Below are 57,671 nucleotides of genomic sequence, written 5' to 3' on the forward strand. Positions count from 1 at the left end.
GTATCTCATAATCCAAACTCTAATACAAAGAAAAATACTAACTATATATAAATTAATATTATATAAATTGAGTAAGTAGATACTAGGTGTACAAATCGCATAAAAAGGAATAAACAGCCTATCTTTTTTCAATAAAACCAAACATATACTAAAAGGAATCAAGCAATTCATTATCAACAAATTACAAATACGCCAAGTTCATGAAGAACGTACTATTTCATGCAGAATATTTATCAAAAACAAAAACCACAATTAATAGATAATGTAATAATACAATTTCTTAAAACAAATAGCCTATGAAAATATAAACAAAGAAATTATTAAACAAACAAGAGAATCAATACAAAAGACTATTATTTTGTAAAGTGAATCATTTTAATCGAACAAGACAACCTATGAAAAGCAAGAAAAGTCATCCCTCGAATACCACAAGGGCTGGATAGATACTGTTTTTCAGCTATTTATCAAATCTGAATTATGATACAAAAAGAGTTTATAACTTATAAAATATTTTTTTTCAAATCAATCCTATTGTTAACTTTAAAAACAACTCAAACAATGCGCAATTTATTTTTTTATACCACATTGCTTGGTTCCTTTTGCTTTTTTTTAACTGCATGTACAGATAAGACAAAGACAGGGGCGGAATATAGGGCATTTGATGCTAATCAACCTATTCAAGTAGAAGGTTTTTATCCTGATTCGGGAGGTATTGCCACACCAATGATCGTTGAAGGACAAAATTTTGGCTCCGATACAATCGGCATGCGAGTTTACTTCGAAGATGTAGAGGGGGTAAAACATCGAGCGGGGCTGGTAAGCTCCAACGGATCTAAAATTTATATGTTAGTGCCATCGGGGCTTACTTATAAAAAAGAGATGAACATCATTGTAGAACGAACAACATCCGATGGTAAGGTTTATTCGGGAAAAGCCGAAGAGCAGTTTCTGTACAAAACCCAAACAACAGTGACAACCGTGGTTGGACAAGCTGCTCCCGACAATAATAATTTACCGACCAAAGGGGGCGATTTAACCTCAGCCACTTTATCAGCTCCTTGTTATATTTGTCTCGACAATGAAGACAATGTATTTATCTCGGAACGCTCGTTCTACGGTGCAGACTCAAATGTAACCTCACGCAACGAAAAAGGAGAAGGAGTATCGGGAAACCTCGTAATGGCCTCATTGAAGTCGAACTCAGTCATTGTACTCAAGTACGGTACAAATACGATAAATGCACCTGCGTTCTCAGACGAAAAAGACAACGAACAAGTTTTTGTGCCTGAAGATCCGGGTACCGGTTACTACCAAATGGTCAAGGCACTAAACTACGCCCCTCGTTTGTTGCGTTTGTTAAAGACCGAAGACACCAAAACCATTGATGAAGGAAACTGGAAACACGGGTTCGTAGTGAATAAAATCGACAAAAACATATACACTGTGATGTGGAAAGGACAACTTGTAAGAATCAACCCTCGTACACGCGTAGCCGAAATTCTATTAAAAAAAGTAGGAACAGCAGGAGACGGAAGCGATTCGTATATCGCCTTTAGCCCGGTACCGGGACAAGAGAATATGCTTTATATTTCATTAGCAGATCAGAACCAAATCTGGCGTGTAAACATAGCTGATCTGGAAGGAAGCCCGGAGGATTATCGAGGTGAGCCTTATGCCGGAAAAGCAATTATAGAAGGAAAACAAGCAGGCAAGGGCTGGGAAGACGGTTTGCTCAGAAATACAAAATTTAATACCCCGAGACAGATTAGCTTTACGGCAAATGGAAAAATGTATATTGCCGACACCGGTAACTCGTGTATACGGATGATTGATACGACACTGCCAATAGACAGAGCAACAGTAACTACTCCAATCGGTCTACCCGGAGCAAGAGGCTACAGAGATGGAGGACCTGAAATAGCCAAATTTGACAGACCTTGTGGTGTTGCCGTTAGTGGTGACGGTCAAATCATATATGTAGCAGATACACAAAACAAGGTAATCCGCAAACTATCTATTGAATAATCTTATCTATCAAAAATATGAAAAAAATACTTTTATTGTTAGTCCTTATTATGGCCATACTCCCCATAACAAGTAACGGACAAAACAAAGCAAAAAAACAATATACAGTTTCAGGAGCAGTTGTGGATGAAACAGGAGAATCAATGCCCGGAACATCGGTTTTTATCAAAAACATGCCTGGCGTAGGAACAACCACCGACTTGGAAGGTAAATTCCGGATAAAGGTAGACGCCAATGCCACACTGGTCATTCAGGCAATCGGAATGAAACCGGTCGAAATGCTTATCAACAAAGACATGGATAAGCTCAAAATAGTATTGAAAGAAGATTCGGAGCTGCTCGACGAGGTAGTGATTACTGGATTAACATCGCAAAAGAAAATATCCATTGTAGGTGCTGTATCCAATATTGAGATGTCTCAACTCAGTTCGCCGGCAACTTCCATCAACAATATGCTGGGAGGTCGTCTGGCAGGTGTAATCACTATGCAAACCTCCGGAGAGCCGGGAAGTAACATCTCCAACTTCTGGATTCGAGGCATCAGTACTTTCGGTGCAGGATCGGGAGCATTGGTTCTCATCGATGGCTTAGAGGGTAAGCTCTCAGACATTGACCCTGACGATGTAGAGTCGTTCAGCATTCTGAAAGACGCTTCGGCAACCGCAGTCTATGGTGTAAGAGGAGCCAATGGAGTAGTGCTGGTAACTACCAAAAGAGGAGGTAGCGGAAAGCTGGAGATTACGGGTCGTGCTACTTTGCAAATATCTCGGATCAAACGCCTTCCCGAATACTTAGGAGCGTTTGACTATGCAAAACTAGCCAACGAAGCCAAAGCCATGTCGGGTGACGCCGATCTATATACCCGATTGGATCTAGATTTGATAGAGAATGGACTGGATCGGGATCTTTTTCCAGATGTAAACTGGATTGATGAAATCATCAATAAAACGTCTATGCAGCAACGATATTACATCAACGCCAAAGGAGGTGGAGATATAGCGACGTATTTCGTTTCTCTGGGCTATCAGGATGAGTCGGCAGCCTACAAACAACAAGAAAATGTATTTAAGAAACCTGTTTCTTATAAAAAGCTGAATTATCGTGCCAATATCGACATGAATTTAACGAAAAGCACCAAACTATACTTCGGTGTTGATGGAAATATTAATACCAAAGTAAGTCCGGGCGGTTTATCGACTGGATATGTGTGGAATGCTGTACGGATGCTTACACCCATTATGTTTCCGGTAACTTATTCGGATGGCACACTACCTACGTATGGTAGACAGGATTTAGCTTCGCCATACGCCATGCTCAACTATACGGGGTATTCGTCGGAAGAAGAACAACGTAATCTAACCACCGTTAAGCTTTCGCAAGAGTTCGGCGGGTTCTTAAAAGGACTTAATCTGTCGGCTCAAGCCATGCTCGAATACCAAACATTCTTCAGCGAAACACGCAGAGTATGGCCCAATATGTATCGGGCATCCGGTAGAAACGCACAAGGGCTCTTAATCAAATCATTACGTACCGCAGAGGAAAGTTTGATTTATCTCCGTAATGAAAGTCAATTCAAAAAGAGTTATTTGGAAGCCAAAGCAGACTGGAATCGTACATTCGATAAACACAATGTAGGTGCACTCCTTTTCTACTATATGGAAGAGGTACAGAGTACGTCGTGGACGAGAGACCTATTAGGAATCAACGCTATTCCTGCCCGCCGACAAAATGTATCGGGACGCGTGTCGTATGGCTATGACAATTGCTACTTCCTGGATATGAACTTTGGTTATACAGGCTCGGCACAGTTCAAAAAAGGCGAACGATACGGCCTCTTTCCTTCGATCGCTGCCGGTTGGGTTCCTACTGCCTACAAATGGGTAAATCAAACGATTCCGTGGTTGAGCTTCCTAAAGTTCCGTGCATCATACGGACTCAGCGGAAACGACCAAATTGGTGGTAATCGCTTCCCTTATCTAACTTTGATTGACAATAATACAGGAACATATTGGGGATACCGGGGAAATGGTATTCGAGAGAGAGTCACTGGAGCCGACAATCTAAAATGGGAGGTTTCTAAAAAGGCTAACTTCGGTATTGATGCCAAATTCTTCAAAGATAAGCTTTCTGTTACAGTAGACTTCTTCAATGATGTACGCGATCAAATATTCCAGCAACGCGTCACACTACCGGAGTATGTGGGTGTAGTAACCGTTCCACAATCGAACGTAGGACGCATGCACAGTTACGGTTCTGATGGCAATATCCAATATTTCCATCAAATAAACCGCGATATGAACTTTACACTTCGTGCCAACTATACATTCTCGCAGAATATTATCGATTATTTCGAAGAGAACAAGCTCCCTTACGACTATCTAAGTGTAACAAATAAACCTTTCAATATCCTAAGAGGCTATATTTCGGAAGGGCTATTTAAGAGTTCGGAGGAAATAAATACAAGTCCGGATCAAAGCGCTTTTGGCCGTATACGTCCGGGAGATATTAAATACCGGGATGTGAATGGCGACGGACGCATCAATGAAGACGACCAGGTTCCATTATCCTACTGGAATCAACTACCACGTGTGATGTACGGATTTGGTGGAGACTTCCAGTGGAAAAATCTGTCAGTGGGTATCTTGTTCAAAGGAGCAGCCAAAGTAGAATACTACCGTTCGGGGCTAGGAAACGATGCCGGATGGATTCCCTTTCATAGCGGAGAGTTGGGCAATGTGATTAAATTGGCCAATAACCCTGCCAACCGCTGGACGCCCGCGTGGTACTCAGGAACAACTGAGACAGAGAATCCGAATGCAGAATTTCCTCGATTATCCTACGGTGGAAACACGAACAATTCGAAACTCTCCACTTTTTGGAAACGGAACGGTTCATACTTGCGCTTCCAAGAATTCAGTCTGAAGTATAGACTTAAAGATAAAAACTGGATCAGAAAAACCGGATTGTCGGCCATTGATTTAGAGTTTGTAGCCAACAATCTATTTACAATTGATCAAGTCAAGTATTTTGACCCGGAACAGGCTTCTGCCAACGGAGCAGCCTACCCCATTCCAGCAACTTATACTTTCCAGATTTATTTGAAATTCTAGTCACTACATTATAATAATCCAATGAAAAAACTAATAAAAATAATAATAGGAATTTTGGCAGGAACCTCGCTAACTTTTAGCTCCTGCGATTTTTTAGACGTTGATCGTTACTTTGAAGCTACGTTCAAAGAAGACTCCATCTTTCACAGCCAGAAAAATGCAGAGGGATATCTATGGAATACCCCCGGTTATTTTCCGGATGCAGGCTCTATCTGGGGAGGATCGTGGAATCCGGGAGAAGTGGCTTCGGACGAACTAACCGTAAGATGGCAAACCGGAGAGTTCTGGGGGGCTCAATTCTCCGTCGGACAAATCAATGAGCGAAATCTACCCATCACTTCTTTATGGTCTGATATGTACAGAGTCATAGCGCGCTGTAACAAGATGCTGCAAAACGTAAGCAAAGTAGAAGATATGGGCGAAATAGAACGCAGACGCTACATAAGCTACGTGCACTTTATGAGAGGATATGCCTATTATCACTTGCTCATGAACTGGGGGCCACTACTTATTGTGGGCGACGAAGTTTTGCCAACCTCCGAATCGGCAGAATACTATAACAGAGAGCGTGCTACCTACGATGAGTCCGTAGACTATATATGTAAAGAATTCCAGTTGGCAACAGAAGCCATTTACGGCCCTGAGCAACAGAACATCAACTTCTATGTCCGTCCAACTAAAGGAGCGGCTTTGGCGTTTATTGCCCGTTTGCGTCTGTTTCAGGCTTCCCCTTTATTTAACGGTGGAGAGGCAGCCCGACGAAGTTTCGGAAACTGGAAGCGTCAAAGTGATGGTGCCTACTATATCAGCCAAACTTACAACCCTACCCGATGGGCGGTAGCAGCAGCTGCAGCCAAACAGGTTATCAACTTGAACTACTACGAATTGCACCGGGTAGAACAAGACCCTAAAAATCCTTATCCACTAGCTCCTAATGTATCTACAGCTCCTTTTCCAAATGGTGCAGGAGGAATTGATCCGATCCGCTCGTTTGCTGATATGTTTAACGGCGAAGCCATACCACAAACCAATAAAGAGCTTATCTGGACAATGCCTTCATCAGGAGTAACGGGTTACACACGCCACTCATTCCCAGTCAAATTCGGTGGTTGGGGAGGTATGTCTGTACCTCAAAGAGTAGTAGACTGCTTTCTAATGGCAGATGGACGTACCATCCACAACGCATCGGCAGAATATCCCTACGAGGCAGATTTGTCCAAAACCATAGGAAGTAATAAGAAACTTGGAGAGTATCTGCTCAAAGAGAACGTTCCGCAAATGTACAACAATCGCTCTGCCCGTTTCTATGCTTCCATTGGCTTTCCCGGTAGAGTATGGCCTATGAATTCAGCTTCAGCCGGAGGATCGGATTATGTAAACAGACAGTTCTGGTATTCGCGAGATGATACTGATGCCGGACTAGCCGGTGCGGGAAACAATATAAACGATTACTGTATCAGCGGCTATACTCCTGTTAAATATATTCATCCGGACGACTCTTTTGCCGAGGGTAAAGGAGGGGTGAAAGGTTCGTTTATCACAGGACCAAAACATTTCCCTATCATACGTTATGCAGAGGTATTATTGGAATACATAGAGGCTTTGAATAATGTAGAAGGAACGGTAACAGTACAAACTACGGATGCTTCGGGAGTGAATACAGAAGTAAGTGTATCACGCGATTTGGTCGAAATGAGTACCTACTTTAACATGATACGCTATCGCGTCGGCCTACCGGGAGTATCGCCGGGCGATATGTCCGACAAAGCTACATTTGAACAAATCATCCGCAACGAACGACAAGTGGAACTGTTCAATGAAGGCTATCGGTACTTCGACACCCGCAGGTGGGGAACCTATCTGGAAGAAGATGCCAATACTTCAAACTGGAGAGGACTCGACGTACAAAAAGATAGAACAAATGCTAACGGAAATGAAGGGTTCTTCAATCTTGTCAGTATCGATGTACAAAACATTCGTGACCGGGTGGCCAAACCCAGAATGGTATTTATGCCTTTGCCTCACAGCGAATTATTAAAGGTTCCTGCCATGGATCAAAACTATGGATGGGACAGATAATCATCACATGAAAATAATCGACTCGAAAATGAAAAAATTAGCAAATATCGTACTTTGTACAACACTTATCACTTTGGTTTCGTGCAATGAATATGATTTCGACCAAGAACAGTTTAAGAAAGAAGTAAATCTACTCAGCAACAATGAGTTGGTATACGATCGCCAAGTCGCTACACTCCGGCCGGAAGGCGATACCATCTTCCTAGTAGCAGGATTAAGCGGCTCGCAACCCTCTATCGAACCTTATACCGTAGGGATATTAGAATCGGACTCTTTGCTTAAAGCATACAATAAATCAAACTTTGATATTGAGAAAGATCGTTTTGCCAAACTCTTGCCCACCGAATGCTATACATTTCCCAATATGCAGATGGAGATAGCAGCCGGTACCTCAAAGGTTCACTTCCCAGTGCACTTAAAGAGTTTGGAGAAACTATCGCCAGATACAATCTATTTTCTGGATTATAAAATTGATTCGCTAAAAACATGGAATTATAATCCTAAAAAAAGACACGTATTACTGCGCATTCACCGTAAAAACAATTATGCAACCACTAAGGAAAATACATTTTACAATTACACAAGTTCGACGGTTGTAATACCCAAAGCAGACGGAAGTGCAGAAGTTAGACGTCCTACAAATGCCAATCGGGTATTTCCTCTTACACAAACATCCGTTCGGTTGTTGGCAGGAGATGAGGATATGGGCGACTATAAAAAGGCACTGAACAACATCAATAAGAAAAGTATTGCATTGGAAATAGGTAAACAGTTGCCCGAAAATCCATTATCGAACGAGCTAATAATAAAGCCATACAAAACAATCGACGTGGTACAACTGACTCCTATAGGAGAATATGACAATACTTATTTATTGAATATTATCAAAACACCCGACGGACGTGCAACATATTACAAAGAGTTTCGGCTTCATTATAAGTATCGCATAGAATCTACCGATCTTTATCGGGAGGTAAAAGCTAAACTGAGGTTTGAATTTAACCCGAGAGCAGACAAATTATAGTAGAATCTGAAAAAATAATCGAGATGAAAAAAAACATCATAATTATAGCAATGATAGGTACATTGGGGCTGAGTTCCGGAATAGTTTCGTGCTCTCCCGATTACCAAACAGAATTTGAAAAGAAAACATTGGTTGTTTCGGACAAAAATCAATCGCCTATTCTATTTCCTTTGGAAGGTGGAGAACGCCAGATATATGTCGAGACCAATGTAGAGTTTACTAATTGGCAAGCCGAATCGAATGCCGAATGGTGTCAGATTGAAAGGCAGCAGGATAAAGTTATCGTATCGGTCGGTAAAAACGAGATTTACAAAGTGCGTATGGCGCGTATTTCTATTTCATACGGATACCAGGCATACGACATTGTTGTTACTCAATTTGGTTTAGAGCCAGCAATTCTGGTAGGCGAAGAGGGCAAACAAGATGGCTATATCAAGGAAATAGGTGCGCAAGAAAAAAAGGTTTCCATTCCGGTACGTACCAATTTGAATTTAGATAATATAATCGTCCCGGACACGGTTAGCTGGCTAAGGTTCTCCAAAATATCAGCCGTCACACGTGCGCCGGAGAATATATCTGCGCAAGAGTTACAATTTGAGCTAGATCAAAACACAGATACGGTTGTTAGATATTGTACTGTAACATTACAATCGTCGGAGAATTACAACTTCACCTCGACTTTCCTTATCAAGCAACAAAAAAGAGGGTATATTGTCGAAGCAGACGAATCTGTATTGAATCAGCGTATAGAAGCATCGGGCAAAACGATCACTATTCCGTTCAACATTAACGGTCCTGCTATAGCATATACATACGAAATAGAGGAGGAGGCCAAAGAATGGATTGTTCCTACACCAGCTAGCAGAGCCCTGCGTGCTGCATCCGAAAGCTTTGTAATCAAACCCAATATTAAGGAGCAAGAGCGAATTGGTCGTATCACATTCCGAAGCCCCGATGCAAGCGAAAATAGTTCGTTCGTAGTGACGGTAACACAAGACAAATTCATTCCCGTTGCTCCGCAAAACGTACTCAACCCTATAGCTACACCAGGCGCAGGATTTATCAACTTGAAATGGCAAATGCCGGATAAGGTTGATTTTACAAAAATATCGATCGAATACTATGATGCCGTACAACGAAAAACAATAAAAAAAGAGATTAACGATAATACAACAACCAGCTTTATTATTGATCATACTTACAAAGCTGCTGGTGAATACTCTTTTAAGTTCATGACGTACGGACCTACGGGAATGGAAACGGAAACTCCGGTATCATGGGTAGGAACCTCAAACGAATCGCCTCGAAGCATAAAGATAGACCTCACAGCAGCTATGATTTCTGCTAATGCCACACAAAGTGGTGATGGACAAGGTATCCCCGGATTGATTGATGGGATAGTCACAACATACTATCACACTTTATGGAGCGCTGTCTCCCCTGGCGGAAAGCCCCATTACGTACAGTTTAACCTCAAAGAACCCATACAAACATTCAGCATCGAATATGATGGCAGACATAATGGTGATGGCGGAGGAGACGTAAAACGTGCGGGCGTATGGGTTAGTACAACCGGAGCAAACGTAGATAGTGATTGGGTTAAGGCCGAAACGATTAACTTCACTATGCCTACATCCAGAGGAGGACACGCTACTCCCGATAAACAAGTAGAGGCAGATAAAGCTTATAAATATATTCGCTTTATTCCGGAGGCTCGACGAAACGCAGACCCACTGGTATCTTCGGGACAAAACGGCTGGTGGAATATGGCTAACATCTATTTATACAAAATAAACTTTCAAGATGAAGCCTGGGCTAAAAAAGAATTAGGTTTGTAAAGCATCGTCACAATTCAACACAGAAAAGAGACTTTTCGTAGTTGTTAACTACGAAAAGTTCTCTCTTTATTTCATCTACCTTATTAAAAACACACAAAAAGAATGAACAGAACCATGAAAGGTATTACGTCTATAAGATTAACTATTCTCTTTTTTCTTATTGGATTTATGATTAGTTGTTCCCCACGCAAACAAGTAGATATAACTCCCCATCATATTCATCCACAAGCCGATCGTTACTATAAAAAAGCTATTTCGTTAATGATGTCGTCTTACGATATCGACTCTACACATAAATGCATCACTTTTTTAGATCAAGCACTCCAAATAGATAGTTTTAATCCGGACTATTATGGTGTAAAAGCCAAACTGCTAACCGAATTGGGAGAATTGGATGCGGCTCTTTTTGTGCAAACTTGCGCAGCACAAAAGGGAGCCATCACCGGAGAATACCTTTTTCAATTAGGTTTATTTCAGTCGGCCAAAGAAATGCTCGATCTGGCACACCAAAGTTTTGGCAAAAGCAAAGAGTATCTAGAAGTTGTTTTACAAGAATATCCTGATAGTCTAGGTGCTTTCTTTCTTCAACAGGCAGCTACCGCTTTGTATTTGGGAAATGATTCGCTCTTCATGAAAGATATTGATCAAATACGTAAAAGGTATCCAAACAGGTTGATGGAAATAGAAATGACAAGAAGGGTAAAGCCTCACACATTAGTCAAAGAAATAAAAAAGATTGAGGAAAAAAGGACATATACGACAGGCTTTGATGTAGATAGTTTAATTAAGGAAACTTTGAGTGAGAAATGACGAACCTATTACAGCATCGAAATTTTAATATAATCTGTCTTTAAGCGCATTATATTACAGCGCTGCAATTGATTCTATATCGACATTTTCTTCTTCTGCGTCGACATCGTATTGTAGCCTGCAATTGTATCTGGATATTTCTTCACAAAAAATCCAATACCAATAATAAATAAGCCGAATAACAAACCAAATATTATCATACCCTTAATGGTGAATCGTTTTTATATCAAAAAAAGAAAAAGACTTAAGTATATCAGATACAAAAAAAGCAGCTCTAAATTATATTTAGAGCTGCTTTATGCAATGTAGGCCATTTATGCCTTGCGGTCCGGACGGGACTCGAACCCGCGACCCCCTGCGTGACAGGCAGGTATTCTAACCAACTGAACTACCGAACCATTTAGTATTTTCAGTACAAACACTCTCGTTTGCGGTTACAAAGGTAGATATTTTATTCATACCTGCAATAGCTGATAAGAAATATTTTTCATCTTTTTTATTCTATGCTTGATTATAAGTAATTTAATTTATCTTTGTATCATAAAATTTATTCTTAGTAGAAATCAGAAATATGAAAGATACTCCAATTAAGCGTCACTTGATCGACCAAACGATCAGTGAATTTCAAATAGTCGACTTCTCTAAAGCGACTATTCGCGAAGTAAAAGCCATTGCTGCCAAAGCAGAAGCCGCATCGGGTGTTGAGTTTATTAAAATGGAAATGGGTGTACCCGGACTACCCGCATCGGCAGTCGGTGTAAAAGCAGAGATCGAAGCTCTACAAAATGGCATAGCCAGCCTCTATCCCGACATCAACGGCCTGCCCGAATTGAAGCAAGAAGCCTCTCGATTTATCAAAGCTTTTATTAATGTGGATCTCAAAGCCGAAGGCTGTGTGCCGGTAACAGGCTCGATGCAAGGAACATTTGCCTCCTTCCTTACTTGCAGCCAGTGCAACGAGGAGAAAGACACCATCTTATTCATCGATCCGGGATTTCCGGTACAGAAACAACAACTGTTGGTGATGGGACAAAAGTACGAAACATTTGATGTGTACGACTATCGCGGAGAGAAGCTGCAAGCCAAACTGGAAAGCTATCTCCAAAAAGGAAATATCTCGGCCATCATCTACTCCAACCCCAATAATCCAAGCTGGATTTGCCTCAACGATGAAGAATTACGCATCATCGGACAACTTGCTACCCGATACGATGTGATCGTGCTCGAAGACCTGGCTTACTTTGCCATGGACTTCCGCGAGAATCTTAGCACACCGTTCGAAGCTCCGTACCAACCGACTGTGGCACATTATACAGATAATTACATTCTACTCATTTCGGGTTCGAAAGCCTTTAGCTATGCCGGACAGCGCATTGGCGTAAGCTGTATATCCGACAAGCTCTATCATCGCTCCTATCCCGGATTAACCAAGCGTTACGGAGGTGGTACTTTCGGCACCGTCTTCATACATCGGGTGCTTTACGCACTTTCCTCAGGCACCAGCCACTCGGCTCAGTTTGCAATGGCAGCCATGCTGAAAGCAGCTAATGACGGAGAGTATAACTTCCTCGATGAGGTAAAGGTATACGGAGAAAGAGCACATCGCCTGAAGGAAATCTTCCTACGTCATGGATTTCACTTGGTGTATGACAATGATTTGGGAAAACCCATTGCCGACGGATTTTACTTCACTATCGGCTATCCGGGTATGACGAGTGGCGAATTGGCCAAAGAGCTGATGTATTATGGCGTAAGTGCAATATCGCTCGTTACCACCGGCAGCCATCAAGAGGGGTTACGCGCTTGCACCTCTTTTATAGGAGAGCATCAATATGCTGAATTGGACAGACGGATGAGTTTGTTTGCTGAAAATCATCCACTTAAATAGAAATATATTTAAAATAGAGCAACAAAACGCTTGTTCCTAAAAAAAATTATTATATTAGGGGCATGAATAATGATGCTGACATTTTTAAAATTGAATCGAACAATGTACTTCCATCGCAAGGAAAGATACTCATATCTGAGCCTTTCCTTTGCGATGTAACATTCAGACGCTCGGTTGTGCTCCTTGTAGACCACACGAACGAGGGTACAATGGGCTTAATAATAAACAAAGAGCTCCCACTTTCGCTCAATCATCTTATTCACGAATTTAAGTATATTGACACGATACCACTTTTCAAAGGAGGGCCTATCTGTACGGACACACTGTTCTATCTTCATACATTGCCCGATATTCCGGAGGCTTTTCAGGTAAATCAAGAACTGTATATAAACGGAAACTTCGATGCCATCAAGCGATACATACTACAAGGCAATCCCGTTGAAGGGAAAATACGTTTCTTTCTGGGGTATTCGGGTTGGCAATACGAACAACTGGAAAGAGAAATTACCGAAAACTCGTGGATGATTAGCAAAGAGAAGGCTTCCTACCTATTGACTGAAGAGAGCAAGGACATGTGGCGCAAATCGTTGGAAAAGCTAGGCAGCAAGTACGAAGCGTGGTCGCGCTTCCCACAAGTACCATCGCTCAACTAATAGCGTCGGGTTATGCCTTACATAAAAAATGAAACCTTGTGTATTGTAGCAAAATTTACATACGTGCATAAATAAAATTACATACGTATGTAACGGTTGGTTACATACGTATGTAGCTGAACGTAGGTACGTACCTAAATTTATTTAGGTACGTATGTAATTTGTAAGTCCTACCTTTTCGGGTTGAGACACTGCATCAGCACAGCATCCCGAAAGCCGTCGGCAGTTTGCAACCACTCTTTGAGTACACCGCTCTGCACAAATCCACAGGCACGAAACAGGTGCAGGCTCGCTTCATTATCGACCGCCACGTAGGCATAAAGCTGACGGATGCAGAGAAACTCGAACACGTAATCGCACAGCAGCCTCAGCGCATCGGCCGCATAGCCTTCGTTGCGAAACAGCCGGTGAATGGCAATGCCGACGGCACCGTGCGAGTGCAAAGGCACAAAGTCGGTCACATCGATCGTACCCAGCGTACGGTTGTCGTCGTTGCGGACAATCATCATCCGCAGCTGCTTGTCGGCAAACACATCGCATTGTGAACCTTCGATATATTGTCGCAGCACGAAGCGCGAATAGGGCACGGTAAAGCTACTGACGTCCCACATGGCGGGATCGTTCTCCATTTCATACATCACCTCCAGATCTTCGGGCTCTACGGCACGAAGGTGGATGCGGTTGTTCTTTAAAAAAGTTCGTTTCATATTTGTTATAAGTAGTACGTTTCGGGTGTTACCAGCACACGGCTCACCCGGCTATAAATACCCAGATGCAACTCCTTCTGCCGGTGGCGGGAAAGAAGTTCGATCATCCGGTCGAAAGAGAAAGCCTCGCTATCATACACCACATGGGTGAAAGCCCCCGAGGGCACGAACGTAGAGGCATGTCCGTGAGCGGTAGACCTTTCGTGGGCTATCACGAAATGATGCCGACCATTGAGTTTGTTGCGCTTGCAAAGGCTGCGGATGCTGTGCACGCTCTTCTCTCCGGCAAAGACCAGAAAGCGTGGTTCGCCGGTCTGTCGGCGTAGCTTGCGAAGGAAGAGAGACACAGCCTGATAGAGCTTATTGCCCGTTTGTGCCGATACCTTATCCTCTCCTGCTCCTTTGTAGTGAAGTATTTGGACAGGCAGACAAGAATGCTCGTACCCCTCTGTCAACCGTCCGTAGCTGTCGATAGCCTGTCGGCGCAACAGCATAAAAACCCGCTTCGAGACGGTTTCCGAAAGCAACCGGCCATTGCTCGCCATTACCTTTACCCCTGCTCCACCTGTTGCGGGGTGGGCATCCATGAAATCGACGGCACGAGTCAGGGTTGTTTCGCCTATCACCGTAGCGGGGTGCAGCACCAAGATATACTCTCCGGTGGTCTGCCCCATCACTTGGTTGGCAGGGGGGATAACACCTGCGTCTTGAGGGTTGCATACATAAGTCAAACGGGGGAAGCGTTGGGTTATGTACCGCTGCGAATCATCGTCGGATGCATGATCAACAATCAGCACTTCGGCTTGGATATTCTCTATGGCACGATAGAGTGAGTGCAAACACTGCTCAAGGTGATACTTGAGGTTACGGTGAACGATGATGACGGATAGCTTCATGGGAGTTCGGGGTATTATGTTTCGCTTTCGGGTGGTTCGGGGCCGATATGCAGTTCTTCGTACAGTTTCTTCTCCGTGGGGATGCAGAAGAGAGTGGCCGTTAGTCCGATAAAGGCACACAGTACGCCTGTGCTGCTCATCGTGAGGTAATAGCCCGTGAGGCAAAACAAGATGCTGCCTTCGAGTATACTCAACCGCACCAAGCTCCACAGCTTGTATCGGCTCAAGGCTACGGGAAAGGTATAGGTATCGATCTTCTTGTTGAGTACCAAGCTGAATAGTTTCAGCGACAAAGGCACCGAGAGGGCTGCAAGCAGGATGCATGCCGTTTCCATAAAGTAGCTGCCGCTCTTGTCATCGACCAGCGCACCTACGGGAATCAAATCGGTTTCGCCTAGTACGATGTAGCAGATCGGAAGTGCCCACACCGCCACGTAAGCGGCTTTAAGTATCTTTATGGTCTTCTGTATTTGTTCTTTCATCGGGTTGTATGTAGTTTTTGTATTATTTGCCTGTAAATAGGGTGCGGTTCACGATGCTTCGTCCAAGGGTTATCTCGTCGGTGTACTCCAGTTCGTCGCCTATCGAAACGCCTCGTGCCAGTACGCTGAGCGCGACGCCCATCTTATCGAGCTTGCGGTAGATGTAGAAGTTGGTCGTATCGCCCTCCATCGTTGTGCTGAGTGCGAGGATCACCTCCTTCACCGTTCCTTCGGCTACGCGGCGCACCAGGCTGTCGATCTGCAAGTCGCTCGGTCCTACTCCGTCCATGGGCGAGATGATGCCGCCCAGTACATGATACAGCCCGCGAAACTGTTGCGTACCCTCTACCGCCATTACGTCGCGGATGTTCTCTACCACACAAATGGTCGAGGCATCGCGCTGTGGATTGGCACATATCTGACAGGTTTCGGTATCGGATATATTGTGGCAGACCTTGCAGTATTTCACCTCTCGCTTCAGGGTGATGATGGAGTTTCCGAAGGCTTCGACGGTCGATGGATCTTGTCGCAACAGGTGAAGTACCAACCGCATAGCCGTTTTACGCCCGATGCCCGGCAGTTTGGAGAACTCGCCCACCGCTTTCTCGAGCAGTGTGGAAGGGTATTGTTGATTCATATAATGTGATGATGTAAACGTGTTATTGTGCGACAAAGATAGTAATCAATTACGAAGATACAATTACTAAATGCAAAATAAGTGCTACCTTTGCAGCCGTTATGATGATACTAATCACGATTGTATGCTATTTTGCCATACTCCTACTGATAGCGCGCATTACAGGGCGAACGGGGGGATCGAATGCTGCTTTTTTCAGAGGCGAGAATCGATCGCCTTGGTACATCGTTTCATTCGGCATGATAGGTGCTTCTATCTCGGGTGTTACTTTCGTTTCGGTTCCGGGCATGGTGCGCAGCATGGACATGACGTATATGCAAACCGTTCTCGGTTTTTTCTTCGGCTATATGGTAGTGGCGCACCTGCTGTTGCCGCTCTATTATCGGCTGAACCTGATTAGTATCTACAGCTATCTGGGTACGCGCATCGGGAGGCGAAGCTATCGCACCGGTTCGTTCTTCTTCCTATTGTCGCGCATGTTGGGCACGGCTGCCAAGCTCTATTTGGTCTGCCTTATTCTGCACACGTATGTGTTCGGAGCCATGGGCATTCCCTTTTGGGCTATTGCTACTGTTGCCGTAGGATTGGTATGGGTCTATACGCATAAAAGCGGTATTCGCACCATTGTATGGACGGATACGTTGCAGACGCTCTGCCTCGTGGTAGCACTGATCTGTATCATCGTATTCGTTACAGGACAATTGCATTTGGGCTGGGGAGAGGTGGTGCAAACCATTGCACAAAGCCCACACAGCCGTATCTTCGTCTTCGACGACTGGATGTCGAGCCAACATTTCGTCAAGCAGTTTTTTAGCGGTATCTTTATTGTTATCGTGATGACGGGGCTCGATCAGGACATGATGCAGAAGAACCTCTCGTGCCGTAACCTGCGCGAGGCTCAGAAGAATATGTATTGCTACGGATTCTCATTCGTGCCGCTCAATCTGCTCTTTCTAGGGCTGGGGGTGTTGCTGCTCGCACTGGCATCGCAGATGAATCTGGTGCTTCCGGCTACCAATGACGATATACTGCCGATGTTTGCCACACAAGGATACCTGGGGCAGACGGTATTGGTACTGTTTACCATCGGTATCATTGCGGCGGCGTTCAGCAATTCCGATTCGGCACTGACGGCAATGACCACCACTGTCTGCATCGACCTACTCGACACGAACAAGGACAGCGAAGCAGTGGCGCGGCGCAAACGCCAACGGGTGCACCTGCTTCTGTCGGTATTACTCGTGGGATGTATCTGCCTGGTCGAAGCGCTTCACAGCAAGAGTGTCATTGATGCCATCTACATCATTGCCTCTTACACCTACGGGCCGTTGCTGGGGATGTTTGCCTTCGGGCTATTCACCAAGCGGTCTGCAAAAGATCGATGGGTACCGTATGTAGCCATACTATCACCGTTGATTTGTTACGGCATCGGCCGGCTGACAGAGCAGCAAACGGGTTACCGATTCGGCTACGAGCTACTCATGCTGAACGGGGCACTGACCTTTGCAGGTCTCTATGCCCTGTCGGCTAAAAGAATAACAAAGTAAAAATTGAAAAACGAAAAAGAATATGGAAATAAGTAATGCCGAGTTTGTGATTAGTAACACAGACGTCACCAAGTGTCCAGCAGGTACACTTCCCGAGTATGCCTTCATTGGCCGCTCCAACGTAGGAAAGTCGAGCCTTATCAATATGTTGACCAACCGCAAGGGATTGGCAATGACCTCGTCTACCCCCGGCAAGACGATGCTCATCAACCACTTCCTCATCAACGACAGTTGGTACATTGTCGATCTGCCCGGCTACGGCTATGCCCGCCGCGGTCTCAAAGGAAAGGATCAGATACGCACCATCATCGAAGATTATATCCTCGAACGCGAGCAGATGACGAACCTCTTCGTGCTCATCGACTGCCGCCTCGAACCGCAGAAGATCGACCTTGAATTCATGGAGTGGCTGGGCGAAAACGGTGTGCCCTTCTCGATTATCTTCACCAAGGCCGACAAGCTCAAAGGAGGACGGTTGAAGATGAACATCAACGACTACCTGCGTGCCTTGCGCGAGCATTGGGAGGAACTCCCCCCCTACTTCATCTCCTCTTCAGACAACCGATTGGGACGCACGGAGATACTCGACTACATCGAATCAATCAACAAAGAAGTGAATCAAAAATAAAAATCCGAATGACAATGAAACACGTAAAATCAGTAACCATTGTTGCTTGTATGCTATTGGCAGCCGGGAATCTACAGGCGCAATCGTGGAGCGACTTATTTAGTAAGGAGAATATAGGCAAGGTGGTAAATACCGTGACCGGAAAGGCAAACAAGCCAGCCATGGTCGGTACATGGAGTTATGCAGGTACTGCCTGCGAGTTCGAATCGGAGAACCTGTTGAAGAAAGCCGGAGGCAGCGTAGCGGCAACAGCCGTTGAGAAAGAGCTCAATACGCAATGTGCCAAGATAGGCATCGTTCCGGGTAAGTTCGGCTTCACGTTCAATGCCGACAGCACGTTTGTCAACACCTTCGGCAGCAAGAAGTACACGGGTACCTACTCGTACAACAGCGCTACCGAAAAGGTACAGTTAAAGTACGCCCGCCTTATCGGTATGAGTGCCAAGGCGCAAGCTGTCGGAAACAAGATGTCGCTGACCTTCGAGGCCGATGCCTTGCTCAAACTACTCTCTTTTCTAGGTAGCATGAGTAAGAGTTCGATCACCCAAACGGCTGCGAAGCTGGCCAACGAGTACGACGGTATGTTGCTCGGATTTGAGCTGCAAAAGAAGTAAGAGGAAAGAAACTAGAACGCACGGTTCATTCGGGGCAGATGCATTATGCATTGCCGGCGAATGAACCGTGCGTTTGTTTCGTCTCACTCGGATGCAACCGTACCGAAGCGATAGACACAATGGCTCTTGTACTTCTCGCCCGGGCGAAGTACCGTCGATGGAAATTGCGGTTGGTTGGGGCTGTCGGCAAAGTGCTGCGTTTCGAGGCATACGGCACTGCGTTTGGGATACGCGATTCCTCTCTTACCCACCATCGCTCCACTCAAACCATTGGCGGTATATACCTGCAAGCCAGGCTCGTCGGTATACACCTCGAGACTACGGTCGCTCTTGGGGTCGGTAAGGCGTGCAGCGAGTTTCGTATCATCGCCCGCGGTATTGAGCACCCAGTTGTGATCGTAGCCCTTCATCGCTTTAAGCTGCATGATGTCGGTATCGATGCGCTCGCCAATCAAGTGGGGCGTGGTAAAGTCGAAGGGCGTGCCCGCTACCGGAAGTATCTCTCCGGTGACACACTTCAACGAATCGTAAGGCGTATAAGCATCGGCATTGATAAAAAGAAGCTGATCTTCGACACTCGTCGTAAAATCGGCCGAGAGATTAAAGAACGAGTGGTGCGAGAGATTGAGCACCGTGGGTTTGTCCGTTTCGGCTTCGTACCTGATATCGAGTGTATTGTCGTCGGTAAGCAGGTATACCAGATGCACCTCCACAAGACCCGGAAAGCCACATTCACCATCGGGCGAGAGCAGCGTAAGCTTCAAGGCATTGATATCGAGCTGTTCGGCCTGCCATATCTTAGAGGCAAAGCCTTGAGGACCTCCGTGTGCACAATGCGGGCCGGTATTGGGGGTGAGCCGGTAGGTAATCGAATCGAGGGTAAAAGTAGAGTGATGAATCCGTCCGATATAGCGTCCGATGGTGGCTCCGAAATTTTGCTTTTGCGCCAGATAGTCGGCAATGGTGGGGTAACCGCAAACGATGTCTTCGAGCTTTCCGTTGCGATCGGGAACCATGAGCGAAACAAGACGTCCGCCGTAGTTGGTGATACAGGCCTCCATGCCGTTTTTGTTTTTCAGAACAAAAAGATTCGTGAGCTGCCCGTCTATCTCTGTTTGGAAATCACGGACGTTCAGCCCCGAGAGGGTCATCTCCTTGCCCTTATCACAAGAGATGCACAACCATAAGAGCAGGGCTGCCATGATAAGATTCTTACCATTCATATTCAATGCTTTTTAATACTATTTCGCAAAGATACAGCATTATTTCCGAAAAAATCTTCTACCTTTGCACATTAGTAAACCATAAAATGAAACAGAGTATGAATAAAGCACTCTTTTTAGTTGCCATGTTAGTGATGGGTATTACATATACCTATGCACAAACGACTGCGGACATCAAGTTCGATAAAACCACGCACAACTTCGGAACTTTCCCCGAAGCCAATCCCATCGTAAACTGTACCTTTACCTTTACAAACATAGGCGATGCGCCATTGGTTATCCATCAGGCGGTAGCTTCGTGCGGATGTACGGTGCCCGAATACACCAAAGAACCGATTATGCCGGGCAAGACGGGAACACTGAAGGTTACCTACAATGGAACGGGCAAGTATCCGGGACACTTTAAAAAATCGATTACCCTACGCACCAATGCCAAAACCGAAATGGTTCGCCTCTACATCGAAGGCGATATGACGGCAAAGGACGCTAAATAACAAAAACAGACAACAAGAGTAAGGAGAATCTTTCGGATTCTCCTTTTTTTTGCTTTCTTTGAAGCTCAAAAACATAAATTATAAGAAAACTATGAAACAAGAAGAAGACAAATTCACGGGCCTGCCCGAGAATGCGTTCCGGGAGCTAAAGAAAGGCGAGGTCTACAACCCGCTCATGAGTCCGGGAAAGAGTTATCCTGAAGTAAACTTCTGGTCGGTATCATGGGGCATCGCGATGGCTATCTTATTTTCGGCAGCCGCGGCCTACCTGGGACTGAAAGTGGGACAAGTATTCGAAGCAGCCATCCCCATTGCCATCATTGCCGTTGGCGTATCGGGAGCAGCCAAACGCAAAAATGCACTGGGCGAAAACGTCATCATCCAATCCATCGGCGCCTGTTCGGGCGTTATCGTAGCGGGAGCCATCTTTACCCTTCCTGCACTTTACATTCTTCAGTCAAAATACCCCGAAATGACCGTCACCTTCCTGCAGGTATTTATCAGCTCTCTGCTGGGTGGAGTATTGGGCATTCTTTTCCTCATTCCTTTCCGTAAGTATTTTGTAAGCGATATGCACGGGCAATACCCCTTTCCCGAAGCAACGGCTACTACACAGGTTCTCGTTTCGGGCGAAAAAGGCGGCAGTCAGGCCAAACCCCTGCTGATGGCAGGTATCATCGGTGGATTGTATGACTTCATTGTAGCAACTTTCGGTTGGTGGAACGAGAACTTCACCACACGCGTATGCAGTGCCGGAGAGATGCTGGCCGAGAAAGCCAAACTGGTGTTCAAAGTCAACACCGGTGCAGCCGTACTGGGTCTGGGCTATATCGTGGGGTTGAAGTATGCTTCGATCATCTGTCTCGGTTCGCTGGCAGTATGGTGGATCATCGTTCCGGGCATGTCTATCTTCTTTGGCGACAGTGTACTGAACGCTTGGAACCCCGACATTACCGCTACCGTAGGGTCTATGAGTCCCGAAGAAATATTTAAGTACTACGCCAAGAGTATCGGCATCGGCGGTATCGCCATGGCAGGTGTGATCGGTATCATCAAGTCGTGGGGCATCATCAAAAGTGCTGTCGGGCTGGCAGCCAAAGAGATGGGCGGCAAGAACGACGCAGAGAAGAATGTTATGCGTACGCAACGCGACCTGTCGATGAAGATTATCGCCATCGGCTCTATCATCACACTCATTCTGGTGTTCCTCTTCTTCTACTTCGATGTGATGCAGGGCAATATTGTCCACACCGTAGTGGCTATTTTACTGGTGGCAGGCATCTCGTTCCTGTTTACTACCGTGGCAGCCAATGCAATTGCCATTGTGGGTACAAATCCGGTATCGGGCATGACGCTGATGACACTCATTCTGGCTTCGGTCGTGATGGTGGCTATCGGTTTGAAAGGCCCTTCGGGTATGGTGGCAGCTTTGGTGATGGGTGGTGTGGTATGTACGGCACTCTCGATGGCAGGCGGTTTCATCACCGACCTGAAGATCGGCTACTGGCTGGGTAGTACGCCCGCCAAGCAGGAGGCGTGGAAGTTTCTCGGCACCATCGTGTCGGCAGCTACCGTGGGTGGCGTTATGATTATCCTCAACAAAACATACGGTTTTACGAGCGGTGCGCTTGCCGCTCCACAGGCCAATGCGATGGCAGCGGTAATCGAGCCGTTGATGAGCGGTGTCGGTGCACCTTGGTTGCTCTATGGCATCGGTGCTATACTGGCTGTGGTACTTACCTTGTTGAAGATTCCGGCACTGGCTTTCGCGTTGGGTATGTTCATCCCCTTGGAGCTGAATGTTCCGCTTGTAGTGGGTGGAGCGGTCAACTGGTACGTAACAACCCGCAGCAAAGATACGGCTCTCAACACCGAACGTGGTGAAAAGGGTACACTGTTGGCATCGGGCTTTATTGCCGGTGGTGCTTTGATGGGCGTGGTGAGTGCTGCGATGCGTTTTGGCGGCATCAATCTGGTCAATGAGGCATGGCTCAACAATACCCTGTCTCAACTACTGGCACTGGTGGCTTATGCCTTGCTGATTCTGTATTTTATCAAAGCATCCATGAAGATTAAGTAACATGAAATACCTCGTATTGACTACCTTATTATATATGAGCACCATTCTGTCGGCGCAACAACCCATTGAACGGCCTTTATGGCCCAATGGGGCGCCCAACAGCAACGAACTGACGGGTACGGAACAAGAGTTGGAGCCTCATCGCGTCAGCAACGTAACCCAGCCTACGATCACCGTATATCCGTCGGCACGCCCCAATAGCAAGGCGATTATCATGTGCCCCGGCGGTGCGTATACCCTCCTGGCAACCGATCACGAAGGACATGATATGGCTCCTTGGTTTCATGCACAAAACATTACGTACGTGGTATTGAAGTACCGCATGCCCAACGGTCATTCGGACGTTCCCCTGTCGGATGCCGAACAGGCCATCCGGATGGTACGCCAACAGGCAGCCGAGTGGAATGTAGACCCTAAGCAAGTCGGTATCATGGGGGCTTCGGCAGGCGGACACTTGGCATCGACCTTGGCTACCCATTACGGTAGCAAGGAGACACGCCCCGACTTTCAGATACTGTTTTATCCGGTTATAACGATGGATGAGGGGTATACACACATGGGCTCGCGAATCAATCTGTTGGGCAACCGACCCACAGCAGAGCAGTTAGCCCTGTTCAGCAACGAACAACGGGTCGATGCACAGACACCGCCGGCTTTCATCATGCTATCGTCGGACGATCGGGCAGTACCGCCCGCCAATGGCGTTAATTACTACCTCGCACTGGTGCGCAACGGTGTACCGGCCTCGCTTCATGCCTACCCCACCGGCGGGCATGGATGGGGCTTTTGGGACAGCTTCGCCTACAAGCGTCAGTGGACAGGCGAACTGGAGAAATGGCTACGTTCAGCCCTTTGATTGCAACAGGGTCAGGATAGCTTCCTGCAAACGTTCTTTTACTTCCGCCAAAGGCGTTGCCTCTCCCAACTCTTGTTGTAGCGAGGTGACGCCTTTGTCTATAAAGCCACAGGGGTGAATGTAGCTAAAGTAGCGTAAATCGGTATTGACATTGAGCGCCAACCCGTGCATGGTTACATAATGGCTACTACGCACACCCATCGCACAGATTTTACGTACTCGCGGGGTATCGACCTCAAGCCATACTCCGGTCGCTTTCTCCAACCGTCCGGCTACGATGCCATACGAGGCACAAACACGAATCACAGCCTCTTCGAGCAGATGCACGTACTCCTTCAGCCCCAGATTGAACTCTTCGAGATTGAGGATGGGATAGCACACCAACTGCCCCGGTCCGTGGTAGGTGATATCTCCCCCACGGTCGATGTGGTAGAGGGTGGCGTCGATGGCCTTGAGCTGCTCATCGGTCAGTAGCATATGCTGGTCTTTTCCGCTTCGCCCCAACGTATATACATGGGGGTGTTCGCACAGAATGATGCGGTTCTCATAAGGTTCGTGGTTCTGTTTGGCACTAACAAGTGCATCGAACCAGACTGTTTGGCGTTGCCAAGCTTCGGAATACGGAATCAAGTTCCAGTCAATCACAGTAGTTTTCATGCGAACAAAGATAAAATGAATACACAACGAACGCCTCGGTCAATACACAGCTGCCGAGGGGGTGTAAAGATACCGCAGATTCTCTTGAAAAACAAACATAGCGCACACTCTTTTTCCTGCGTCGGCGGGTTGTCAAACAGAGATGGCTTGCAGGATGCTTCTGACCTTTTCTTTTAAAGCTTCCGGTCGAACAATGGTTGCTACATCGGCGTATGAGAGATACCAACGGGCAAACTTCTCCAACGAGAATTGGACGAATTGACATTCGATACAGTCGCCCGTCTCTTGTTCGGAAACCAATCCGTAGTAATACTTATCATCGCCCATCATGGAGGCTTTATCCTTACTTATTTTGACAACGACCTCAAACAGATTCTCCTTGCGGTAGGTGTCATCCAGAAAGACCTTCAAAGGCGGATGTTGCCTCGTTTGTGCCTTTTCGAGCGAAACGATATGCTGCACCCTATCCATACGGAATGTTCGATAAGCCAACTTTTGCAAGCAGAAGGCGATCAGATACCAATTCGTTCTCGAAAAGAACATCCCCACAGGCTCTACTTCTCGTTTGGAAACAGTGCGTACGGAGTCAATAATGTAGGAAATCTCTAAACTCTTCCGTTCATAAATGCTTTGTAGCACCAATAGAAGTATATCGGGTCTATAGGTCGACGGCTTATGCGTTGGTAGTACCGACAGGCTGCTTTCTATGATTTCTACTCTTTTCTTATCGGTACTGCGCATAACAGACCGTATTTTCTCCATGCCCGATTGATAATGTCCACTATTCTCGGAATCGGTCAGTTCATTGACTAACTTTTCGGCTATTAAGAACGATAACGCCTCTTCCTGCGTAAACATAAGCGGAGGGAGCTTAAATCCGTCCATCAATGAATAACCCACACCGGGGTTTCCAACAATGGGAATACCCGCCTCCTCTAACGCACGAATATCCCGGTAAACAGTGCGGATACTGATATGAAACCGTTCTGAAATTTGTTGTGCTTTTACAAGCGAATGCGATTGCAACTGCACCAATATGGCCGAAAATATGGCCGAAAGACGCTCTATTCTATTCATAATTATCAATATGACGGACTAAAGTTACTAATAAATAGGCAATAATAGGCGCATTTTTAATAAACGACCCATTATTGCCCGATTTTAGATCAACCTTCATAGTCTTTATCGGTCATCATGAGCAACCAGCGCACACCAAACCGATCAATGACCTCACCTATCGTTTCGGAAAAGAACGTTTTCTCCAACGGGCTCACGATGGTTCCTCCTTCGGATAAAACAGTAAAAACCGATTGCAGCTTTGCCCGATCTTCAAAGGCCAGCACGAGCTTGTTGCTCCCCGTAGTCACAGGCACACCTTTATCCGCATCTTCTCCCTGAATACTGAAATGTTCAGTGTTCAATACGATGTGAGAGATTTTATTCTTTTCCTCCTCATCGACAGACAGTGTCTTATCTTCTCCTTTCCGAAATAAGAAAACAATCTCACCGTTAAAAATCTGTTTGTAAACTGAGAATGCTTTTTCGCAATCTCCGTTAAATACCAAATGCAAATGTAATTCCATACGTTCATTTATTGAATGAGTAACTTAATTATCGGTACAAAAGTAAGTGATTGCCTGACAACCCTATGTCAGCATGTTTTCGAAAAGCAAATTATCATTATTTTTTAACGACTCATCTGATAGTAAACAGCAGATAGGAATCATTGAAAGAAAGAGTACGTACTTAACAGTGCAATAACTAGTATATTAATACACCGTTAAATACGCACTCTTGCCACCCAAGAATACGTACTCCATAAAACGCTTACAATCAATATAATATAAAACATTCGTCATATACATAGAATAATTAATACGTAAATAAAAAAGAATACTATTTTATTTTAATAGATACGCTTATTAGCCCTATTTCAATACTTTACAGTGGGTTAACCTTTCGGTTAAGAGATGGTTTTTCAACAACAAATCATCCGAAATATCACTAAATGAATAAACAAAATGATCTTTATTTTTATTAAGTATGCACATAAATCGATATTTTTACGTAAGTTTGTACAGACACAAAAATACAGGAGTTATGAAGTTCGATTTTCCACAAGTTGACCTACCCAGTGAGATTGTTGCATGGACAGATGTTACAGAAGATATATTGAATCTTTACAAGCAATCCTGCCGATTGCAAGCAGGAATCTTTGCCGTTTGCATAGAGGGTAGCATGAAGGCTACCATCAACTTGATTGACTATGAGATTAAAGAGAATGACCTGATTACGCTGTTGCCCGGAAGCATCATACAGTTTCGGGAAAAAACAGAACGTGTTCGATTGAGCTTTGCCGGGTTTTCATCCGGATGTATTGGTCGGGTTAATCTGATTAAACTACTGCTCGGTGCGTTTCAAAAGATAACCGAATATCCCGTTCTTTCGTTGAATAAAGAGGTAGCCGGTTATTTCAAAGACTACTTCGCACTACTTACGCGGCTTGCCTACAACGAGGAGATCGTGCTCATCCCCGAACTGACCGAGGCATCACTCAATAGCGTATTGGCAGCTACCCGAATGGTATACAAGAACTACTCCCAGCAGGAGCGGAAATCGAGTCGGAAGGAAGAGATATGCAAGGAGTTGGTACAAGCCGTTACGCAGCACTATACCACCGAGCGGAAAGCTCAGTTCTATGCCGACACACTAGGTATTTCGCTTCAGCATCTCAGTACAACCGTAAAGCAGGTGACGGGCAAGAATGTGCTCGATATCATTGCTTATATTGTTATAATGGATGCCAAAGCCAAATTAAAATCAACTCGGATGACGATTCAGGAAGTGGCCTTCTCGCTCAACTTCCCCAGTGCTTCTTTCTTCGGTAAGTATTTCCGAAGATATGTAGGCATGACCCCACTCGAGTTCAGAAACAGTTAGCCGAAGAGTTACTTCTGAAGCTTCAGACTCAACGAGTTCAGTACTACCGAAACACTCGAAAAGGCCATGGCCGCACTGGCAAGCATCGGATTGAGCAACAGTCCATTGAATGGAAACAAGATGCCGGCTGCAATCGGAATACCGATGAGGTTATAAATAAAGGCCCAAAAGAGGTTCTGATGAATCAGCCGAACCGTTTGTTTAGACAGCTCGAAGGCACGGGGAAGCAAAAGCAGATCCGAGGTCATCAGCGTAACCATCGCCACATCCATCGCAATATCGGTTCCCTTGCCCATGGCCACACTCACATTGGCAAGTGCCAACGCTTGCGAGTCATTGATACCATCGCCTACCATTGCCACAACCTTACCTTGCAATTGCAGTTCGCGCACAAACTCTTGCTTGTCGTCGGGCAATGCATCGGCAACAAACCTATCGATATTCAATTTGCCTGCTACAGCTTGTGCCGTGCGGTGCCCATCACCGGTTAGCATACAGATATCAATGCCCAATCTTCTCAACTCCTTCACGGCTTCGATCGAAGTGGGTTTAATTTGATCGGCAACAGCAATAATGGCGAGCAGCTCGCTACCACAACCAAAATAGATAATACCGTTTCCTTCGGATTCGTAATGAACCAACGCACTGCTCATCACATCGGTAAGTGATGCATTGTAATCTTTGAGTAGTTTATGACTACCCACCCAGTACATTTTGCCCTGATAGGACACCTGCACCCCTTTTCCGGTGATGCTTTCGAATGAATCCAGCGATACGGGAGTTACTTTCTGCTCGTCCTGCAAGCTCTGTACAATAGCACCTGCCAGCGGATGTTCCGACTTTAATTCGGCAGCCAGCAGCACAGAGGTATAATGCACCTCCTGCGCTCCTGCCCATAACCAACCGGCTACGGCGGGCTTGCCTTCAGTAAGCGTGCCTGTTTTATCGAGCACCACTACGTTGACTTTGCGCATCTGCTCCAAAGCCACAGCGTCTTTGATAAGTATATGCTGACTGGCAGCCTTGCCGATACCGACCATTAAAGCCGTAGGCGTGGCAAGTCCGAGTGCACACGGACAGGCAATAACCAACACCGAAATAGCCGAGAGCATGGCGTGCGAGAAATAGTTCGCACCACCGATCACCATCCACAAAACGAAGGTAAGAATGGATATGCCCAGCACAACGGGTACAAATACGTTAGTCACCTTATCGACAATGCGCTGCACGGGGGCTTTGCTGCCTTGTGCCTCTTGCACCATACGGATGATGCGAGCCAATACCGTTTCGGCACCTACCTGTGAGGCGCGGATGATAAACGAGCCACGCTGATTGATCGTTCCTGCCAGTACCTTATCTCCCTGCTTCTTTTCCACCGGAATGGGCTCACCGCTAATCATACTTTCGTCGACAAAGGAGTCGCCCTCGGCCAGCGAACCATCGACCGGAATCTGCTCGCCCGGACGTACTACCACCAGATCGTCGACCTGCAACTGATCGATCAGTATCTCCTCTTCGATGCCGTTGCGAACCACACGGGCTATCTTAGGCTGAAGCCCCATCAGTTTCTTAATGGCAGCCGAGGTATTGCCTTTGGCACGCTCTTCGAGCAGCTTGCCCGTGAGTACAAAAGCGATAATGACAACGGCAGCTTCGTAATACACATGGGGTTCGAGACCACGGTCGTACCAGAACGAGGGGTAAAAGGTGTTGAACACACTAAACAAGAAGGCGATAGAGGTACTCAGGGCTACGAGCGTATCCATACTGCTGCGTCCCAACCGTGCCTGTTTCCAAGCTCCTTCGTAGAAGGAACCGCCAAAAAGAATCATCACGGGCAATGCCAGCAGCATCTGCATCTCGCTCGAGTAAGGGATGCCCATAAACACCATCGAGAGCAAAAGCATAGGCACGGAAAAGATCCATGCACCGATCACTTGCGCTCTGAGGTGACGATAATGCTTCTGTTGCGCCTCTTCGAGATGTTCTTCTTTGAGAGCCTCTTCTTCAATAATAAGATCGTATCCACCCGACAGAACGGCGGCTTTTATTTCTCCTGCAACCAGCTTGTCGGCTTCGTAAGTCACGCTAAGCGTATTGGTGGCAAAGTTAACCGAAGCATCAATAACACCCGGCAGCTGTTTTACTATCTTCTCAATATTATTAGCACATCCGGCACAATGCATCTTCAACACCGGGAAAGCTTGTTTTGAAATATTACTCATATTATTACTTATTCGTTCGTTTAATAAACTGAAAACAACAAAGCCATATAGAAAGTTCGCAGATGATACCGAGGTATTCATCTGCGAACAATTGGGGTGAAGTTTCTATTTTTTTACTTCGGTTGTTTTTTCATCTTTCACTACGACGGCCTCGTATTTAAACTTCTTGAAACCTTTCTGTAACTTCTTTACATCGGTTTTACCGGCGTCATAGGTAATCGTTACTGTTTGCGACTTCACATCGGTCGTAAAGTCTTTCAGCCCCTTTTCGTACTTGATATTATTCTTTACCTTGCGCTCACAGTTCGGACACTCCATCTGCTCTACCTTAAACACAACGGTACGGAAATCTTTCGCCATGACAGCAGTAACACTCAACAATGCTACGACAAGTGTAGCCAATACTTTTTTAGCTTTCATAATAGTTTATTATATAATTAGTAATTAGAGTCTGGGTAAATTGACACGCACACCGATGTATCCTTTAACTCCGTGTACCGGCCCCCATATCATGGTCGAGTCGAAGTTTGGCCCCCAAGGGTTGGCGGCATCTACAATCGGGTTTTTCTGCTTGAAGTTGGTCAGGTTCTCGCCTCCTACATAGATAGACCAGTTGCGGAAATAACGGGTAACCTGTGCGTTCACCTGCTCGAAAGCTCCGTATCGGGCTTCCCAAGAGGGGGCATCGTTGGCCAACAGATACGCGGCAGGCATTCGTCCGCCACCGTTGAGTTGCAGGGTGGCATCAAACTGCCAAAGCCCAAGTGCCGTTTGATACGAGGCGGTAAGCAATCCTTTGTATTTGCTCGTAAGCGGTTTTTCGAGCAACTGCCCTCCATAAGTGGTCTTGGCATCGGTCATACGATAGGCAGCCGTAAGGGTAAAGCCGGTAAAGAACGGATAGGATGCTTCGACCTGAAACACCTTCGAGTAAGAACGTCCGTCGAGATTGCCGAAAGAGACTTCGTGCGGGTTCGAATCCATGTCGATGACTACCTGATGAAGAAAGTCGGTGTAATAGAACTCGGCATTCACATTGAGCGTCTTGCCAAACAATGGTAGGTAGGTCGATACGCTCGCACCGTAGTTCCAAGCCTCTTCCTGCTCCAGGTTATCCGCAATGAGGATATTGCGACTACTGGCCATGAGGTAATTGTTCTCGGCCAATACATGATTGGTGCGGTAACCCTTACCTGCCGACAAGCGGAAGTTGACGTACTCGTTGGGGGCATACTTGAGGTGGGTACGTGGTGTGACGAAGAATCCGTAGCGGCTGCTATGATCGCCACGCAGTCCGGCCATGAAGGTGAGCTTATCGTTCCAGTTCAAGGTGTACTGTGCATAAACACCACCTACCGACTCACGTTCAAAATTCTTCACCCGACCGTCGGCTACCTGGTTGGTAAGTCGGTAACGCTGATCGAATCCGTCGAAGTTATAGCTCACTCCTGCCGAAAGGCTGTGCATACGGGTCAGTTCGGTTTCGAACATCAACGAAGCATACGCATTCTGCTGGTCTACATCATAGAGCTTGTGCCCATAGGCGGCATCTTGATTGTGAAGAGTTCCGGAGAGAATCAAAGCCAGATTGGTATTCTTCTCCTTATCAAATATAAAAGCGTTCTTGGCAAAGGCCTCGTAGCGGTCGGTACGAATATCGACCTCGTAAAGTTCTTTCTGCTCCATGCCCGACATACCGTGGTGGGTCTGCCCGCCGCGACGGTCTTCGCTCAAGGCTTTGATACCGCCAATGAATACATAACCATCACTCATATACGTCCAACGGTTGAACAGGTGATACTGCTCCACACGAGGGATATCCACAAAGCCGTCGCCGTTGCCGTCGTGTGCTTTCGTTTCGTTTTCGTAATGTGCCAACAGCATCGTGCTCCATTTGTCCGACAGCTTTATAGAGGCATCGGCATTGGCTTCGTAGCGATTGGTGGTGCTGGCAAAGAGGTTGGCCGATACCCAATCGGCCTCTTCGGCATTGGGTTTCTTAAACTCAACATTGATCTGTCCGGTCAATGCTTCGTAACCGTTTTTGACCGACGAAGTACCTTTGCTTACCTGTATGCTCTGCATCCATGGCCCCGGCACATAACCCAGCCCATAGGGTGCGGCAGCTCCGCGAAAGTTCGGAATGTTCTCGGTAAGCATCTGCACATAGGTTCCCGAAAGCCCCAATAGCTTAATCTGTTTGGCTCCGGTCGATGCATCCGAATAGCTGACGTCGACCGACGGATTGGTAGTAAAACTCTCGCCCAGGTTGCAACAGGCGGCACGGCAAAGTTCTTCGCCGCTTATCATATCTTCGTTCAATACACTGCTACGCAACTTCATCGTCCCCATCTTGCGGCTCACCACACTGACCTCGGCCAGTTGAAGCCCCTCGCGCAACACAATGGCGAGGTTGTTTTGCTGCTTACCAACCTTGATCGTATCGTTTTCGAAACCGATGAAGCTAACCACCAGCTTGCGTTCTTTGTCTTGCCGGGAGATGCTGAACGTTCCATCGGGTTGGGTGGTCACTCCGCCGGTACTGTTCATCCAGAAGATATTGGCACCGGGAATGGGTTCACCGCCGCTATCCTTGACTGTACCGTTGATTTGTGCCTGCAATGTAATGCTTGTAAATAGTAGTATAAAGGTGTATAATTGTTTCATAAAATCTGCTTAATAATAGACTGTACATAGAATCTCCCTCCTCTTCTACCGGGAAGATAGAAAGGGAAGAGAACAGAAAAGAGCGAACCATTGCTCCGAAGAGGCAATAGATCGTCGCATTCTTACTGCATTCGTAGAATGAAAGCAGACGTCTAAATCAAAAAGGTAGCATAGAGAGCCAAAGAACTGTTTACGCTCTTCGGAGGAGACGGATCGGGATACGAAAGAACCTTCTCTTTTTCATAAGTAAGAAAAGGTAACAAGATAGAAGAATCGAGGTAGAACACCGGTACGGAAACCGCACTCAACAGCTCTTCAAAAGAGTGACTTACCAGATCGACTTTATGAATCGAAACCCAGCAACCTTCGTCATCGCATGAGGAAGACCCGTGTTCATCGCTTTTATGGCAATCGGGCTTATCGCAACAATGGCAAATAGAATCGCAACAGGTTTTTCCCGTTTGGCATTGATTACAACAATAGTGTATAATCGAAACACCCGCTCCTGTATATATAATAAGGAGCGAAAGCAAGCAGGCCAATATGTAGCGGAGTCTCTTCATAATTCGATGCCACAAAGATAGAAAAATTTAACCACTCCCCCCAACTTATTTTTCTTTATTTATTCGTCGGATTCATTTATAAGTTTTATATTTGTCGGTAAGGAAACACCTAACAAATATAGAAATTAAAGAAAAAGACCCAATGAAAAAACAATATGTCAGTCTACTTGCCGTTATACTTTCGGTAAGTGGTTTTTTATTTTCTTGCGGTGACAAGATGAACAAAAACACCGGCAATTTAAAGTTCGACAGTATTCGTGTTAATGAAACGGCACACCTCTTTGGCGACACGTCAAAGCCTGCTTGTAATCTGGTGATTAGTTTTACCTATCCCGTCAAATCATCTGATGCCATGCTCAAAGATAGTTTGAATACGTACTTCCTATCGGCCTGTTTCGGAGACAAATACATGGGTATGACTCCCGAAGAGGCGGTTAAAGATTATACGCAGACATATATCAATGATTATCGCCGCGACCTCGAACCGATGTATACCGAAGACGAGAAGAACAAAGAGAACGGCGGCTCCATCGGCGCTTGGTATTCGTACTACAAAACCATCAAGAGCAACGTACAGTTTTACGAGAAAAATCTGCTCGTGTATCACATCTATTACGATGAGTTCACCGGTGGTGCACACGGAATTTATTCGAATACCTTCCTGAATATGGATCTGAACACGATGCGTCCGCTCCGTCTGAGCGACCTCTTCGTTGAAGAGTATCAAGAAGCGCTCACCGACCTTATCTGGAACCAACTGATGGCAGCCAACAAGGTAACTACCCACGAGGAACTCGAAGACCTTGGTTACGGATCGACCGGAGAGATTGCCCCTACCGAGAACTTCTTCCTGAACAAAGAGGGAATCACCTTCTATTATAATGTGTACGACATCACCCCGTATGCCATGGGCCCGGTCGAGGTGCACATCCCGTTCGATATGATGGCACACCTGGTAGGCAGCAGCCCCATTATCGGAGAACTCAAAAACTAACCCATTCACTTATATATCATATAATTCGTAATTCAACTCAATGGAAATCATCCTGAAATACTTTCCGGACCTGACCGAAACGCAGCGTCAACAATTTGCCGCACTCTACGATCTGTACACGGACTGGAATGCCAAAATAAACGTCATCTCACGCAAAGACATCGAAAACCTCTATACACACCATGTGCTGCACTCCTTGGGTATTGCCCGGATGATTCAGTTCCGTCCCGGAACCAGCATTATGGACTTGGGTACGGGAGGTGGGTTTCCCGGTATTCCGCTGGCTATTCTCTTTCCCGAGGTGAAATTCCATCTGGTCGACAGCATTGGCAAGAAGGTACGAGTGGCACAAGAGGTGGCCAATGCCATCGGGCTGACCAACGTGACCTTTCGCCACGCACGTGCCGAAGAGGAGAAACAATTGTTCGACTTTGTCGTAAGCCGTGCCGTAATGCCACTGTCGGATCTGATTAAAATCATTAAAAAAAACATATCGCCCCGGGGAATCAACGCACTGCCCAACGGTCTTATCTGCCTCAAAGGAGGCGAGTTGGAGCACGAAGCGATGCCCTTTAAGCACAAAACCACCATGCACAGCCTCGGTGAAGAGTTCTCCGAAGAGTTCTTCGAAACCAAGAAGGTCGTGTATGTAAGCCTACCCTAATAATCATTTAAAAACGTATGAAGATAAAGAGATTTGAATTTAATATGTTTCCCGTAAACTGTTACGTATTATGGGACGACACCAAAGAGGCAGTGGTTATCGATCCGGGCTGCTTTTACGATGAAGAGAAGCAAACACTGAAAAACTTCATTATAACCAATGGACTAACGGTGAAGCATCTGCTCAATACGCACCTGCACCTGGATCATATTTTCGGAAACCCGTTCATGCTGCAAGAGTTCGGCTTATCAGCCGAAGCCAGTCAGGCAGATGAGTACTGGCTCGAGAGTGCACCCAAACAGAGCCGGATGTTCGGCTTCCAGTTGAAAGAAACACCCGTGCCGTTGGGCAAGTACCTGCACGATGGCGACATCATCACCTTCGGAAATACTTCGCTCGAGGCCATTCATGTGCCGGGACACTCGCCGGGGAGTTTGGTGTACTATTCGGCGGCAGACCACTGTATGTTCTCGGGCGACGTGCTGTTTCAAGGAAGCATTGGCAGAGCCGATCTGACAGGAGGCAATTTCGACGAGCTGAAAGAGCACATTTGCAGTCGCTTGTTCACCTTGCCCAACGAAACAATCGTGTACCCGGGACATGGTGCTCCCACCACCATCGGCATGGAGAAAGCCGAAAACCCATTCTTCAGATAAACTTTGCAACCGCCAACGAACAAAAACACTAATGATATGAAAACAGATTTATTAGCCAGCCGACACATCGGCATCAATGAACACGACGCTGAGATCATGCTTAAGAAGATAGGCATGAGCAGTGTCGACGAATTAATCGAAAAGACCATCCCCGCCAACATCTTGTTGCCGGAGGCACTGCCACTGCCCGAACCCATGACGGAGTACGAGTACGGCCAACACATTGCCGCACTGGCAGCCAAGAACAAACTCTACACGACCTACATCGGTATGGGATGGTACAACACCATCGCTCCGGCTGTGATTGTGCGCAACGTGTTCGAGAATCCGGTGTGGTATACCTCTTACACGCCCTATCAGGCGGAAGTATCGCAAGGACGGCTCGAGGCACTGATGAACTTTCAGACAGCCATATCCGACCTCACGGCACTGCCACTAGCCAACTGCTCACTACTCGACGAAGCCACTGCCGCAGCCGAGGCCGTATCGATGATGTTCGCACTACGCAGCCGTGCACAACAAAAGAGTGGTGCCAATGTGGTGCTGGTCGATGAAGAGATATTTCCCCAGACACTCGCCGTAATGACCACACGTGCCATACCGCAAGGCATTGAACTTCGTGTAGGAGACTACCGCGAGTTCGAATTTGCCCCCGACGTATTTGCCTGCTTGGTGCAATACCCCAATGCAAGCGGAAATGCAAACGACTACCGTGAACTCGCCGAAAGAGCCCATGCAGCCGACTGCAAGATAGCCGTGGCCGCCGACATCCTAAGTTTGGTACTACTCGTTCCTCCGGGCGAGTGGGGAGCCGACATCGCCTTCGGAAGCACCCAACGATTGGGTATTCCCCTCTTCTACGGCGGCCCTTCGGCAGGATACTTTGCCACACGCGACGAGTTCAAACGCAACGTGCCCGGACGCATCATCGGCCTCTCACTCGACAAGTACGGCAAGCGATGCTACCGCATGGCACTCCAAACCCGCGAGCAGCACATCAAACGCGAAAAAGCAACCTCCAACATCTGTACCGCACAGGCACTATTGGCTACCATGGCAGGCTTCTATGCGGTGTATCACGGACAAGAGGGGCTCACCACCATCGCATCGCGTATTCACAGCATCGCCGCTTTTCTCGAAAGCAGCCTGATGAGACTCGGTTATACGCAACTCAACGACCAATACTTCGACACGCTCTGCTTTGCATTACCCGATAGCGTGTCGCCACAACAGATACGCACCATCGCCCTGAGCAAAGAGGTGAACTTGCGCTACTTCGACAACGGACAGGTAGGTTTCAGTATTGACGAAACCACCGACCTGACTGCCGTCAACGTATTGCTCTCCATCTTCGCCATCGCTGCCGGAAGAGATTTCCAAAAAGTAGACGATGTGCCGCTGAAGAGCACCATCGAGGAGGGACTGAAGCGTCGGAGCGATTTCCTCACACACGAGGTATTCCAAAAGTATCACACCGAAACCGAACTAATGCGCTACATCAAGCGTCTCGACCGCAAAGACATTTCGCTGGCACAGTCGATGATCTCACTCGGTTCGTGTACCATGAAGCTCAATGCAGCAGCCGAACTGTTGCCCCTGACGCTGCCCGGACTCGCCAACCTGCATCCGCTCGTACCCGAAGATCAGGCCGAAGGGTATCGTGAAATGGTTAAGAACCTATGCGATGAGCTGAATATCATCACCGGATTTGCCGGTACGAGCCTGCAACCCAACTCGGGAGCCAGCGGCGAATATGCAGGCTTGCGAGTAATCCGCGCATACCTCGAAAGCATTGGCGAGGGACACCGTAGCAAGGTACTTATCCCGGCATCTGCACACGGAACGAATCCGGCATCAGCTATTCAGGCAGGCTTTACCACCATTACCTGTGCTTGCGATGAGCAGGGCAATGTCGATATGCTCGACCTGCGTACCAAAGCCGAAGAGAACCGCGACGACCTGGCAGCACTGATGATTACCTACCCATCGACTCACGGCATCTTCGAAACGGAGATCGTAGAGATCTGTCGCATCATTCATGCCTGTGGCGCACAGGTGTACATGGACGGTGCCAACATGAACGCTCAAGTAGGATTGACCAACCCAGGATTTATCGGCGCCGATGTCTGCCACTTGAACCTGCACAAGACGTTCTCCATCCCTCACGGTGGTGGCGGTCCCGGTGTAGGCCCGATCTGTGTGGCCGAACACCTGGTTCCGTTCCTACCCGGTCACTTCATCTTCGGAAACGATACCAACGCAGTATCTGCCGCTCCTTACGGAAGCGTAGGCGTGGCTACAATCACCTACGGGTACATCCGCATGATGGGTACCGAGGGATTGAGAAAGGCTACTCAAACGGCTATCCTGAGTGCCAACTATCTGGCAGCCTGCCTCAAAGACACCTACGGCATTGTGTATCGCGGTGCCAACGGCTGTGTAGGACACGAAATGATTCTGGAGTGCCGCAACGTATTTACCGAAACGGGTATCAGCGAGAACGATATCGCCAAGCGACTAATGGATTACGGATATCACGCACCGACCCTCTCCTTCCCCGTTCACGGTACGCTGATGATCGAACCTACCGAAAGCGAAAGCCTTGCCGAGCTAAACAACTTTGTCGATGTGATGCAAAACATCTGGGAGGAAATTCAAGAGGTGAAGAACGGACAGGCCGATAAGGAAGACAATGTATTGGTCAACGCTCCACATCCCGAATACGAGGTGGTAGCCAACGAATGGAAGCATAGCTATCCGCGCGAAAAGGCGGCTTATCCAATTGAGAGTATACGCGAGAATAAGTTCTGGGTCAACGTAGCACGTATAGACAATACGCTGGGCGACCGGAAACTATTCACAACGCAATACGGCGAGCTGTAAGAAACAGGCTCTAAAAGGTTAGCACCATTCCTTACACTTTGTTGGAAAGTGCCTTACCGCACATTGTAGCATAGAGTAGATAAACAGCATGTAGTAAAAAACGTGCTTACTGTTTGAAAAAAAGCTGGCGGCGTTTTAATAAAACGCCGCCAGCTTTTTTATTTTTCCCGCGAGCTTTTTCAAAAAGACGGCGGGCTTTTTTTGGGGATATTTGGATAATAAAATATCTCTGTCCCTACTCTGCCACAATCGTAACGGTTCCAGCCTTTACCACCTTCTCTTTCAGTGATACTCCCGGTGCAGCATAGCCCAATGCCACGCAGCCATACACCTGATGCCCTTCGGGCACTCCCAACGAAGTGAGCAGGGCGCGCACTTCGGGGTCGTTGCAGGTCGTTCCCAACTGATTGATCCAGCACGAAGCAATGCCGAGCGACTGTGCCGCCAGAAACATATTCTCGATGGCACAGGCACAATCCATGCCCGCCCACCACTGTGTCGGTTCGTTCGATACGATCACCAACGTAGGTGCGTGGTAGTAGCAGCAGTACGTCGAACTCGCTCCGCGCTCCTGCAACCGAGGGTCGCTGCTTTTGGCAAAAGCGCCTTTGATGCGGTTGTTAAGTTCGGTCAAGGTTTCGGTACGCTGAATGGCAGTGAAGTGCCACGTCTCATAATGCATCCCGCTGGGGGCATAGGTCGCTGCTTCGAGTATCGCTTGCAGATCGCCAAGAGGTACTTGGCGGTTGTCGTAAGCACGCACACTGCGGCGTGCTTTGATGGTTTCTAATACGTTGTTCATCGTTGCTGTCAGTATAAATATTGTTCGTTGCGCGGGCTTCGCGAGGGGGAGGTAGCGTCGGATGCTACCGCTTCACCAAGCCGATCTTTGCATTGAGTTTGAAGTAATACACTCCGTTTTCTTTCTCCAGAAAGCCGTATTTGTCTTTCTCGACCGAACCTTTTTCGAAGCGACTGTTAAAGAAGAGGAACTCCTCGAACACCTCTTTCTGAGACTTATGGTAGCAAAGTACCTCGCCGCTTCCGTCGACCAGCAAGAGACCCTCGACAGCCGAGTCGGTTCCGTTGTATATTTTGGCGGGGCGCATACCCAACACCAAGGTCATCAGGAACTGCTTCATCTTAAACTCGTAGAAGCCATGCTTCTCGATCAACTCCTCCTTAATCTTGAGCGGGTTGGTTTCGCGCATCAGCTTGGTCAACTCACTCACCCGCGAGATGCCTTCGATGTGCATCGTGCGCACCATTTCGGCTAGCAGGCGGGGGAAGTGAAGATCCATCATCAGGAGGTTGCTACGAAACACGCGGTCGGCCACGTCGGCATACTTCAATACACCGCCCAACCGTTCGATCATCAGCATGCGATCTACCACCTCGGTGGGCGATTCGGGCAAGGCATTGATCTTGTTCACCGTCGGGGTGGCAAACTTAATACCCGTTTGCTCAAACTTCAGGTTGGCAGTTCGTCCGCCATCGAGCAGCGGATTCATGGTACTGAGCCGTGAACGCACGCTAAAGCCAGCCAGCGGAGCGTCGGGATGCCAAAAGGCGATAGACAGGTCGGTACGGTCTTCGGTTTTGGCTTCGAGATCAAAGATGGCGGCAGCATCGAGAAACTCCTCTACCCCATCGGGGGAGGTCACTTCATCGTCAGCCGAAGACTTGATTGCCTCCAACACCAGACGCGCCACTTCGGCAAAATCTTCACGGGGCAAGCTCTGGGTCAGCACCGGTGCACCGGATTGCACCTTTTCTTTTAGTTCGGTTTCCATACGAATCGTCTCTCCTTCTATGTAGTAGCGACGGGTACCGTTGTGCTCCTCGCGCTGAATCATGGCGATGGGCCATACGTTGTCTTCGTTGCGTTTAGCCTGAGGAGTACCGTGAGCGACTTTGCCGTCGGCCAACAGACGGAAAAAGGTATAGAGTTCGCTCCACTCTCTTTTAGTTGCTTGAAATGCCATATATTGCTTTTTTAGTTTTGTTCGGGGATTCGTGCCGTCTCCACCTTTTCGAGCCGTGCACGCAGGCGGTTCATCATCGATTGGCGGATTCGGAGGGTCATGCTGCAATCCATGTCGTAAGATTGGGCAACGATCTCGGGTTCTTCCTCTTTGACAATGCGCATGACATCGTTCATAAAGGGATATTCGAAGAGAACGGTCACCTCTTCGTCGACCGTCTTTTCGATGACCGTACAAGTAGCGATCACCTCCGCAGCAGCAGCTTTGTAGGCCACAATGAGTCCGCCCGTACCCAATTTAATGCCGCCAAAGTAGCGCACCACGATGATGAGTATGTCGGTGAGGTTGTTCGAGTTGATCTGTCCCAAAATGGGCTTTCCGGCCGTTCCGGAGGGTTCGCCGTTGTCGTTAGCGCGAAAGTTGGTACGCTCGTGCCCCAACATATAGGCATAACACACGTGGCGTGCATCGTAATATTTCTTCTGAGCCGCATCGATGTGAGTCTTTATCTCGTCGAGGTTGCCAACGGGATAAGCGAGTGCGATGAATTTGCTTCGCTTTTCGGTAAACAGCGCCTCGGATGGCTCAAGGATGGTTTGGTAAGTATCTTCAGCAGTCATGGTGCAAAGATACTTAATTCGTCACAGAGTACACACGGGGCATCGTGTTTTTTAACCTCTTGCAAGGAAAAAAGCACGATGCCCCGTGGTTTGTCAAAGAGGGCGGAAGATTGATCATCCTCCGCCCTCTTTTGTGTGGTTTATGGTGAGAAGCACCTTAGTCGAGCTTGTGAATAACTAGCCCCGAACGCAGTTTGGGTTCAAACCAAGTGGTTTTAGGAGGCATGATGTTGCCCGTATCGGCAATATCCATCAACTGCTTCATCGAAACAGGATAGAGAGCCAAGGCCACTTTCATTTCGCCGCTGTCGACACGCTTGCTCAGTTCGCCCAGTCCTCGAATACCGCCAACGAAGTCGATACGCTTGTCCGAGCGCAGGTCTTTGATGCCGAGTATCTCATCGAGAATGAGGTTGGAGGAGATGGTTACGTCGAGCACACCGATGGGGTCGTGATCGTTGTACGTCCCCTCGCGGGCGGTGAGGCTGTACCAGGTTCCGCCCAGATAGAGAGCGAAGTTATGCAGGCCGGCGGGATGATATACTCCCGCACCTTTCTTCTCTACAACGAAATTCTTTTCGAGAGCGGCCAGAAACGCTTCGGGGCTGAGCCCGTTGAGGTCTTTGACCACGCGGTTGTAATCGATAATCGTCAACTGATTGGCGGGGAAGCAGACGGCCATAAAGTAGTTGTACTCTTCGGTTCCGTTGTGAGCCGGATTTTGTGCGGCTTTCTCGGCTCCCACCAATGCGGCGGCTGCGCTACGGTGATGCCCGTCGGCAATATACAGGGCGGGCATGGCGGCAAACTGCGCAGTGATTTGAGCGATGTCTTCGGCAGCATCGATCATCCAGAAGCTGTGTCCGAATCCATCACCGGAGGCGATGAAATCGTATACGGGCGGTTGGGTGGTGTACTTACGGATCAGCGCATCGAGCACCTCGTTGTCGGGATAGGCAAAGAATACGGGTTCGATGTTGGCGTTATTCACGCGTACATGCTTCATGCGGTCTTCCTCTTTATCGCGACGAGTGAGCTCGTGTTTCTTTATCACACCGTTCATATAGTCGGGCACATAGGCACCTACCACGAGTCCGTATTGCGTCTTTCCGTTCATGGTCTGAGCATATACGTAATAGTTCTCGGCAGTGTCTTGCACCAACCACCCCTTGTCCTGAAAGGCTTGAAAGTTTTCGGCAGCTTTGAGGTAGACCTTCTCGTCGTGCTCATCGGTGCCTACGGGGAAGTCAATCTCGGGTTTGATGATGTGATAGAGCGATTTCTCGTTTCCGGCAGCTTCGGCACGCGCCTCTTCTGAGTTGAGCACGTCGTAAGGGCGCGATGCAACTTGTTCTACCAGTTCTTGCGGCGGGCGAATGCCTTTAAAAGGTTTGATTACAGCCATAGAGTAAGAGATGTTTATTAGATGTTACAAGGTTTATTTTTGCGCATAAAGTACCACACTCCCAAAGCGACGCCACCGAGAATCAGCGTTCCCGCAACTCCAATGCAAAGCCCTTGTAAGAAATCGGACAAAGACAAATGAAGGAGGGTACTCACAAACAAGACAGCAATCCCTAGCATAAAATCTACGATTAGCATCACATATAGGAGAGGGAATTTATTACGCATATTTCTTTCATTTATTGACTCTGAACTTCTCGCAACCGTCTTTGAAGAAGCCTACAATCTGTGTGGCTGCAGCAATACCGGCATTGATATTAGCCTCGGCAGTCTGTGCACCCATCTTCTTGGGTGTAGAGAAGTAGCGGCCGGCAAAGAGTTCGGTGAACTTATCGTTGGCGGCAGGCATGATATCGGTCAGGTATTTAAAGTCTGGACGATCTTCCATCAGCTTAATCAATTCGTCTTCGTTGATTACCTCTTTGCGAGCCGTGTTCACCAACATAGCACCTTTGGGCATTTGCTTGAGCAGCGCGTAATTGATCGACTTTTTCGTTTCGGGTGTTGCCGGGATGTGCAGCGACACCACATCGCAGGTTTGGTACAGTTCATCGGCCGAGGTCAAGGCTTTAACTCCGTCTTTCTCGATCACATCGGCGGGGCAAAAGGCATCGTAAGCGTAGATCTCCATGCCAAAACCTTTGGCAATGCGGGCTACGTTGCGGCCTACGTTTCCGTAGGCATGGATACCAAGTTTCTTGCCCATCAGCTCCGTGCCCGATGTTCCGTTGAAGAAGTTACGGGCGGCATACACCATCATGCCCAATGCCAATTCGGCTACGGCATTGGAGTTCTGTCCGGGTGTGTTCATCACGCATACACCGTGTGCAGTGGCGGCTTCGAGGTCTACGTTGTCGTATCCGGCTCCGGCACGCACTACGATTTTGAGCTCTTTGGCGGCATCGAGTACCTGTGCATCGATGATGTCGCTACGGATGATGATGGCGTTAGCATCTTTGACCGCATCGAGCAATTGCGCCTTTTCGGTGTATTTTTCGAGCAGCGCGAGTTCGTATCCGGCTGCTTCTATCTCTTTGCGAATTCCGTCTACGGCTACTTTGGCAAACGGTTTATCAGTGGCAATAAGTACTTTCATGGCTTAGTTGGTGTGTAGTTTCTCAAATTCTTGCATGCAGTCGACCAATGCTTGTACGCTCTCTTTCGGCATAGCGTTGTAACAAGAGGCGCGGAAACCACCTACCGAGCGATGACCCTTGATGCCGTCCATACCTTTCGACTGGGCAAATTTCAAGAAGTCGGCCTCGAGAGCTTCGTATCCGGGAGCCATCACGAAGCAGATATTCATGCGCGAACGATCTTCGACCACAGCTGTTCCAACGAACACCTTGTTGCGGTCGATCTCGCCGTAAAGCAAATCGGCCTTCTCGATGGCACGACGCTCCATCTCCTTCACACCGCCTTGCGCCTTGATCCAGCGCAGTGTTTGCATGGCTGCATAGATAGGCAGTACGGGAGGGGTGTTGAACATCGATCCTTCTTTGATGTGAGTGCGGTAATCGAGCATCGTGGGTATGTAGCGTGATACTTTGCCCAAGGCATCGTCTTTGACAATGACGAAGGTAACTCCGGCAGGTGCGAGGTTCTTCTGTGCACCGCCATAGATACAAGCGTATTTGGAAACGTCGATAGGACGTGAGAAAATATCGGATGACATATCGGCTATCAACGGAACGGGCGAAGAGATGTCTTCTTTCAACTCCGTACCGTAGATGGTATTGTTGGTAGTAATGTGAAAATAATCGGCATCAGCAGGAATCGTATATCCTTTGGGAATGTATGTGTAATTGGCTTCGGCCGAAGAGGCTACTTCGACTACTTCGCCAAAACCTTTGGCTTCTTTCTGTGCCTTCTTGGCCCAGACGCCGGTATTGAGGTAAGCTGCTTTTTTCTCAAGAAAGTTATAGGGAATCATGCAGAATTCGAGGCTGGCACCACCACCCAGGAAAATAACAGAATAACCTTCGGGAACGTTGAGCAACTCTTTGAACAGGGCCACAGCCTCGTCCATTACTGCCTGAAAATCTTTGCCACGGTGACTAACTTCTAAAACGGAGAGCCCGGAACCATTGAAATCTAAAATAGCCTTTGCTGTTTCTTCGATCACTTCGCGGGGAAGAATGGAGGGTCCTGCACTGAAATTATGCTTTTTCATCTGAAGTTTGTTTTGGGTTTAACAATTTCGTTTATTAATTTATAACGTCATTACGACATTGCGAATTTACGAATTAATTTCCGCGAAACAAACCTTTCCTTATAATTTTGCATGTTCGGGGGCTATTTTCCATCGTTTTTTATGGTTTATGCAAGTTACATACATTGATTTGCAAAGTACGTCTGGCAAAGAAAAATAAGAAAACGAATTTCGCATAATTACTGACATTTCATCAATTAATTGACAATAAAATCGATAATTATACAACTATTTATAACACAAAAACGAGTAACTGCTTTCTAACAGATTGTAAACAGTGAACGAAGAAATGGAAAGTAAGGCAAAGCGAAGCAAGGGCCGCTACACTACAAAACGGTGCAATGGAAATTAAGGAACGGTTGCTTCATGCAGAAGCAACCGTCCATTCGCACAAAAGCAACCGCTCGTTGATACGAGAACGGTTGCTTATACTTGCAACAAACGACCTATCTTTAGTCCGCCTCTTCGATGACGGTTTTCATTCCTTTGATCTTTTCGCCTTGAATGAGCGTAAGGAGTTGCTTTATCTTGCCACGACGGATGGCGACGAAGGCATAATGCTCTTTCACGTCGATAGGACCTACATCTTCACGCGCCAGTTTTCCTTTCTTGTAGAAGAATCCGGCAATGTCCATGCGACTGAGTTTGTCCTTCTTACCCTTACCTATATATAAGGTAACCCAAAGGGGTTTGGGCGGACGCGATGCCTGTTCGGGCAGTGTGCGGGTTTCGATGTCTGAGGGGATGTATTCGGGCACGGGCTCTTCGGCATGAAGTATGAGGTACGAGGTTCCACGCGCATCCCAGCGGGCGGTTCGGCCGTTGCGGTGCGTAAAAGCCTCTTCGTTCACAGGCAAGTGATAATGAATGATGTGCTCCACCTCGGGAATATCAAGTCCTCGGGCAGCCAGATCGGTCGATACGAGCACGTGGCAGCTTCCGTTGCGAAACTTATAAAGTGCCCGTTCGCGGTCGGGTTGTTCCATGCCTCCGTGAAAGCGTTCGTTGTAAATGCCCATCTCGGCCAGCAGTGCGCTTACGCGGTCTACGGCGTCGCGGTGGTTGCAGAACACAATACTCGAACTGCTGCCCAGCTTGCAGAGCAGTTTGTAGAGTGTCTCTATCTTATCTTTGGCAGGCGAAACGACTTTCATCAATCGCAAGCGCGACTCCTCTTGGGGGGTATCGGTCAGGAAATTGAGTTTCACCGTTTCGTTCATTCCGGCAAATTGTGGAATCTCTTCGGCATCGGTGGCGGAGAGTAGCATGCGTTTCTTCAAACCGGGCAGTTGAGCGATGATCTCGGCCATCTCGTCGTGAAAACCATACTCAAGCGATTTATCGAACTCGTCGATGATAAGCGTATGGATGGTGTCGGGGTTGAATGTCCCCTTGCCCAAATGGTCAGTGAGTCGTCCGGGCGTACCGATAATAATAGCGGGGTGGTTGCCGGCAATGCTCTTCTTCTCTTCGGCCATTGGGTGGCCTCCGTAGCAGCAGCAGGTTTTCCAAGGGGTATTCATCGATTTAAAAACCGATTCTATCTGTAGGGCGAGCTCGCGCGAGGGCACGAGGATGAGTACTTGTACGGAGTCGTTGTCCGGTTGGAGCGTGCTGAGCAGTGGCAACAGGAACGCCAGCGTTTTGCCCGAACCGGTGGGAGAAAGCAGAATAACGTCTTTTTCGTCACAGGCAGCATCGATGGCAGCCTCTTGCATGGGGTTGAGCGCTTCAATCTTGAGATTGCGTAGCGCTGTTTGAATCAATTCGTTGTTTTGTAACATCATAATGGTGGCAAAGGTACGAAAAAAATCCGGCAACTGATATCACATCAGCTGCCGGAACATATAATTCTCTATATAAGGGAATAAACCCTTTCATGAAAAACGAAAAAACCGCTAAGTTTAAGAACCGAAGTTATCGAACATCAGGTTCTTTGCCGGTACGCCAAGACTATCAAGCATGCCTTCTACGGCTTTACTCATCGGGCCGGGGCCACACATGTAGTACTCAATATCTTCGGGTGCTTCGTGATTCTTCAAATAGGTTTCGTAAATCACGTTATGCACAAAACCGGGTGTATAGCTTACGCCTGCCGCATCGGCAGCAGGATCCGGGCGGTCGAGTGCCAAGTGGAACGTAAAGTTAGGGAAATCCTTCTCTATCTGCAAGAAATCTTCCAGATAGAATACTTCGTTGAGCGCACGAGCTCCGTAGAAGTAAGTCATCTTACGATCGGTGATGTGAAGTGTCTTGGTCAAGTGCATGATTTGTGCACGCAACGGAGCCATACCGGCACCACCACCAATCCACATCATCTCGTTCTTCGTATCGAGTATCGGATGGAAATCGCCATAAGGACCACTCATCGTTACTTTATCGCCCGGCTTGAGGGTGAAGATGTACGAAGAGGCAATACCAGCAGGCACGTCTACGAATCCGGGGCCTTGCTCGCGAGGCTTGAACGGAGGCGTAGCAATACGCACGGTCAGCATGATGCGGTCGCCCTCGGCAGGATAGTTGGCCATAGAGTAGGCACGGATGGTCTCCTCCTTGTTCTCGCACTTCAGACCGAAGAGGCCGAACTGCTTCCATGCAGGCAGGTACTCGTCGCCGATCAGCTCTTTGTCGATGTCTTTGTCGTAATCCATCGCATAGGTAGGAATCTTGATCTGTGCATACGAACCGGGCACGAAGTCCATGTGTTCGCCCTTGGGCAGAGCCACGATGAACTCTTTGATGAACGTAGCCACGTTCTTGTTCGAAATAACCTCGCACTCCCACTCCTTCACGCCCAGAATGGCTTCGTCGATCTTGATCGACATATCTTGCTTCACCTTCACCTGACAGCCTAAGCGCCAGTTGTCTTTCTGCTCTTTGCGTGAGAAGAATCCGGTTTCGGTAGGCAGAATCTCGCCACCGCCTTCGAGCACCTGACAGCGGCACTGCCCACACGAGCCCTTACCACCACAAGCCGACGACAGGAATACCTCGTTGGCCGAGAGAGTTCCCAACAGGGTTCCTCCGGTGTCGGCCTTGAGTTTGGTTTCACCGTTCATCGTTATCGTAACCTCGCCCGACGGAGACAGAAAGTTCTTCGCCACAAGCAATATAATGACGAGCAGGAGTATCACTCCAAGGAATACGCCGACGCTCGTTAATATTAAATCAGTCATTGTTCTTTCGTATTTTACTTATTATAACTTCAATCCAGAGAAACACATAAAGGCCATCGCCATCAGTCCTACGGTGATAAACGTAATGCCCAGACCACGCAACGGTGCGGGAACATCAGAGTAGGCCATCTTTTCGCGGATGGCAGCCAGACCTACGATGGCAAGCAACCAACCGATACCCGAACCTACGGCGTAGGTCGTAGCCTCGCCGATGTTGATGAACTGACGTTGTTGCATAAACAACGAGGCTCCCATGATGGCGCAGTTCACAGCAATCAATGGCAGGAAGATACCCAACGAAGCGTAGAGCGAGGGCGAGAAGCGTTCGACCACCATCTCGACCAACTGCACGATACCGGCAATGACAGCAATAAAGAGGATGAAGCTCAGGAAGCTCAGATCAACACCTTCGACCAGTGCATCAGCTTTGAGTACGTAGTTTTCGAGCAGATAGTTGACCGGAAGCGTTACCACCAATACGAAAGTTACCGCAATACCCAGTCCCAGCGCTGTCTTTACATTCTTCGATACTGCCAGGTACGAACACATACCGAGGAAGTAAGCGAATATCATATTGTCGACAAAGATCGACTTTACAAACAAACTTAAATAATCATTCATAAGTAGTTAATTTTGAATTCTGAATTCAGAATTACTTTTCTTGTAATTGTTTAGTGCGGCTGCGTTGTACCCAGATGATACAGGCACAGATGATGAGCGCCATCGGAGGCATCAGCATCAAACCGTTATTGATATATCCCATCTCGTAGAATGCCTGCGGAATAACCTGCATACCAAACAGAGATCCCGAACCCAACAGCTCGCGGAAGAAACCCACGATGATGAGGATACCGGCATAGCCCAGTCCGTTACCAATTCCATCGAGAAACGACTCCCAAGGACCGTTCTGCATGGCAAACGCTTCGAGGCGTCCCATCAAGATACAGTTGGTGATAATCAAACCGACATATACAGAGAGCTGCACGCTTACATCGTAAGCAAATGCTTTCAATACTTCACTTACAATGGTTACCAACGCAGCTACCACCACCAACTGAACGATGATACGGATACGATTGGGAATCGTTTTGCGTAGCAGCGAGATGATGACATTGGCAAAGGCAACGATGACCGTTACCGAAAGACCCATGACGATGGCAGGTTCGAGCTTGGCCGTTACGGCGAGTGCCGAACAGATACCGAGCACCTGTACGGTTACCGGGTTATCGATATTAAGTGGGTTGCAGAATACTTCTTTATTCTTTTTAGAGAACAGTTGACTCATTTCTATTTCCCTCCTTATTATTTATTAGTTAAAAATTTATCGTATTGTCCCAGGCAGTTCTTCAACATATGGTCTACCGCCACCGAGGTGATAGTACCACCCGAAATGCCGTCTACATAGTCCTGGCCTTCGACTGTTTTGCCGGGTTTTACGACGGCGATAGAGGCAAACTGTCCATTCTGCATGATGTGCTTTCCGATGAATGGAGCTTGGAAATGCATGGTCGAGATTTCTGCTCCCAGACCCGGCGTTTCACCTTGGTGCGAGAAGTAGGTTCCGTACACCACATCCTTATCGGCATTCAAACCTACGTAACCCCAGATCGGGCCCCAAAGACCTTGTCCGTAGAGCGGAAGTACGTACTTCGTCTCTCCGTCTACATCGCATACATATACGGGTAGCTGGCGTTCGGCGAGGGGTTTGGCCAACTCTTCCTTCGACACGATGTTGAAACCACCGGTTTCGGCCACTGTCTGTCCTTCGGAGTTGATGATGAGATCTTGCTTCACATATTTCTTATAGAGAGCCTGAGCGTCTTGCCCTTTGGTATCGATATTGAGCGCACTCAATATCTGCTTCATTTTGTCCAACTCAACATTCTTGTTCTGCGTCGCTTTGAGTGACGAAGAGACGAATGCCAGTGCACATGCTACGATAACAACCATTACCGAAGCATAAATGATAGTATAGGAATTACTGTTTGTATTCATATCTTTCTTTGTTGTTTCGGTTTAATTACGGTTCGAGTTAACGGCACGTTTCTCACGGCGGCCGATGTTGCCTTGTACCACACAGTAGTCGATAAGCGGTGCGAAGATGTTCATCAACAAGATGGCGAGCATCATACCTTCGGGGTATCCCGGGTTGAGCACGCGGATGATGATGGCCATAGCACCGATCAGGAATCCGAAGATGTACTTACCTGTCTCGGTACGGGCAGAGGTTACGGGGTCGGTAGCCATGAATACGGCACCGAAGCAGAAACCACCCAGCACAAGGTGTTCGTACCAAGGCATGTGAGCCATCGCTGTGTTGGGTCCAACAGTGTTGAACACCCATCCCATAAATGCACCACCCACGAAGACAGATAGCATCGTTTTCCAACTTGCTACACCGGTTACCAACAGAATGATGGCACCGATCAAGATCGCAATTACACTGGTTTCACCAATCGATCCGGGAATCAAGCCGGTCACCATATCCCACGAGAAGGGGGGGAAGGCGTCGGGTGTCGTGGCGGTCGATGCCAACCCCAGAGAGGTGGCGGCAGTGAGTCCGTCGACATGTTGTCCAAGTCCGAAGATGCTGTCGCCCGATACCCAAACGGCATCACCCGACATCTTGGTAGGATAAGCGAAGAACAAGAAAGCACGTGTTACCAAAGCCACGTTGAATACGTTCATACCCGTTCCACCGAATACCTCTTTGGCAAACACAACGGCAAAAGCGGTGGCCACAGCCAGAATCCAGAGCGGACAGTCAACCGGAACAATCATCGGGATGAGCAATCCCGATACGAGGAATCCTTCGTGAATCTCCTCTCCTTTCCATTGTGCCACCACGAATTCGATACCCAGACCGACTACGTACGAAACAATAATTTTGGGCAATACAGCCAGGAATCCGTAGGCGAACATCTCGCAGAAGCTGCCCGGAAGAGCGGCGTGTGTGAAGTGTTGGTAACCTACGTTGTACATACCGAACAGCAGTGCCGGTATTAAAGCAATGACCACAATCGACATAATTCGTTTACTGTCGATAGAGTCGTGAATATGCGTTCCCGATTTCGAAGTGGCATTGGGCACGAACAGGAATGTTTCGAAGCCATCAAACACCGAACGAAATGCGTGGAGTTTGCCGCCCTCTTCAAAGTTCGGCTTTATCTTATCGAGATAATTTCTTAACGCTTTCATTAATTATGAGTTCTAAATTATGAATTATGAATTAGGCCATTTCGGCGCGCAGGGCATCGAGTCCGGCACGTACAATGCGTTGCAACTCCATCTTCGAAGAGCAAACGAACTCGCACAGGGCGAAGTCCTCGGGTGCTACCTCATAGATGCCGAGCGCTTCCATGCGGTCGATGTCTCCGGCAATGATGGCTTTAATCAGGTATTCGGGCAGGATGTCCATCGGGAACACACGGTCGTATTCGTTCGACATAATCATGTGGCGTTCGCCTCCCTTGATACGTGCATCGATGGTGTATTGCTTCTTACCCATCAGCCAACTGAAATAAGAGCGGCTCACGCTGAACTGATCGAAGCGCGGCATGATGAATCCGAGCATCTCATGAATCTCGTCTCCCTCGGGGATTACAGTAAGCTGGCTGTCAAAAGCGCCCAAAAACTCGTTCGGTTTCACCTGCTTGCCGGTTAGCGGATTACCACTAATGTAGCGCAGGTCACGTCCCTCGGTAACGTTGCCGCTGAATACGTTGGTCAGCAATGCACCTACACGTAGCTTGCAGTAAGCCGGTTTCAATACTTCAGAACCGGTCACGGCAACCATGCGGGTCATATCCACCCGGCCGGTATTGAACAAGCGTCCAATGAAGATAACTGCTTGCGGATCGATGGTCCACACCGTTTCGCCCTTCGAGATGGGGGCGGTGTGATTGATTTGTACGCCTACATTTCCGGCGGGGTTCGGTCCTTCGAAAGCGGTTACTGTTACGTTTTTGGCTTGCGTCAACGCAGTAGCTTTTTGTTTCACACTGATACCCAGGTAGGTTTTGGCTATTTTAGCCAGTGCATCGAGTCCTGTCTGGAAATTGGTTTCCTCGCCTTTGAGTACGAACTCAAATTCGGGAGCCAGCGGTTTGCTGTCAAAAGCAGACACGAAAATCGCTCTCGGAGCTACGCTCGGGTCAGCAATCACGTCGTAGGGACGTTGACGCATAAACGCAAACATTCCGGCTTCGAGCAGTGCGTTCTTCACCTCCTCGCCAGACAGCTGGGCCACGTTCTTCTTGCCAAACTCCTCGTAGTCTTGCTCCAAAGCAGCCTCTACCACGACATTCAGTACTTTGCGGCGTGCACCACGCTCTACGCTTGTCACTACGCCGCTCACGGGCGACACAAATTTCACTTCGGGATGGTTCTTGTCGATAAACAAGGTTCCTCCAGCCATCACATACTCCTGTTCTTTGACAAGTACTTTCGGTGTCACTCCAGGGAAGTCGTCGGGTACGAGTGCGTAAAATCCCGGCTCCTTCACTGAGGTTACCACCGGAGCAGCTTCCCCTTTCAGGTTTATGTCAAGGCCTTTGCGTAACTTTATTACATTTGCCATGCTATATAAAATAATGGTTTCATAAATTTGACCGCAAAAGTAATAAAAAAGAGTGTGAATAAAGAGCAAAAAAGAAAGGAATTACGGAAATATATCCGTAATTCCTTTCGTGTACGTAAACGCACTACTTCTACTCCTCTCCTGCAAACATCGGATCCCACGCAGGAAGGCGGATAGGCTGTTGTTTCAATATCTCCAACACCTGTGGAGTGGCAAATTTTTTCTCGACCACGAGGCGGAACATGTATTCATCGAACCACTCGTCGGTCATAATCAGGTGTCCTTGATAACCATTGGTCGCTCCCCAGCTATTCTCTACCATCCATTTGGTGGGTTTTCCGGCTGCGTTCAGATCGACTGCCATGAGCGTCATAGCATGACTAGATCCGCTTGCAAAGGTCTGGATGCGCTGTTTTTTATCCATCCCGAAGGTAGTACCCATCAACGAATTGTAATCATAGTTATTCACATCGAGCAGGCCGCGTTCGGAGTTGAGAAACTTGCCTACGTCGCACGAGAAATACATCATCGTACTATCCTTAAGTGAGGCGATAGCCATCTGCTTGATCTCCTCGGCGGGCAGGTTCACGTACGTCCAGTTGGTTCCGTCGTAGCGGTGACGATCATAATCAATTTCGTAGCTCTTATAATACTCCCGACTGGGGTCGTTCATGAGCATCACGTAGTTGGTCAGCAGGTTTTTATCGCCATACTTCTCCAGAAACGACAGGGGGGTGTACTGTGCCGTCTCTACCGGATTTCCCTTAGCATCGTAGCGCGTCCAGCTAAACTCCGTCGGGGGAACACCCAAGTTAAGCACCAACATACGGTAGATAGTTCCAAGCATCTCGGCCTTATTCTTTTCGAGCGTGGCGGGTTTGACCCCTGCAGCCACTTGCGTACGGAGCTGCAACCCCTGTTCGCGGAGTTTCAAGGCGATGAGTCCTGCCATGCGTGCCGTATTTTCGCTGCTGTTTGTCTCGGGCATTGCCTCCTTCGGCACTACGCCGTACTTACCTACGATATCCGCCACACCGGTAAAAGTACCTCCATCGCTCAACGGGTTGCGAAAAAGCCATTCGACCATTTTATCGTCCATCGGCTTCTTACCTGTATCGATGACGCCCTGCAAGAACAAGTTCGCCTTCTCCAACTGATCGTAGAAGAACGGGTAGGTTTGTGAGAACTCGAACTGCCCCAATCCATACTGTGCGATGGCGCGGGCACGCATCACGTTGAGCCCCGTAAAGAGCCAGCAACGCCCCGACGATTTCTGATCGGTCACCCCTTTCGAATTGACCCTGACGGAGAAGTGCGTATCCATTCCCGTAAGGTTTTCCTGATTCAACGCCAGTTTGCGTATATCATTACTTCCGATGGCGTTGCGCAGGGCTTTATCGGTGGCCGTTCCCTGATAACTTTGTTGAATTTGTTTCAGCATGTCCTTGCTGATTCCTCCTTTATCCTGTTGCGCCTGCACCGAAAACAGAGCGGCACCCAGAACAAATACAGACAAGATTCGTTTATTCATTATTGTTCATTCGTTTTGATTGATTCACTAAACTGCAAAAATAGCATCCTTTTTTGATTTTTTTATTCATTCCTTTAGATTTATTATCGATCTGAATGAAAACTAATCGGAATAAAACAGTTTCCTTTGTACCCAGATTTACGAACTAGTATGAAAAGATATATAATAGGTATCCTCATTGCATCTATGCCTATTGCTGCCATAATGGGGCAAGAAGAGGGCGTTTCCATCGTCAAAGACAGCAAGCTGACAACAAAGCGTGAATTGCGACGTCAAGAGGTAGCCAAACGTAATTTTCACTACAACATATTGGGAGGTCCTAGTTATACCCCTGATTTCGGAGTATTGTTGGGCGGTAGTGCACTGATGACTTTCAGCATGCAGCCGAGCGATACGACGCTGCGCCGGTCGATTCTGCCCGTCACCATCGCTTTTCTATTCAATGGTGGATTGAACCTGCAATCAAAGCCACAGCTCTTCTTCAAGGGCGACCGTTTTCGTATCTTCGGACAGTTCAGCTATAAGAATACCTACGAGAACTTCTACGGCATCGGATACGATACCAACAAGAACTATGTACGAAGCGACAGTACCAGCCAGTACCGATACAGCGGGGTGCAGATCAACCCGTGGTTTCTGTTCCGTTTGGGCGAAAGCAACTTCTTCGTTGGTCCGCAGATCGATATCAACTACGACGACATAAGCAAACCCGCCAAAGGACTTGTCGAACAGGCCTCATATATCGAAGCCGGCGGTACAGCCGATGGATACAGCAACTTCAGCTCCGGACTGGGCTTTCTGCTCACCTACGATACGCGCGATATCCCCGCTAATGCCTATCGAGGCATCTACCTCGACACCCGCGCCATGATGTACCAGAAGTTTTTGGGAAGCAACCAGAACTTCTATCGCGTAGAGATCGACTACCGACAATACCAATCACTGGGCAAGCGCCGGGTATTAGCCTGGACGGCACAGACGAAAAATGTATTCGGCGATGTTCCGCTCAACAAATACGCACTGAGCGGAACCCCTTTCGACCTGCGTGGTTATTACATGGGTCAATACCGCGACAAATCCTCGCACGTGATCATGGCCGAATACCGCCAGATGATTAACACAGATCAAAGCACCTGGGTGAAGAAGATGCTCAACCGTGTGGGCTATACTGCTTGGGCAGGCTGCGGTTTCATGGGTCCCACTCCCACCAAGATAGAGGGTGTTTTGCCCAATGTAGGCTTGGGGTTACGCATCGAAATACAGCCGCGTATGAACGTTCGCTTCGATCTCGGCCGTAACATGGTCAACAAGCAGAATTTATTCTACTTTAACATGACAGAGGCTTTTTAACCTCCAAACAGCCTTACTTTCACCCATCTATAACAAAATAAACTGAATTCCAGGTGCCGACATTGAAATAATTCTCTATATTTGCAAGTAATTTTACAACAAATACAAGCAATATAGAGAATTTATGAAGCGCTTACGTTATCTATATCCCCTCTTCTTACTCCTTCTTTGCGAAGTTCAATCGGTACATGCGCAAGAGGTTAGTGATTTCTCGAATTTAAGCAACGAGGATTATTCAAATATAACATTGCCCTCTTTGGATTTGCTCTTCGAAAACGCGAAAGGTGCTCCCACCTATGAGCTTGCCAAAGTTCAGGAGCAGATAGAGCGCAAGCTGCTTGCCCGGGAGAAGCGTGCCGTACTGGGCTTCTTCAGCATCCGGGGAAGCTATCAATACGGCATGTTCGGCAACGAGTCTACGTTTACCGACGTATCGGTTCCCCCCTATTTAACTTATTCGACCGCAGCGCAACACGGATATACCGTCGGTGGAGCACTCAACATTCCTTTAGACGGACTGTTCGATCTTGGTTCACGCATCAAGAGACAGAAGCTTAATGTCAAAAAAGCCGAACTTGAAAGAGAAGTCAAGTTCGAAGAGATCAAAAGAGAAATCATCCAGCTATACGCTACCGCCACTGCCCAACTCAATGTACTAAAAATGAGAGCGGAGGCGTTGGTACTAGCCAACATACAATACGAAATCATAGAGAAAGACTTTACAAGCGGAAGCGTAGACTCGAGTGTACTCGCAGTCGAGAAAGACAGGCAGTCGCAAACGCAGGAACGTTTCGAAAACAGTAAGTTCGAGCTAACCAAAAGTCTTATGATACTCGAAGTAATTACCCGTACACCTATGTTACGAAAATAAGCAATCCCTATGGAATATATCCTTTATATCAGCCGTTTTTTATACCGCATTCGTTGGTGGCTTTTACTCGGAACCATTGCCGTAACAGTAATGGTCTATATGGTAACAGGAAACCTAAGCAAATCTTACAATGTTAACGCAACGATTTATACAGGAGTTATTTCGGGTTATTCGCTAGAAGAGAATTCCGGAAAGATAGACTGGGCAACCTCACAGAATGCCATCGACAACCTGATCAATATCATTCAGGCCGAAAGTACCCTCCAGCGTGTTTCCATGCGACTGTACGCTCGGACGCTTATTTACGGTAATCCGAACGAAGATAACGAATACATTACTGCTGCTCATTACCGAGACATATACAATCACCTGAAGAACAGTCCTAAAGGCGCACAGGTACTTGCATTAATCGATAAAACAAGTGAAGAAAGAACCGTAGCCAATCTATTTAGATACATGCGCCCCAACCGAGATAACTACATCTACGGGCTCTTCTATTTCAACCATCCTTATTATAGTTACAATGCACTCAGCAAAATCAAAGTAGCACGCAAAGGAGCCAGCGACCTGCTTGAGGTCAACTATACATCGAGCGATCCGGGTATTTCTTATAATACGATCAGTATCCTGATGGAAGAGTTTGTGAACGAATACCGCACCATCCGTTATGGCGAAACCGATAAAGTCATCGATTACTTCAAAGGCGAGCTTGATCGAATCGGCAAAGATCTGCGCGGCGAAGAAGACGCTCTTACAGATTACAATATAGAGAAGCGCATTATCAATTATTACGATGAGACCAAAGAGGTAGCAGCCATCAACAAAGAATATGAGCTTAGAGAACAAGAGGCATTAGCAGCATTCAACAGTACCAAGGTTATGCTTACAGAACTGGAGAAACAGATGGACCAGAACACGAAGCAGCTACTCACTAATATGGAATTTGTCAGCAAGCTCAAAGAAGCCTCTACCCTAACCGGTAAGATTTCTGAAATGGAAACCGTTTCGAATAATGCTACCAACGGCCCCTCGACGCAATCGTACAAAGATCGTTTAAAGCAAGCTCAAAAGGAGTTGACAAGCTTATCTAACCAATACGTAGCCAACAAATTTACGAAAGAGGGTGTTTCCAGGGGAAACATCATCGACCAATGGCTCGAACAAACGCTGCAACACCAGAAGGCAGAGTCCGACCTGCGCGTCATTCTGGAATCGCGTCGTGAACTCAACGAAAAGTATGCATTCTTTGCTCCGGTAGGCTCTACCATCAAGCGCAAAGAGCGCAGTATCAGCTTCATCGAAGAGAATTACCTTTCACTGCTCAAGAGCTACAATGACGCACTGATGAGAAAGAAAAATCTCGAAATGACATCGGCTACAATCAAGGTACTCAACCGTCCAGCTTTCCCCATTTCAGCAGAGCCTACCGGACGTAAGAAAATAGTCATGACCGCATTCGCCGGTACGTTCCTGTTCATTTTGGGTTTCTTCCTTATACTCGAACTTATCGATCATACCCTACGCGACTCGGTTCGTGCCTTCCGCCTTACTAAGCTTCCCATTTTGGGTGCTTTCCCTGCACCCTCATTCCTAAAACGCAGGCAGCTTAACAAGATATGCGAGGAGATTGCCACCAAGCAGCTAAGCAATTCGATTTTGCGGCAGTTTAAACAGAAGCCCGAAGGACGCCCTTATATGGTCGATTTTATCAGCACCGAGCGGGGCGACGGAAAATCACTCCTCATCGAACAACTTACCGCTTACTGGAGCAGTATCGGACTGAAAGTACGCAAGTTAAAGTGGGGAGAGGATTTCGATACCAATTCTCGTCAGTACCTATTAGCACAAAGCGTATCAGATATATATACCTTTAAAGACGAAGATATATTACTAATCGAATACCCTTCACTCAAAGAGAACAGTATCCCCGAACCGCTAGTCAACGAAGCCGATCTGAACCTGCTCGTGGCTCGTGTGAACCGCGGTTGGAAGGAGACGGACAACATACTCGTCGATAAGCTCAAGCGACAAATCGCTCCACAG

Annotated in this window: 48 protein-coding genes, 1 tRNA gene and 1 pseudogene (1 of these 50 cut by a window edge); 22 read left to right on the plus strand and 28 right to left on the minus strand. The window is 47.5% G+C overall.

The features are described 5' to 3' along the window. Positions 1 to 558: 558 nt before the first annotated feature. The 6 genes from TY03_RS08780 (at position 559) to TY03_RS08805 (ending at position 10,886) form a co-directional block, all read left to right on the plus strand. Entirely contained in the window at positions 559 to 2,025 is a 1,467-nt protein-coding gene (locus TY03_RS08780) for a hypothetical protein (RefSeq protein WP_042369361.1), read from the plus strand. Between the two features lie 17 nt (positions 2,026 to 2,042). Beyond that, positions 2,043 to 5,135, plus strand: a complete 3,093-nt coding sequence (locus TY03_RS08785; RefSeq protein ID WP_042368982.1) for a SusC/RagA family TonB-linked outer membrane protein — start codon at positions 2,043 to 2,045, stop codon at positions 5,133 to 5,135. Positions 5,136 to 5,156: 21 nt separating this feature from the next. Then, complete coding sequence (locus TY03_RS08790; RefSeq protein WP_042368983.1) at positions 5,157 to 7,214, plus strand: RagB/SusD family nutrient uptake outer membrane protein; 2,058 nt, start codon at positions 5,157 to 5,159, stop codon at positions 7,212 to 7,214. 28 nt (positions 7,215 to 7,242) lie between these two features. After that, positions 7,243 to 8,238, plus strand: a complete 996-nt coding sequence (locus tag TY03_RS08795; protein ID WP_042369362.1) for a BT_3044 domain-containing protein — start codon at positions 7,243 to 7,245, stop codon at positions 8,236 to 8,238. A 23-nt stretch (positions 8,239 to 8,261) separates the two neighbouring features. Then, entirely contained in the window at positions 8,262 to 10,076 is a 1,815-nt protein-coding gene (locus TY03_RS08800) for a BACON domain-containing protein (RefSeq protein ID WP_042368985.1), read from the plus strand. A 102-nt stretch (positions 10,077 to 10,178) separates the two neighbouring features. Further along, a complete protein-coding gene (locus tag TY03_RS08805; RefSeq protein WP_042368986.1) occupies positions 10,179 to 10,886 on the plus strand; it encodes a hypothetical protein in 708 nt (235 codons plus the stop codon). A 74-nt stretch (positions 10,887 to 10,960) separates the two neighbouring features. On the opposite strand, the gene TY03_RS23220 is transcribed toward TY03_RS08805, so the two are convergent. Both TY03_RS23220 and TY03_RS08810 read right to left on the minus strand, forming a co-directional pair. Next, a complete protein-coding gene (locus TY03_RS23220; RefSeq protein ID WP_148335605.1) occupies positions 10,961 to 11,086 on the minus strand; it encodes a DUF3784 domain-containing protein in 126 nt (41 codons plus the stop codon). A gap of 124 nt (positions 11,087 to 11,210) precedes the next feature. Next, a tRNA-Asp gene (locus TY03_RS08810) sits at positions 11,211 to 11,284 on the minus strand. Positions 11,285 to 11,457: 173 nt separating this feature from the next. Here TY03_RS08810 and TY03_RS08815 point away from each other — a divergent pair. Beyond that, positions 11,458 to 12,774, plus strand: coding sequence for an aminotransferase class I/II-fold pyridoxal phosphate-dependent enzyme (locus TY03_RS08815; protein WP_042368988.1), 1,317 nt, complete (start codon positions 11,458 to 11,460; stop codon positions 12,772 to 12,774). Positions 12,775 to 12,836: 62 nt separating this feature from the next. After that, positions 12,837 to 13,427, plus strand: a complete 591-nt coding sequence (locus TY03_RS08820; RefSeq protein ID WP_042368990.1) for a YqgE/AlgH family protein — start codon at positions 12,837 to 12,839, stop codon at positions 13,425 to 13,427. Between the two features lie 170 nt (positions 13,428 to 13,597). Here TY03_RS08820 and TY03_RS08825 read toward each other — a convergent pair whose 3' ends face one another. Genes TY03_RS08825 through recR form a run of 4 tightly spaced genes read right to left on the minus strand, consistent with a single transcriptional unit; the run spans position 13,598 to position 16,149 of the window. Then, a complete protein-coding gene (locus TY03_RS08825) occupies positions 13,598 to 14,134 on the minus strand; it encodes a GNAT family N-acetyltransferase (protein ID WP_042368992.1) in 537 nt (178 codons plus the stop codon). A 5-nt stretch (positions 14,135 to 14,139) separates the two neighbouring features. Next, on the minus strand, positions 14,140 to 15,030 hold the full coding sequence (locus TY03_RS21420; RefSeq protein ID WP_052332432.1) for a glycosyltransferase: 891 nt from the start codon (positions 15,028 to 15,030) through the stop codon (positions 14,140 to 14,142). A gap of 14 nt (positions 15,031 to 15,044) precedes the next feature. Beyond that, complete coding sequence (locus TY03_RS08835) at positions 15,045 to 15,512, minus strand: hypothetical protein (RefSeq protein WP_042368994.1); 468 nt, start codon at positions 15,510 to 15,512, stop codon at positions 15,045 to 15,047. Between the two features lie 22 nt (positions 15,513 to 15,534). Beyond that, a complete protein-coding gene (gene recR, locus TY03_RS08840) occupies positions 15,535 to 16,149 on the minus strand; it encodes a recombination mediator RecR (protein WP_042368996.1) in 615 nt (204 codons plus the stop codon). 101 nt (positions 16,150 to 16,250) lie between these two features. Here recR and TY03_RS08845 point away from each other — a divergent pair, with 101 nt between their 5' ends. Genes TY03_RS08845 through TY03_RS08855 form a run of 3 tightly spaced genes read left to right on the plus strand, consistent with a single transcriptional unit; the run spans position 16,251 to position 18,938 of the window. After that, positions 16,251 to 17,696: a sodium:solute symporter gene (locus TY03_RS08845; protein ID WP_042368998.1), complete on the plus strand. Its 1,446-nt coding sequence runs from the start codon at positions 16,251 to 16,253 to the stop codon at positions 17,694 to 17,696. Positions 17,697 to 17,718: 22 nt separating this feature from the next. Next, complete coding sequence (yihA, locus tag TY03_RS08850) at positions 17,719 to 18,324, plus strand: ribosome biogenesis GTP-binding protein YihA/YsxC (RefSeq protein ID WP_042369000.1); 606 nt, start codon at positions 17,719 to 17,721, stop codon at positions 18,322 to 18,324. Between the two features lie 14 nt (positions 18,325 to 18,338). Further along, a complete protein-coding gene (locus TY03_RS08855) occupies positions 18,339 to 18,938 on the plus strand; it encodes a DUF4923 family protein (RefSeq protein ID WP_042369365.1) in 600 nt (199 codons plus the stop codon). An 83-nt stretch (positions 18,939 to 19,021) separates the two neighbouring features. Here the strand turns inward: TY03_RS08855 and TY03_RS08860 are convergent, their stop codons facing one another. Further along, entirely contained in the window at positions 19,022 to 20,161 is a 1,140-nt protein-coding gene (locus tag TY03_RS08860) for an aldose epimerase family protein (RefSeq protein ID WP_042369002.1), read from the minus strand. 98 nt (positions 20,162 to 20,259) lie between these two features. Between TY03_RS08860 and TY03_RS08865 the strand changes: the two genes are divergently transcribed. The 3 genes from TY03_RS08865 (at position 20,260) to TY03_RS08875 (ending at position 23,591) form a co-directional block, all read left to right on the plus strand. Next, positions 20,260 to 20,655: a DUF1573 domain-containing protein gene (locus TY03_RS08865; protein ID WP_042369367.1), complete on the plus strand. Its 396-nt coding sequence runs from the start codon at positions 20,260 to 20,262 to the stop codon at positions 20,653 to 20,655. 91 nt (positions 20,656 to 20,746) lie between these two features. Further along, positions 20,747 to 22,735 carry an OPT family oligopeptide transporter gene (locus TY03_RS08870; RefSeq protein ID WP_042369003.1) on the plus strand — a complete coding sequence of 663 codons (1,989 nt, stop codon included), beginning with the start codon at positions 20,747 to 20,749 and terminating at the stop codon, positions 22,733 to 22,735. A 1-nt stretch (position 22,736) separates the two neighbouring features. Continuing rightward, on the plus strand, positions 22,737 to 23,591 hold the full coding sequence (locus tag TY03_RS08875) for an alpha/beta hydrolase (protein WP_042369005.1): 855 nt from the start codon (positions 22,737 to 22,739) through the stop codon (positions 23,589 to 23,591). Here TY03_RS08875 and lipB read toward each other — a convergent pair. From lipB to TY03_RS08890, 3 genes are all read right to left on the minus strand, one after another. Continuing rightward, positions 23,580 to 24,248, minus strand: coding sequence for a lipoyl(octanoyl) transferase LipB (gene lipB, locus TY03_RS08880; RefSeq protein ID WP_042369006.1), 669 nt, complete (start codon positions 24,246 to 24,248; stop codon positions 23,580 to 23,582). The genes TY03_RS08875 and lipB overlap by 12 nt on opposite strands. A gap of 132 nt (positions 24,249 to 24,380) precedes the next feature. Beyond that, positions 24,381 to 25,325 (minus strand): helix-turn-helix transcriptional regulator, encoded by a 945-nt coding sequence (locus TY03_RS08885; RefSeq protein WP_042369007.1) that lies wholly within the window; start codon positions 25,323 to 25,325, stop codon positions 24,381 to 24,383. Positions 25,326 to 25,414: 89 nt separating this feature from the next. After that, positions 25,415 to 25,831, minus strand: a complete 417-nt coding sequence (locus tag TY03_RS08890) for a VOC family protein (RefSeq protein ID WP_042369008.1) — start codon at positions 25,829 to 25,831, stop codon at positions 25,415 to 25,417. Between the two features lie 517 nt (positions 25,832 to 26,348). Between TY03_RS08890 and TY03_RS08895 the strand changes: the two genes are divergently transcribed. Next, positions 26,349 to 27,188 (plus strand): helix-turn-helix domain-containing protein, encoded by an 840-nt coding sequence (locus tag TY03_RS08895; protein WP_042369009.1) that lies wholly within the window; start codon positions 26,349 to 26,351, stop codon positions 27,186 to 27,188. 8 nt (positions 27,189 to 27,196) lie between these two features. Here TY03_RS08895 and TY03_RS08900 read toward each other — a convergent pair whose 3' ends face one another. From TY03_RS08900 to TY03_RS08915, 4 genes are all read right to left on the minus strand, one after another. Next, the gene (locus tag TY03_RS08900) at positions 27,197 to 29,413 is read right to left on the minus strand and encodes a heavy metal translocating P-type ATPase (protein WP_042369010.1); all 2,217 of its coding nucleotides are present in this window, start codon (positions 29,411 to 29,413) and stop codon (positions 27,197 to 27,199) included. 105 nt (positions 29,414 to 29,518) lie between these two features. Continuing rightward, the gene (locus tag TY03_RS08905) at positions 29,519 to 29,833 is read right to left on the minus strand and encodes a heavy-metal-associated domain-containing protein (protein WP_042369011.1); all 315 of its coding nucleotides are present in this window, start codon (positions 29,831 to 29,833) and stop codon (positions 29,519 to 29,521) included. A gap of 24 nt (positions 29,834 to 29,857) precedes the next feature. Further along, on the minus strand, positions 29,858 to 32,080 hold the full coding sequence (locus TY03_RS08910; RefSeq protein WP_042369012.1) for a TonB-dependent receptor: 2,223 nt from the start codon (positions 32,078 to 32,080) through the stop codon (positions 29,858 to 29,860). A gap of 152 nt (positions 32,081 to 32,232) precedes the next feature. Further along, complete coding sequence (locus TY03_RS08915) at positions 32,233 to 32,643, minus strand: hypothetical protein (protein ID WP_042369013.1); 411 nt, start codon at positions 32,641 to 32,643, stop codon at positions 32,233 to 32,235. A gap of 142 nt (positions 32,644 to 32,785) precedes the next feature. On the opposite strand from TY03_RS08915, the gene TY03_RS08920 reads away from it, so the two are divergent. Genes TY03_RS08920 through gcvP form a run of 4 tightly spaced genes read left to right on the plus strand, consistent with a single transcriptional unit; the run spans position 32,786 to position 37,840 of the window. Next, positions 32,786 to 33,637, plus strand: a complete 852-nt coding sequence (locus TY03_RS08920) for an RsiV family protein (protein ID WP_042369368.1) — start codon at positions 32,786 to 32,788, stop codon at positions 33,635 to 33,637. 40 nt (positions 33,638 to 33,677) lie between these two features. Beyond that, positions 33,678 to 34,301 carry a 16S rRNA (guanine(527)-N(7))-methyltransferase RsmG gene (rsmG, locus tag TY03_RS08925; RefSeq protein ID WP_042369015.1) on the plus strand — a complete coding sequence of 208 codons (624 nt, stop codon included), beginning with the start codon at positions 33,678 to 33,680 and terminating at the stop codon, positions 34,299 to 34,301. Positions 34,302 to 34,318: 17 nt separating this feature from the next. Then, positions 34,319 to 34,957, plus strand: coding sequence for an MBL fold metallo-hydrolase (locus tag TY03_RS08930; RefSeq protein ID WP_042369017.1), 639 nt, complete (start codon positions 34,319 to 34,321; stop codon positions 34,955 to 34,957). Positions 34,958 to 34,993: 36 nt separating this feature from the next. Further along, on the plus strand, positions 34,994 to 37,840 hold the full coding sequence (gene gcvP, locus TY03_RS08935) for an aminomethyl-transferring glycine dehydrogenase (protein ID WP_042369018.1): 2,847 nt from the start codon (positions 34,994 to 34,996) through the stop codon (positions 37,838 to 37,840). Positions 37,841 to 38,075: 235 nt separating this feature from the next. Here the strand turns inward: gcvP and TY03_RS08940 are convergent, their stop codons facing one another. The 14 genes and pseudogenes from TY03_RS08940 to TY03_RS09010 all read right to left on the minus strand — a co-directional run bounded on the left by TY03_RS08940 (position 38,076) and on the right by TY03_RS09010 (position 53,407). After that, positions 38,076 to 38,642, minus strand: coding sequence for a nitroreductase family protein (locus tag TY03_RS08940; RefSeq protein ID WP_042369020.1), 567 nt, complete (start codon positions 38,640 to 38,642; stop codon positions 38,076 to 38,078). 64 nt (positions 38,643 to 38,706) lie between these two features. Beyond that, on the minus strand, positions 38,707 to 39,825 hold the full coding sequence (locus tag TY03_RS08945; protein ID WP_042369021.1) for an HpaII family restriction endonuclease: 1,119 nt from the start codon (positions 39,823 to 39,825) through the stop codon (positions 38,707 to 38,709). Between the two features lie 11 nt (positions 39,826 to 39,836). Further along, positions 39,837 to 40,445 carry an IMPACT family protein gene (locus tag TY03_RS08950; RefSeq protein ID WP_042369023.1) on the minus strand — a complete coding sequence of 203 codons (609 nt, stop codon included), beginning with the start codon at positions 40,443 to 40,445 and terminating at the stop codon, positions 39,837 to 39,839. Positions 40,446 to 40,602: 157 nt separating this feature from the next. Beyond that, entirely contained in the window at positions 40,603 to 41,850 is a 1,248-nt protein-coding gene (locus tag TY03_RS08955; protein ID WP_042369025.1) for a DUF1015 domain-containing protein, read from the minus strand. 234 nt (positions 41,851 to 42,084) lie between these two features. Next, on the minus strand, positions 42,085 to 43,005 hold the full coding sequence (locus TY03_RS08965; protein ID WP_042369029.1) for an NAD(P)-dependent oxidoreductase: 921 nt from the start codon (positions 43,003 to 43,005) through the stop codon (positions 42,085 to 42,087). 3 nt (positions 43,006 to 43,008) lie between these two features. Beyond that, complete coding sequence (serC, locus tag TY03_RS08970; RefSeq protein WP_042369032.1) at positions 43,009 to 44,082, minus strand: 3-phosphoserine/phosphohydroxythreonine transaminase; 1,074 nt, start codon at positions 44,080 to 44,082, stop codon at positions 43,009 to 43,011. 491 nt (positions 44,083 to 44,573) lie between these two features. Next, positions 44,574 to 45,905, minus strand: a complete 1,332-nt coding sequence (locus TY03_RS08975) for a DEAD/DEAH box helicase (RefSeq protein ID WP_042369370.1) — start codon at positions 45,903 to 45,905, stop codon at positions 44,574 to 44,576. A gap of 120 nt (positions 45,906 to 46,025) precedes the next feature. Further along, complete coding sequence (gene nqrF / locus TY03_RS08980) at positions 46,026 to 47,297, minus strand: NADH:ubiquinone reductase (Na(+)-transporting) subunit F (protein WP_042369034.1); 1,272 nt, start codon at positions 47,295 to 47,297, stop codon at positions 46,026 to 46,028. 21 nt (positions 47,298 to 47,318) lie between these two features. Further along, the gene (gene nqrE, locus TY03_RS22170; RefSeq protein WP_042369035.1) at positions 47,319 to 47,918 is read right to left on the minus strand and encodes an NADH:ubiquinone reductase (Na(+)-transporting) subunit E; all 600 of its coding nucleotides are present in this window, start codon (positions 47,916 to 47,918) and stop codon (positions 47,319 to 47,321) included. A gap of 31 nt (positions 47,919 to 47,949) precedes the next feature. Continuing rightward, positions 47,950 to 48,582, minus strand: a complete 633-nt coding sequence (locus tag TY03_RS08990; protein WP_042369037.1) for an NADH:ubiquinone reductase (Na(+)-transporting) subunit D — start codon at positions 48,580 to 48,582, stop codon at positions 47,950 to 47,952. 17 nt (positions 48,583 to 48,599) lie between these two features. Then, positions 48,600 to 49,292, minus strand: coding sequence for an NADH:ubiquinone reductase (Na(+)-transporting) subunit C (nqrC, locus tag TY03_RS08995; protein ID WP_042369039.1), 693 nt, complete (start codon positions 49,290 to 49,292; stop codon positions 48,600 to 48,602). Positions 49,293 to 49,313: 21 nt separating this feature from the next. Then, positions 49,314 to 50,495: an NADH:ubiquinone reductase (Na(+)-transporting) subunit B gene (locus TY03_RS09000; RefSeq protein ID WP_042369040.1), complete on the minus strand. Its 1,182-nt coding sequence runs from the start codon at positions 50,493 to 50,495 to the stop codon at positions 49,314 to 49,316. Positions 50,496 to 50,526: 31 nt separating this feature from the next. Beyond that, positions 50,527 to 51,958, minus strand: a pseudogene (locus TY03_RS09005) (Na(+)-translocating NADH-quinone reductase subunit A). A gap of 48 nt (positions 51,959 to 52,006) precedes the next feature. After that, entirely contained in the window at positions 52,007 to 53,407 is a 1,401-nt protein-coding gene (locus TY03_RS09010) for a C1 family peptidase (RefSeq protein WP_042369042.1), read from the minus strand. 150 nt (positions 53,408 to 53,557) lie between these two features. Between TY03_RS09010 and TY03_RS09015 the strand changes: the two genes are divergently transcribed. The 3 genes from TY03_RS09015 to TY03_RS09025 all read left to right on the plus strand — a co-directional run. Further along, entirely contained in the window at positions 53,558 to 54,757 is a 1,200-nt protein-coding gene (locus TY03_RS09015) for a BamA/TamA family outer membrane protein (RefSeq protein WP_042369043.1), read from the plus strand. Between the two features lie 124 nt (positions 54,758 to 54,881). Next, entirely contained in the window at positions 54,882 to 55,628 is a 747-nt protein-coding gene (locus TY03_RS09020; protein WP_042369044.1) for a TolC family protein, read from the plus strand. A gap of 9 nt (positions 55,629 to 55,637) precedes the next feature. Further along, positions 55,638 to 57,671 carry the 5' portion of a GumC family protein gene (locus TY03_RS09025; RefSeq protein WP_042369045.1) on the plus strand. The gene runs 177 nt beyond the window's last position, so the window shows 2,034 of its 2,211 coding nt (coding positions 1-2,034); its start codon is at positions 55,638 to 55,640; the stop codon falls past the right edge of the window.

The organism is Bacteroides neonati, assembly GCF_000499785.1.
Classification (GTDB): domain Bacteria; phylum Bacteroidota; class Bacteroidia; order Bacteroidales; family Bacteroidaceae; genus Bacteroides; species Bacteroides neonati.

Excerpts from the sequence above, each read along its gene's own strand:
- TY03_RS08780 (WP_042369361.1), top strand. The coding sequence starts at position 559 with ATGCGCAATTTATTTTTTTATACCACATTGCTTGGTTCCTTTTGCTTT.
- TY03_RS08785 (WP_042368982.1), top strand. The coding sequence starts at position 2,043 with ATGAAAAAAATACTTTTATTGTTAGTCCTTATTATGGCCATACTCCCC.
- TY03_RS08790 (WP_042368983.1), top strand. The coding sequence starts at position 5,157 with ATGAAAAAACTAATAAAAATAATAATAGGAATTTTGGCAGGAACCTCG.
- TY03_RS08795 (WP_042369362.1), top strand. The coding sequence starts at position 7,243 with ATGAAAAAATTAGCAAATATCGTACTTTGTACAACACTTATCACTTTG.
- TY03_RS08800 (WP_042368985.1), top strand. The coding sequence starts at position 8,262 with ATGAAAAAAAACATCATAATTATAGCAATGATAGGTACATTGGGGCTG.
- TY03_RS08805 (WP_042368986.1), top strand. The coding sequence starts at position 10,179 with ATGAACAGAACCATGAAAGGTATTACGTCTATAAGATTAACTATTCTC.
- TY03_RS23220 (WP_148335605.1), bottom strand. The coding sequence starts at position 11,086 with ATGATAATATTTGGTTTGTTATTCGGCTTATTTATTATTGGTATTGGA.
- TY03_RS08815 (WP_042368988.1), top strand. The coding sequence starts at position 11,458 with ATGAAAGATACTCCAATTAAGCGTCACTTGATCGACCAAACGATCAGT.
- TY03_RS08820 (WP_042368990.1), top strand. The coding sequence starts at position 12,837 with ATGAATAATGATGCTGACATTTTTAAAATTGAATCGAACAATGTACTT.
- TY03_RS08825 (WP_042368992.1), bottom strand. The coding sequence starts at position 14,134 with ATGAAACGAACTTTTTTAAAGAACAACCGCATCCACCTTCGTGCCGTA.
- TY03_RS21420 (WP_052332432.1), bottom strand. The coding sequence starts at position 15,030 with ATGAAGCTATCCGTCATCATCGTTCACCGTAACCTCAAGTATCACCTT.
- TY03_RS08835 (WP_042368994.1), bottom strand. The coding sequence starts at position 15,512 with ATGAAAGAACAAATACAGAAGACCATAAAGATACTTAAAGCCGCTTAC.
- recR (WP_042368996.1), bottom strand. The coding sequence starts at position 16,149 with ATGAATCAACAATACCCTTCCACACTGCTCGAGAAAGCGGTGGGCGAG.
- TY03_RS08845 (WP_042368998.1), top strand. The coding sequence starts at position 16,251 with ATGATGATACTAATCACGATTGTATGCTATTTTGCCATACTCCTACTG.
- yihA (WP_042369000.1), top strand. The coding sequence starts at position 17,719 with ATGGAAATAAGTAATGCCGAGTTTGTGATTAGTAACACAGACGTCACC.
- TY03_RS08855 (WP_042369365.1), top strand. The coding sequence starts at position 18,339 with ATGAAACACGTAAAATCAGTAACCATTGTTGCTTGTATGCTATTGGCA.
- TY03_RS08860 (WP_042369002.1), bottom strand. The coding sequence starts at position 20,161 with ATGAATGGTAAGAATCTTATCATGGCAGCCCTGCTCTTATGGTTGTGC.
- TY03_RS08865 (WP_042369367.1), top strand. The coding sequence starts at position 20,260 with ATGAATAAAGCACTCTTTTTAGTTGCCATGTTAGTGATGGGTATTACA.
- TY03_RS08870 (WP_042369003.1), top strand. The coding sequence starts at position 20,747 with ATGAAACAAGAAGAAGACAAATTCACGGGCCTGCCCGAGAATGCGTTC.
- TY03_RS08875 (WP_042369005.1), top strand. The coding sequence starts at position 22,737 with ATGAAATACCTCGTATTGACTACCTTATTATATATGAGCACCATTCTG.
- lipB (WP_042369006.1), bottom strand. The coding sequence starts at position 24,248 with ATGAAAACTACTGTGATTGACTGGAACTTGATTCCGTATTCCGAAGCT.
- TY03_RS08885 (WP_042369007.1), bottom strand. The coding sequence starts at position 25,325 with ATGAATAGAATAGAGCGTCTTTCGGCCATATTTTCGGCCATATTGGTG.
- TY03_RS08890 (WP_042369008.1), bottom strand. The coding sequence starts at position 25,831 with ATGGAATTACATTTGCATTTGGTATTTAACGGAGATTGCGAAAAAGCA.
- TY03_RS08895 (WP_042369009.1), top strand. The coding sequence starts at position 26,349 with ATGAAGTTCGATTTTCCACAAGTTGACCTACCCAGTGAGATTGTTGCA.
- TY03_RS08900 (WP_042369010.1), bottom strand. The coding sequence starts at position 29,413 with ATGAGTAATATTTCAAAACAAGCTTTCCCGGTGTTGAAGATGCATTGT.
- TY03_RS08905 (WP_042369011.1), bottom strand. The coding sequence starts at position 29,833 with ATGAAAGCTAAAAAAGTATTGGCTACACTTGTCGTAGCATTGTTGAGT.
- TY03_RS08910 (WP_042369012.1), bottom strand. The coding sequence starts at position 32,080 with ATGAAACAATTATACACCTTTATACTACTATTTACAAGCATTACATTG.
- TY03_RS08915 (WP_042369013.1), bottom strand. The coding sequence starts at position 32,643 with ATGAAGAGACTCCGCTACATATTGGCCTGCTTGCTTTCGCTCCTTATT.
- TY03_RS08920 (WP_042369368.1), top strand. The coding sequence starts at position 32,786 with ATGAAAAAACAATATGTCAGTCTACTTGCCGTTATACTTTCGGTAAGT.
- rsmG (WP_042369015.1), top strand. The coding sequence starts at position 33,678 with ATGGAAATCATCCTGAAATACTTTCCGGACCTGACCGAAACGCAGCGT.
- TY03_RS08930 (WP_042369017.1), top strand. The coding sequence starts at position 34,319 with ATGAAGATAAAGAGATTTGAATTTAATATGTTTCCCGTAAACTGTTAC.
- gcvP (WP_042369018.1), top strand. The coding sequence starts at position 34,994 with ATGAAAACAGATTTATTAGCCAGCCGACACATCGGCATCAATGAACAC.
- TY03_RS08940 (WP_042369020.1), bottom strand. The coding sequence starts at position 38,642 with ATGAACAACGTATTAGAAACCATCAAAGCACGCCGCAGTGTGCGTGCT.
- TY03_RS08945 (WP_042369021.1), bottom strand. The coding sequence starts at position 39,825 with ATGGCATTTCAAGCAACTAAAAGAGAGTGGAGCGAACTCTATACCTTT.
- TY03_RS08950 (WP_042369023.1), bottom strand. The coding sequence starts at position 40,445 with ATGACTGCTGAAGATACTTACCAAACCATCCTTGAGCCATCCGAGGCG.
- TY03_RS08955 (WP_042369025.1), bottom strand. The coding sequence starts at position 41,850 with ATGGCTGTAATCAAACCTTTTAAAGGCATTCGCCCGCCGCAAGAACTG.
- TY03_RS08965 (WP_042369029.1), bottom strand. The coding sequence starts at position 43,005 with ATGAAAGTACTTATTGCCACTGATAAACCGTTTGCCAAAGTAGCCGTA.
- serC (WP_042369032.1), bottom strand. The coding sequence starts at position 44,082 with ATGAAAAAGCATAATTTCAGTGCAGGACCCTCCATTCTTCCCCGCGAA.
- TY03_RS08975 (WP_042369370.1), bottom strand. The coding sequence starts at position 45,905 with ATGTTACAAAACAACGAATTGATTCAAACAGCGCTACGCAATCTCAAG.
- nqrF (WP_042369034.1), bottom strand. The coding sequence starts at position 47,297 with ATGACTGATTTAATATTAACGAGCGTCGGCGTATTCCTTGGAGTGATA.
- nqrE (WP_042369035.1), bottom strand. The coding sequence starts at position 47,918 with ATGAATGATTATTTAAGTTTGTTTGTAAAGTCGATCTTTGTCGACAAT.
- TY03_RS08990 (WP_042369037.1), bottom strand. The coding sequence starts at position 48,582 with ATGAGTCAACTGTTCTCTAAAAAGAATAAAGAAGTATTCTGCAACCCA.
- nqrC (WP_042369039.1), bottom strand. The coding sequence starts at position 49,292 with ATGAATACAAACAGTAATTCCTATACTATCATTTATGCTTCGGTAATG.
- TY03_RS09000 (WP_042369040.1), bottom strand. The coding sequence starts at position 50,495 with ATGAAAGCGTTAAGAAATTATCTCGATAAGATAAAGCCGAACTTTGAA.
- TY03_RS09010 (WP_042369042.1), bottom strand. The coding sequence starts at position 53,407 with ATGAATAAACGAATCTTGTCTGTATTTGTTCTGGGTGCCGCTCTGTTT.
- TY03_RS09015 (WP_042369043.1), top strand. The coding sequence starts at position 53,558 with ATGAAAAGATATATAATAGGTATCCTCATTGCATCTATGCCTATTGCT.
- TY03_RS09020 (WP_042369044.1), top strand. The coding sequence starts at position 54,882 with ATGAAGCGCTTACGTTATCTATATCCCCTCTTCTTACTCCTTCTTTGC.